This window comes from Vibrio splendidus 12E03 (genome assembly GCF_000272105.2).
GTDB lineage: Bacteria > Pseudomonadota > Gammaproteobacteria > Enterobacterales > Vibrionaceae > Vibrio > Vibrio splendidus_I.
The window spans coordinates 1-52770 of the sequence record NZ_AJZD02000055.1; the positions used below are offsets into that span (position 1 = coordinate 1).

The following is a 52770-nucleotide window of genomic DNA, read 5'->3' on the forward strand; positions in this document are numbered from 1 at the left end:
TTGGTAACAAGTGTCGTCTACTCGACAAAGGCGTGCTACGCCTCTCCTGTGCTAGCACTCATTGGGACACAAGCTAGACAGAATTCAGCTTAACAAGGCTATTGAAATCATAGAAACACTATTAGAACCAGAGCTGAAAAGTAATAACGGTAGTGACGGGGCCTGCGGGATCAATAATGGTAAGGTTATTGATTTAGTAGTGGAAATTGATCTCTTCAGTCAGGAAAGTCTGTCAGATTTCTCCAAAAATAAATAATACCACTAGCATTCAGTATTTAACTGTCCATAAAAGCATACTAACGTTAAATAATTACAGCACGCTCTGTAGCTGTATAACCTTAGGTTCTGGTATCGCCTGAAAAGTATCAATTTGCGGGTTGTAGGAATTTGTAACACTGAACTACACTGGGGTCATCAATTTTTATCAAAGTAGAAATTTATGGAAATCTGCCATCTCTCTGATCTTCATTTGGAATTTGGTCCAATGGAGTTCCCGCAAACTGACGCAGATGTCGTCGTACTTAGTGGAGACATTCACCTCGGCACTAAAGGAATTGATTGGGCGGCACAATTTGATGTGCCTGTTGTGTATGTCCTAGGTAATCATGAGGCCTATGGTGCTTCATCGCTAGAGCTATTGATAGAAGAATGTAGGAGCAGAGCTGAATGTTATTCCAACGTATACTTTCTTGAAAATGATAGTGTTGTAATCAATGGTGTTAGATTTCATGGGTGTACTTTGTGGACTGATTTCGAACTTTATGAGACCCCTAAAGATTCTATGAAATTAGCTCGTTCAGGCTTGAATGACTATCGAAAAATTCAATATCATGGAAAGCCATTTTCACCATTGGATGCGAGAGAACTTCACCAAACATCTAGGCATTTCCTTTACGAATCAATAAGTCAAGCCAAAGAGGATGTCAATGTTGTCGTTACCCACCACCTTCCATCTAGAGAAGGAATACAACTTGAATACTTGGGCAGCCCACTTAGTCCTGCATTTGCCTCCCAATGCGATGAATTTTCAGATCTTGCTGACAAAATTGCAGTCTGGTTTTACGGACACAACCATGATTGTATGGAATTTTCTGATTTCAATATTAAATTCCATACAAACCAGCGTGGATACGTTGGCTATGAAGAAGTTTCGAGCTTCGATCCATCACACAAAATTTTAATTTCCTTATGATGTGTGTTAACCGTACTTGTCCAAGGATGTGCTTCGTGCACTGTTAGAACGTCTTTGCTTCATATTAATTCCGCCAAAGGTTTCACGTTCGTGCGTTAGTCGGATTTTCGCTATCATAATTCGTGTGGCGGTAATAATGTCCACGGCAGAAAAAGTGATTTTTTACGTTGGGACTGCTAAGCAGGTTAGGGGCAGATAAGGTCTAAAACGGATTTGCCCCAAAGTGAGCCAGAGAGGGATTAAACTCAGTTTGAAACCCTGCAACTTGCCTTACTTTTCCTCATGCCTAGAGTTCCAACAATGTAGCTAAATGTTCTAATCCACAACAGACTAACCTTCAATCACACTTACGCACGAATATGTTGTTCAACTATCTCTAAATTATTGAATAATAGATAAATAAAGGGAAGTTTTTGATTGATGACATGCCTTGAATTGGAAGCAATATGTGCTTGCACGGTTTTCAACCAGAAATTAGATTCAACCTGAATTATATGTTTAATTTTCAGTTGGTTAGATAGGATTCTTGATATATGCTGAATACGTAAATTCGTGCTGGCACGATATTAAAATGTTATGGTAATTTTTGTGACATTTTCTGTGTGGTTTTGGTAGAGCGTAAACTGTTTTTAATTTAACCTCTTAACGGTAAGAAATATTATTAATTGGATAAGAATAGAAAGGGATAGCAATGATTCGTAATTTCTACAACTGTGATAAAGAAGTTGATAACAATAGCCATGATGGTGTTGGCTCTATTGATATTTACCGTGCATTTAGACGTAAAGATTTTGATGGTGCTTGGGATTTTGCTATTCGTGTCATTATGCCGCCAGGTAGTTCAATGGGGGAGCATTCTCACGAAGATGATGAAGAAATGTATATAATCCTCAAAGGTGAAGGCTCAATGATTATTGAGGGTGAAACTAAACGAGTTATTGCTGGCGACATGATTGTGAATAAACGTTTTGGTACTCATGGCTTATTAAATGATTCTGCCGAAGACATTGAATTGCTAATCATCCAAGCAAGTTTAAAATAACTGTTATATTGCTCATTTCAGTTAGGTGCAAGACAATCACCATAACAATCACCATAACAATCGCATCAACACGATTTGCTACACTCGGCGTTGTCAGTTTGCCTTTAGTTTCAGTGATTAAGGCAGTAAAATTCAGCTAAGCCTGTATCGTAGCAAACGTGTTATGCAGGCGTTATGTATTGGATGCAAATAGTTGCGATGTTGGAGCTTGTGCAATGGATAAAGGAGATAGCGAAATATGAGCGATCGGTTGGATCAAACGATTAGTAGCTTAATTGAAAATGAAATAAATCATGTAATTCGAACTACTAATGCGATATTAAAACCTCAATCAATTGAAGCTCAAAACTTATACGCTCGGTATCATTCTTGGACAGAGAATGCTCGTATCCACAATCATAATCTAAGTAACCTTACCTTGGGTGAGCTAGAACAATTCTCAGTAGAAGAATTCGATATTCCATCGTTCAAACAGTATGTTTGCATGCAGTTGACAGAGCACGGGTATAATAAAAACAGATTTGAACAATTGATGTTAAATGATCGACGTCATTTTGAGTGGGATGACCAATTCGATCATCGATTGGATAAATATGTTGATGATTTGCGGTCTATATGTAGGCATTCGGGAATTATAGCGGGTCATATACTTGCTGACGACCTTCATCAGACTCAAACTGAACTGAGTGTATTAATGAAACGCTTTAACGTTACTGCCTTTAATCAGACGGACTCAGTAATAGGAAAACTCGATGAAATGGAATCAAACGTAATAAGCGCAGTGGAGAAGCTAAATCAGCCTTCTAAAAGCGATATATTGGACATCAAGCCAAACTTTTTTGGCTTTGGGCTAAATGGAAATGCGTTGTACAAACAAATACAAAATTGGTGGAAACAACGAAGCGGCAAACTATAACCAATACATAACAAAGCGTTTAAGACAGATTCGCAACGCTCGGCATTTTTGGTTTGCTTTAAATTTAGTGTTTACGGCACTATAGGTTAGGTTAGGTTAGGTTTGGTGGTAGTGTCGCTCACTACTTAAGCGGCTATATGGTGTTCATCAGTAAATTCAAAGTGAGGTATGGTGACAAAAGAAGATGAGATGTTTAACCAGCATCAACAAGACGTTAGGACTCGGGCTGACTCATTGGGTAAAGCTGTATTTGTTCTTTCCGGTGGGGCTTTAACTGTATCGATTGGTATATTTCTGAAAAGTGATCGCTTACCTTTAACTGATAGTGCTTTAATAGCGATAAAATACTCATGGTGGTTGTTATTCGCCACAATAGTGTTTGGCGTAGTTATGCTAGCTACTATTATTGTTCGAGATTATCTGTTTGGTGAGCGTTGGCGTAAGGTTTTAGACAAAGTCCCCAATATTGATGCATCTGGTAAACCAGCGAAATTAGAAGTGCTTATAGTGGTTTTGGGTGCGCTTGGAATTATTACGTTCATATTAGGCATGTTTGGATTGGCATTTGTAGCAAGCGAAACAATAATGGGGTTCCACACTTAGTATCAAGTTTGAAGTGCGGCTCTTTTTTGAACTACACCATCAATTCGACACCAAGTAAAGTGACTTTCCATACTTGTGGTTATTTGTGAATTCTTAAATTAGCCAAACTGATGGGACGCCTTGTCGATTTTCTTGTTAGCTATATAGCTAACAATTGCAATGTGACCTAGAATGTTAGCTATATAGCTAATAAGACGGTGATGAACTATGGCTTGTAGGTCTGAAATAGGATTAAAGGTTAAGCATTCACGTATTGATAAGGGGCTGACACAGGTACAAGTATCAAAACTGACCAGAATTAATAAAACAACCATTTCAGAAATCGAAAATGGTCGTTTTACAGGTTCATTCGATATATTTGAAAGGTTGTTAAATGCTGTTGATTTACAGTTTGAGGTTGTAGAAAAAACGCATCAACTACCTGACTGGGATGAAATCGAAGAGCTATTCGCAGAAGATGATAGTAAATAATTTATACAAGTTAGCAGGGGTTTGATGTGCCTCCTTCAAACAGGCTATTTCCAACTTCTCTACGGCAAATCACAGCGAGTTATAAACTAACGGTTCGCTTCTCTTTATTGTTGTCCATTGGTGGACAACGATGGACAACTGATCAGAAAGGTTAGGCTAAATTTGTTCAGGTTCGCCACATTATACAATGACATACTAGTGTAGCTATGCTGTCTATTTGTGAGTCAGCGAGATCTATGCTGACTCACTTTTGCTTCTTTACATGCGCTGATTTAAGACAAGTAGTTAAGTCTTAGTCAACCCTACAATACAGCTTTTAGATGAAATTTGAAGAGTAGCGATTAAACAGATCATTATAACTTTAGCTGTAAAATTTTTTCGATAACGTCCTTTAGTCCCGGGTCAGATAATATTGTCCCCCTTCGGATCGCTTTACTTGCCCAAAGGGCTCCCGTACTGTCGAATTCTAATCCTTTAGCCCCTTGATTGTTTAAGAAATTGCTCAGAATCTCAAGGTCAAATTTATCAAGCTGGTTGTTTTCTGTATGGCTGAGGGATTTCTCATTGTTCAATATAACTTCTACTTGATGATCTGGCTTAATAGCTGGGAGCTCTCGTATTTCACGTAACATAGAGTTCTGTTTTTTTAGAGAACTTGTTTGGCCGTAAAGTACTGAAATTTTGTATCTCAATACGGGGTCTTGAATCTTTAGCAAATCTTCATCAGTGATTAATCCCGTAGTTCCAGTGTCAGGTTGTGGTTCAGTCGCTGATTTTACAACCTTATCGAAATTTAGGCTTTTGCCGTGAGCCACCTCAATCCAAGCGTCGATAAGAATTGGATAAGGGTTTTTACCATGTCTTCTATTATGAACTGTTTGCGCAGAAATTATGACCCCCTTACTAGCAAGTGCGCTTATTACAGTTGGTACAGATGGGGTTGCGTTCACCTCGACCATTTTGGAGCAAACTTCATTTATATCTTTTAGGATCGCTTTAACCGAGCCTCTTGTCGTACGCTCTTCTAGTGATTGATACAGAGCTTTAACGTCGTTGTTGGTTAGGATTTTGTTATTGTTCATTTTATTGGTTCGCCGATGCTTTGATTTCTATATTCTGTAGGGCTTGTACGGGTACTGCCTTTGAGCATTCTTGCTCGATACCAAGCTCTGCAAAAGTCTTACGGCCATCTTTCAGTAATTGGAGTGTTTCTCCATCAAATCTTGTTACTAAGAATTTAGCAAAGGAGTCCGCAGATTGTTGCTTTTCTTCAGAGGTCAAATTCATAAGCATCATGGGTTCGAAACCGTTCCGTAAAAGGATTGTATCGATGAACTGATCGCGTTCTCTCTCGAAGTCCTCATTTCTTTCATGTTTGTAAATACGACTTGCCTGAATTACAAAATCTAGATTTGAAAAGTTGTTTGGAGTCTCTGTATAGTCGATATCAAAATCAGAGTCACTATCCATCAAAAGTGCTGGCACGCAATCAGATGAATCCCCTTGAACACTTGATATAGGTGGTTTAGGGAGGTTTTTAATCTTTTCGATTAAATTGTGAGTGGAGTGTAATGCATTGAATAATTTATCTTCTTCAATTGCCAATCGCTCTTGGATCGTCTCGTTTTTTTTGAGCTTAGTAACAAGCTGCGGGGAAACGTCCTGACCTTTTTTTCTAAGGGTTAGTTGTTCAACTTTTAATGTTTGAACCACTTGCTCATTCTCCTGTATTTCAGCAGCTTTTTTCTCAGACTGAAGAATAAGGCTATTCGCATGAACCCATAGTTCCGTTAGCCATGGCAAACCTGTGATAAAGTGCCTACATACGACACAGTTTTTATCTTCAACAGGAAGGTAAGTGTTTTTCTTTCCGTTCTTTCGAATACACTTTCCGCCATCATGACACCTTGTACCATTATACGGGCAGATACCAAGGTTAGTACTATTCCATAAGCCCACCAAGCACCCTGCCGCATCAGACTTAATACTATTGATGGCTTCGCTTGAGTTAAATGCTGCATATTTTGCCACCTCATCCCAAGCAGCTTCTTTTAACCAGTTTTGAAAGCTCTTTTGGTAGTCCAACTCAATATCTCTGCTAGCTTCGTTAAGAATTTCTGTAATGTGGCTTGGGTGATATTTCACATAATAGATTGTCATCAAGATACTCTTGTGCCCAGCGACAATCTTACTGAGTACCTCAATTGGAACTCCTTGCTGTGCTAAAGATGTCAATCCTGCTACGCGTAACCCATGTGGAGTGTATAAAGCGCTTTGTGGTGCATTAGTAGTCTTATTTCTGGTGAGAATAATCTGGCACTCAATTCCTTCTGAGTGGAGTCGTCTTTCAAGTTCAGCCATCAACTTAACCCAGAACTCATGCAGGTTTCGGTTAGTTGGAGGCATTTGACAATTACCGTTCTTTATATCTTTCGCACTGCGGAACAGATAAAAGCGGTCAGGGATTCTTGCAAGTACACTTTCCGATGGCTCGGCCTCAAAAACTGTCTTTGGAATATCTTGGAATCTTACAGGATAAGTCACTGGATTATACTTTTCCTGCCAATCTCTTAAGTCATCAAGGTACTTAATAACAGTCGCATTCTTCCAAGGTATTTCATATCCCGACTTCTCACTGAAGCCAACTTCTTTGTCTGAGACTTTATTAGAGTTGATATAAAATACAAACTGAGGAGCTAATACTCCACTGATCAATTTACGTCTTAGAACACCTCTATTATGAACTTTGGCTCCAATGTTTTTCCAATAGTTTGTTAATTGATGGTCGTTTTTTACCCATACGTCTGTTTCTGGGTTGTATCTCCATTGATCCCCTTCTCCAGAGTCAAGTCGTATGACCTGAATTTTTCGGATGGGTATTTCAAGCATAACCAAATAAACGTAGGTAATAACCGGAATCCAAATAGGATTACCGTCCTCGTCAACGATATTCTCGTTGTATTGATCTGATAGTGATTTAGGCCATGCAAAGTCATTCTCGGTTAAGATTTCTTTGAGTTTTAAAATCATCCAAATAGGTGGGGTAGGTTTTGCTGATTCACTTAGTTTAATGTCTTTTCCGTTATCTTCAGAACCATACTCTGAGACGGCCTGAGTGAATTTGTGCATTGACAAAATAGGGTAGCCAACAGTTACAAGCTCACCAGTTTCATCTGTTTCCGACATGTATTCACCGATATACCAGTTACTAAAGTCGACGATCGTTGTTAGTGTCAAAATCAACACACTACTGCCTATGGACTTTTTATCTCTGTCATCTTTCAACCAATTATAAAACTCATCGTTCCTGAATTTGGAAAAGTACAGTGTCGGGTCGGAAGGAAAGTCGGATGTATAGGTAAACTCAAGGAAGTTCCTGAATTTAGTAAATCGATCTTTGAGATGCCCGGTTTCAAATGCATTTTTTGCGTTCAGAAATTCATGGAAAGAGTTAACCCAAGCCTTCATGTGCTTTTCTGGGTTATCAAATAGATCCTTTGTTTTATGCCTTGTATCGCGCCGTTGAAGCTCTACTAGTTTGAGACAGTCGGTACTGTTGAGGTGATTATCAAAGCATCGTGCTAGGTATCTAATAGCCTTGTGAGCATGTGGGGTTAAGTCGGGGTGCCAACGGTTATCTTCGGTACGTAAAGGTGCTATGAACTGCTTAAATACTTCTACAGAAGTTTCTTCTAAAGATTCTACACCTGTTGTGATACGAAAAACTTCGACTGCAATACTAAATTGTCTAATAGCGGTGTCTATCGCATTTGACGTGCGAATATTGTTTGTAAGCTCAACACTGTCCGAAAGCATCGTTAGCTGATTAAGGATTTTTGAATCACTTCCATTCAATAACTCACCCAAAAAATAGTAGCTGTCCACACTGATTTTTTGATAAAAAAATAGGCTGTTAACTGACAAGTCACCTTTGGCTACGATTTTTTTTAAAGTTTCATTAGCTCTATAGTAAGCAGTTAGTAGTCGATTTGTCTTTTGTTTGTTTCTAGGGGCAAATAGACCATCAAGTAGAGCTAAGTCCTTTTGAGTAACAGATTCACCGTAATTTATACCTTTAAATTGTAGGTAGTTTGTTGTGGTCATTTGATCCTTCATGATGCGGTAAGTTGAACCTTGTTTTGAACAACACTAGATACAGAGTAATTAGCTAACACATCTCGTACCTTCTGTGATGATATCCCTTTATATGCTTCTTGCGCGTTGATTGTCCTGTGATGCATACACTTCTGAATGACCTTCTCGTTAACCCCTGCATCTGTCAGTAATTGAGCATAGCAGTGGCGTAATGCATGAGGATTTAAACCTGCATCTCTTCCACGTTCAATTCTCATACCTAGATGTTGTTCAAGTCGGTCCAAGGCTTTGTTGTAACTTTCGGTGAAACTCTTAGCTGAGTAAGGTGCCCCAACATAGCTTTTACCTGTTCGCCTATCGACGCCTGCTGATACGAAAAGGAATGGATGATCATGCCCCTCGTTCTTGACGTAGGTTTCCATTAACTTACTTCTATACGACAGATACATCTGGTATAGAGTTACGAACATAGCCTCTGCTGAAGGATGTAAGAAAAAAATGTCAGCATGATAGGTAGTCTTATCAACAGCTAGTGTTTTCCAACGAGCTCTCAGTGATTTAGAGTTCATTTTGTCGTGGCGGGGTCTCATGTGCCGTTCTTTTAGGTACTCTTCTCTTGTCTTTTCCTTTTCACCTAATAGATTGGTTTTTGCTAGCCTAGGGTGAAATAGCTTTGCTTGACATTGAAAGTCTGAGTACGGGAAAACATCGTTAAACCAAAGGTGGAGAGGTTCGCTTTTTCGAAGACCACCAAATAGCAGGAGAATGGTGATCATTTTTGCAGTGATGTCTTCACGTTCAAAAGGGTTCTCTGCGATTGGGTTTTTGACAAAACCAAATTGTAATAAAGGTGAGATTAGCTCTACAGGAAACGCTTTATTTTCGCTCTGAGCGTTAATATGGTTTTTGGGGTCATCCTCAAATTCGTAGCCTAAAGCCTTTTTTGATTGGGATAACTGTCCAGCGGCTTTCATCACATCTTTAGTATGTGACATAGGACTTAGTTTAATAATATCGCGTGCGGTTTTTAATAGAGAAAGGGTCAATTTCTCATTTTTCTTTTTTGAGGCTATGAAAGTAGACTTACCACTCGCTTCTAGCTCTTCATACATAATCCAATCAATAAAAGCGACAAGTCTAGTACGAAGTCTTTTGGTTTTATCTAACCCAGTTGGCGCCCAGTACAGATTCGTCTCATCTTGATGAGTTTCAGTGTCTATTGTTCCGCGCTCTAAACTAGAAAGGAATTTATGAAACTGAGCTCGCTTATTCAGTCCTAACTTATGGGTTTCTATACTGTAATCATAAAATAGCCCAATAGCTCTAGCAGTATCACCCATCCATGTATCACTTTTGGACTGGTTGGCAAGGAAATACTCAACAAGAGACCACATAATTGAGTAGCCACTAGAGCCTTCAATATGTAGGACTGGAAATATTGTCGCAGGGTTAGTAGCGATTCTTTGTTTTATAACAATATGGTGTCTACCTACCGGTGCATGTTCCTTCATTCGATTCCCTAAGCCGCCACTATTTATTATATGGTAACTTTTGTTTGGGGGTTACGCAAATTCCTGGGTGTGAAGGAACATCTTGAAAAGTCTTTAATTTAACTTAAAAGGTAAAGACTAGAGAATAACTGGTAATAAGTGGTAAGTGATGTTCTGGGGGTTAGTTGAGCACGTCCCTTCTAAGGATGTGGTCGAAGGTTCGAATCCTTCAGGGCGTGCCATTATTTAAAGAAACCCGATAGCTCTCTGAGTTGTCGGGTTTTTTGCATTTCTAGTCACACTCTCCCCTTATACACACTGATTAAGCATGAGCTGCCTCGCCTATCAGTGGTAAGGCTTAAGGTAATAACCTCGTTAGGTCTATGATGGGGCAATTCACAGAGAATAAACACAGAACCTTTTTCATTAATCTACGAGAGTTTGGCAATCCTTGACCCGCTAGAGCCTTTTAGTTGCCTTGTAACATATGTCAGCTTAATGGTGTTTTCTAAATAATTTGTAATGGTTATTTAATATTTCTTGAACTCAAGTGCTAAAAGGTGATAAAACAGCGTTCCGTAAAGAGGGCTGGGGTTTCATTTTGAGTAAGATTAGTTTCAAACAAGTGCATGACAATTTAAGTAAACTAGCTATAAGCTACAATGAATTTACTTTTCTTGAAGAGTTTTTGAATGCATTCGGCGGCAGTAAACGTCGTATATCTGGCGCGCTTATTCGTTCAAAGGATGAACTTTACTCTCGTACCACATTTCATATCAAGCGTGTCGAACCAAGTGCACTGTATAGTTCATTAGATGCTGAAATATCCCGGCTATCACGTGCAAATAAGAGTGACAAGCAACATATGTTTGTTGCTTTCACTGATATGGAAACGCTAGTTGCATACAACTTGGATACAGAGGATACGATTTCTGTTGAACTTCGGTACCTGGCTTCAGCCACGGAATTTTTTCTCCCATTAGCAAAGATTAGCCCTCCAGTTATACCTGAAGCGTATATCGCAGAATATGGAGTGATTCAGAGTGTAGCAAGAATATATGACGTGATTCGAGTCGATAATCCGTTAGCTAATGATTCTGAACTTAGCTCATTCATGTGTCGTCTAATTTTCTGTTTGTACGCTGAGGATCTCGGCCTGTTTGAAGATGATTTGTTTTTAACTGAGATTCAAAACTCACGCGAAGATGGCTCGGATTTGGCTTCTATATTGAGAGCATTTTTTATAACGCTAGATCTTCACCCTGATTCGCGGCCTGTCAATCGATACTCGCATTTACCATATGTAAATGGTGGCCTTTTTAAAGGTAACGCCTTTTCACCAGTAATCTCAGGAGAGTTGAGACGCCATATTATTGGTTTAGCAGAGCTAGACTGGGAGCATCTTAATCCACGTATATTCGGCAATATGTTCCCGCTTATTATGAATATCGAGGAGCGCTTTGATTTCAGTAAACGCATTGAGTCAGAAGATAGTATCAAGCGTATTATCAATCCAATGATCATTGAAGAATTACGTAATGAGTTTACTCGCATTAAAGCTTTAGATTTAGATGATGACGCAGTAGAAATTCGTCTGAAGTCATACGGCCGTTTGCTTGCGAGACTTGCTAATGTTCGAGTTGTTGATTTGAATTGTGGGTCGGGGATTCTTCCTCTTGCATATAATGACTTACGTGAAATTGAGTTCGATGTTTTGTCGGAAATCAAATCACATCGTGGTTCAGCATACATTGAAGGTTATAAGTCACTTATTGATTTGAATAACTTCTGCGGTGTTCAAGATGATCCAGTAGTCCATCAAATGGCTAAACTTTCGATTTGGTTAACTGACTTCAACATGAATATCAAATTTAACAAGGAGCTTGGTGTCCCTTATCACCTGTTTCCCTTACAAGCGCTTCCAAATATCGTTAACGATGATGCAATGGCAATGAGCTCGTGGGAACAATTTTCAGATAAAAAATTGGAAACTTACATCATAGTCAACCTAATTAACGAGCATATCGATGATGTTTACGACTGGATCCAACGTGGTGCAGACGAAATCAGTGGGCATCATATGGAGTTTGCATTTTCTGCTAGTGATACTGTATGTCAAGGCAACTCAGTTAATACTATGTGGGTTGATGCTCTAGATGGTGAGGTTGAGATTCGATTTGCATGTCAATCTTTCAATTGGGATGGTATGCGCAACGCTGTGGTTGTTGGCTTGAGCGAAGATCGCTCTAAAGATAAGTTTATAGTGTCTTCTGAAGGTACACATAAAGTGTCCTCTATCAATGCTTATTTGTTTGAGTCTAGTGCTTTTGGAGTTGAAAAAGAAAAGACACCACAGTTCAGTCTTCCTCCACTTGTCGAAGGGTGTAAGCGTGATTGTTCATACAACATGATACTTTCATTGAAAGATAAGAATGACCTAATCAAGAAGCATCCAGAATCTAAAACATACATCAAACAATATCTGACTTCTAAGAATTTGTACGGTGAAGATATTGAATACTGTGTCTTAATGAATGATATCGCAGATACAAAGAGTGGCCTTGGTATGCGCTTGATTTTAGATAGTGATATGGGGCCGTCTGAGGTTAAGCAATTCGTTGATAATCCGAGTTATCAAAATGCACCGTCAATTGTGATTCCTAAGAGCTTTAGCACAGTTTTTAATCATATTCCATTGATTGCTGTTGGCTCTGAAACGGTTTCTAACGCATCTAATTACGTTTTATACAACCCCGAGCGTTGGATGTTCGCACTGTTGTCGTCGAGGATGCACCAAGAGTGGGTAAAAAATGTAGGTGCGCAAAGCGATAAGTTCATCGGTTATTCACATGAACGGTGCTACAACACTTTTCCGGTTCCGGAGTTAACTGACGGGCATAAGTCTACACTGGGTCTGTTCGCCAATAACATCATTCGTGCTCGCTCAATGTCCGTAGAGTCACTCGATATAATGTATCACCCAGAGAGCATGCACTGCGAGTTGAAGCAAGCACATGCAGAGTTGGACGATTATATTGATAACCTTTACCTAAGAGTAACTGACCGTAAACGTCGCATTACTGCAAACCTAGATCGAGTATCAATTCTATTCAAAATGATCAGTATGCATCAAGAAGGAAAGAAACTGAGAGCACAGGAAGTGTTCGATAATGTGACTCAAGAACTTACTGAAATGGCACAACTTTTAAGAGTATAACATGCAAAACTTAGTAGAATTTTCGTATCAATCGACTGGCACAAGTGTCAAATGGGATGAGTGTGGCATGCGCGAAATGCAGCAACGAGCATTTTCTGCCCGTAGTAATCAGTACATTCTTCTGATGTCACCACCAGCATCTGGTAAGTCACGTGCAAATATGTTCTTGGCATTAGATAAAATGCATCATCAAGGTCTTAAAAAGACGATTGTATGTGTTCCTGAGACATCTATCGGTGGTTCTTTTTCTGATACTGATCTAATGGCTCATGGCTTCTTCGCAGACTGGAAAGTTGAAACTCAGTATGACCTTTGTTCTGATGAAGGTACTGATGGTTCTAAAGTTAAGAAGTTCATTGAGTTCATGTCGTCTGAGGCCGAAGTTTTAGTTTGCTCTCACTCGACTTTGCGTAACGCATTCCCACAACTACAGCCGGAAGATTTTAACGAGTGTTTTCTTGCCATTGATGAATTCCATCATGTCTCATCTAAAGACAGTAATGTACTTGGTGCGCAACTTCAGCGATTAATGGATGAATCTGATTGCCATATCTTGGCAATGACAGGTTCTTATTTTCGTGGTGATGCGGAAGATATCCTTTCACCAGAATACGAAGCCCGATTTAAGAAAGTGACATATAACTATTACGAGCAGTTAAATGGTTACAAGTACCTGAAGACGCTTGGCATTGGTTATGACTTTTATCAAGGCACATACTTAGACAGTATTCGTGAGTTACTGCACCCAGAGAAGAAAACGATCATTCACATTCCAAACGTGAATTCGAAAGAGTCAACAGGTGACAAGCACGGTGAAGTTCTTGCCATTATTAACAAAGTTGGCTACATCAAAAGTATTGATTCAGCAACCCAGATGATCACAGTTCAACTTCATGAGCCAGATGCGCGAGGTCGTACAGAAATTCGTGTTGCTGACTTAGTCAATGAAGATCGTAAACGCCTACAATCGTATCTGCGCAAAGTTGAACATGTAGATGATGTGGACTGGATCATTGCATTAGGTACAGCCAAAGAGGGCTTTGATTGGTCTTTTTGTGAGTACGCATTAACTGTAGGTGTTCGTCGTTCTACGACTGAAATTATTCAAATTATTGGTCGATGTACTCGTGATTCGTCTAATAAGTCGCATGCTCAATGGGTTAATTTAATGGTCGATCCACTTCATGCCCCAGAGGAAACTGCGGCAGAAGTAAATGATATGCTTAAGGTGATTACATGCTGCTTGTTGATGGAAGATGTTTTTGAATCTTCATTCAATTTTCAAACTGCCAAAGTAAATACTGAAGAACCAAAGTCGGGTGCCAATCTTGATGATCCAGAGGATGGAGTCGTTTCGATCATAATAGACAAAGGTCCTAAGCCTTCATTGCCACTGAAGGGGCTACCAGAAGTAAAAACTGACCGCGCCAAAAGCATTATTGATGAGCATATGAGTGACATTATTAATGAGTTATATCAGCGTAAAGAAACAAAAAAAATGCAGTTCGATAAGATTGATGCGGATTATTACAATACTAGTTTTATTCCATCAGTAATTGCAGAAAAGTTTCCTGATCTTGACGAAGATGAGATTACTGTAGTTTCTGAATACACACTTGTTAACCTAGCAATCAAGCCACTGAAGTCAGAAACGGGTGAGATTGATCGTAAATATGTAAGCATTGCTGGTCGTAAGTTCAAGGTTGCGGATTTAGATATCAATCTAATAAAGCCATTAAACCTATTCGAAGGCCGCAGCGTATTCGAAGTTATGTCCAAGGACATCAATAAGGACATGTTGTACCAAATCAAAAACCTTGTGGCTGGCGTGAATGTTTCTATGAGTGCAGACGAGTTTAAGCATGTAATCCAAAAAGCAGCAATGTGGATTAATACTAAAGGTACGCGTCCGTCGTTAAACTCTGAGTGTGAAAAAGAGGTTCGTATGGCAGAAGCAATTGCGTTTGCTGAAAGTAAAAGAGGTAGAGCACATGCGCTTAACTAATGTGAGCAACGATGATACCGAAATATTGGCATTGATTCGTGACCTTTATGCCGCTGATACACATGGTGTCCTAACAGAAGTCAAAGATACTTCCACTCCTGCATTAAATACGGCATTTATAGTAATTCGTGATTTCTATGAAACACATGGTCGTCTACCATCGGGTGCTGATGACGCACCAATTCATGAGATCGTGCTGTCCTCAAAGTTGAGTGAAATTTTCAACAACGACACTCGTCGTTTTGCGGTTAAGAATTTAGATATACATGGTTTACTTGAGCAAGTTCAGGAACCTGTCCCGGAAGGTAATGATGACGAAATTCTACTCGAACATGCGGAAGCTATGGATGGGTTTGACACTATTGATGATGTAATTAATAGTCCATTGTTTAGTGATATCTTTGGTAATGATGGGCAAGAAAATGGTTTATTTGATACATCATTTGTCGATGCACATAAGCGTAAGTCGGCTGAAGACATCGGTTCACGTACTGAATGTGCTGGGTTCGATGTTGAGTTCAAGCATTTGTTCGACTCAATGAAAGTAAAACTTTCTATGAATCTTATTCATAAAATTCGTATTGTCGAAGATGGCATTCGCCAAAATGAAGTTAAAAGCGGTGCATGGTTTATTATTAATGACCAGATGATGTATATCGCAAACGTATCTGAAGAAGAACATCGTCGTGAACATGGTCGTATTGAGCGTCGTGTTCGGGTGATTATCGATAATGGGCAGGAGTCTAACATTTTGATGCGTTCTGTTACTAAAATGGCTCATGCTGATCCAAAAGCAGTGAAGTTCGCACGTGGTTAATACGGAAGGGCTCGTCTACGCATTGAAGTCAACTCGACCTGAGTTCTCAAATGCTCTGAAGATAGGCTACACGACCCAAACGCTTGATAGGCGCATTTATAATGCGTCTAAATCATCGACGTATCTTTATGCTGATGTCATACCAGTATATAAGGTGAAGGTTTCTGGTATATCCGTTAATGCTGTAGAACGATGCTTATTTGCTTTTCTGGAGGACTACAGAATGGATATCACTATCAATATGAAGTCAGGAAAGAATAAGCGGCCCAGAGAATGGTTCACTGTACCGATCGAAGTGTTGAAAATAGCAGTAAGGTTGATCAAAGAAAACAGGATTCACTTGTTTAAATATGACTTGAGCTCTGGAACCATCAAGATGCGGTGATCATATGAGATATAATACCTTGATTTAATAGTGAGTATTTCTGCGATAAATGTAGACTGACTTTATGCTAGAGTTACAGTTTGCAGTATATCGAGCAGAAACGATATTGCACGTTCTCCAGTAAATCTTTGCTCTTGAGGACAGTTAGGGGCTTAATGGCATGAGTTTATGCTGTCCTTCTTAATCGTTGCGTGTGGAGAAAGCAAAAGGGTAAGTGTTTTCCTTTTAGTCATCTGGGCATCATAAAAACAACTTCTTTGAACCACTATTTATTTCCTTCTCTTATTCATTTCGTTCGACCTATGTAATAGAAAGTTAAAATTGTTCCTTTTTTGGGGTTTACATCATTTGGTAATAAAGCCACTATGAATTCACGAAGAATAGACAAGTAAAGCTGTTCACCAGTGGGTTTAGGAATCAAACCTTCTGCTCAATAGCTGATTTAGAGGAAGTAATGGCAGGAAACAGTATCGGACAACATTTCCGCGTGACCACGTTCGGAGAAAGTCACGGTATCGCACTAGGATGTATCGTAGATGGGTGCCCACCAGGATTAGAAATTACCGAAGCAGACCTTCAAAGAGATTTGGATCGTCGTCGTCCCGGTACTTCTCGCTATACAACGGCTCGCCGTGAAGCGGATGAAGTAAAGATTTTATCAGGTGTATTTGAAGGCCAAACTACGGGTACTTCTATTGGTCTATTGATTGAAAATACAGACCAACGCTCTAAAGACTATTCCGAAATTAAAGACAAGTTCCGCCCTGGACACGCTGACTATACCTATCATCAAAAGTACGGTGTGCGTGATTACCGAGGTGGTGGTCGTTCTTCAGCTCGTGAAACTGCAATGCGTGTAGCGGCAGGTGCCATTGCGAAGAAATACCTAAAACAAGAATTTGGTGTTGAAATCCAAGCTTACCTTTCTCAAATGGGTGATATCTCAATTGATAAAGTGGATTGGAACGAGATTGAAAACAACGCTTTCTTCTGCCCAGATGCCGACAAAGTACCGGAATTTGACCAACTGATTCGTGACTTGCTAAAAGAAGGCAACTCGATCGGTGCGAAGATTCAAGTGGTTGCGACTAAAGTGCCTGTAGGCCTTGGTGAGCCAATCTTTGATCGTCTAGATGCAGACATCGCGCATGCTCTAATGAGCATCAACGCAGTGAAAGGTGTTGAGATTGGTGATGGCTTCGATGTTGTTAATCAACGCGGTAGTGAACACCGTGATCCATTAACTCCAGAAGGTTTCAGCAGCAACCATGCTGGCGGTATCTTAGGTGGTATCTCTACTGGCCAAGATATTGTGGCAAGCATCGCGCTTAAACCAACATCAAGCATCACTGTTCCTGGTGACACAATCACTAAAGATGGTGAAGCAACGCAGCTAATCACGAAAGGTCGTCACGATCCATGTGTTGGTATCCGTGCGGTGCCTATTGCAGAAGCAATGCTGGCTATCGTGCTGCTTGATCACTTGCTACGTCATCGCGGTCAGAACTTTGGTGTGACAACTGAAACACCACAAATCTAATTCTGCTTCTTTTTATTTAGAATAGAATTGAAACTGATTTGATAAAAACAAAAAAGGGTTGCTTCGTAATGAAGCAACCCTTTTTCACATTAGCAGGACTGTTCGCCCAGTCAGCGAGCATCAATATTAACGATCGCTCTCAATACTGCCTCTCAAGCGATTAATGCACTGAACTTTCAGGATCAAGCTGGAACGAAGGCAAACGCCATTTGAATCTTACAGCCGCCATGCGCAGCAAGTAACCAACTACAAGCGTCACAATCGTCGCCGTTACGTCGTTGATGCCAAGCTCAAGCAAACCTAGGTACAAACCTGAAGCGACAAGTGCGACAGAGGCATACAGCTCTTCATGTAACACCAATGGTGTTTGACGACAGATAAGGTCACGTAACAAACCACCAAACACACCAGTTACCAGTGCAGATACCATGCAAATCATCGGGTGCAGACCCATGGTCATCGCTACTTTGGTGCCAATGATACTGAATACAATTAGGCCTAAGGCATCCAAGCGAATAAATAAACCTTTTAGCTTGATAACCCATTTAGCCAGTCCGGTTGTAATAACACCTGCGATACAGGTGATTGCCAGATACTGAGGGTTTTCAACCCAACCTAAAGGGTAATGGCCAAGTAATATATCTCGCACCGTACCGCCGCCAATTGCCGTTGCACTCGCAACCAACATTACACCAAACCAATCCATTTTTTGTTTGCCAGCACTGAGAGCGCCGGTCATGGCTTCTGCCGTGATGCCAATGATATACAAAACACTTAGTAGCATTGCTGTAGCTCTATAATTTAGGTCTATAAATTTGAGTCTTATAGGCCTTAGGGATATAAAAATGAAGCGCGAGTGTAGTAGTAAAAATGCTTGTTGACGAATGAATATTTGTACCGTGAATGGGCATTTCAGATTAGCTAAACTAATCATTCACCTTAAAGTGGTGTAATCTGGGAATGGCAATCGATTGTCACCGTAAAGTATAATGGCGAACCTGATGTCATTACGCTTGATAGGGCTTTACCGAGCGCTTAAAAAAACGCAAAATGCCCCAGTTCTTTTTACTTAAATTTGATTTTATGACACACCAATATTCAGACATTATCGATATCTTCAATCAGACCTTTTTTGAAAGCTTTAATACCAAACTAGAGCTAGGGGCTGATGAGCCGATCTATTTGCCTGCTGATGATACTATCCCACACCATCGAATCGTGTTCGCACGTGGCTTTTACGCCTCTGCACTCCATGAGATCGCACACTGGTGCGTTGCTGGGCCTGAGCGTCGTTTACTGGAAGATTTTGGCTATTGGTATGAACCTGATGGTCGAACGGAATCGGTTCAAGCTGAGTTTGAAAAAGTAGAAATTCGCCCACAAGCGTATGAATGGATTATTGCGATGAGCGCAGGCTTTCCTTTTAATGTCAGCTGTGACAATCTACACGGCGATTTTGAGCCAGATCGTTTGGCCTTTATGAATAAAGTACATAGCGAAGTTATGGGTATCTTTGAAGTGGGCTTTCCGCCTCGCGTGAAAATGCTCTCTGAAGCATTACGCAGCTTCTACGATGTAGAACCTTTATGTATTAGCCAATTTATTGTGAAATAAGAGAATATTATGATTATCGAATTTGAAGAAAAACTACTTGAAGTAATTGATGCTCGCATTGAAAACGCATCAGACGACGAACTGTTTGCTGGTGGTTACTTACGTGGTCATATTTCTCTGTCAGTGGCTTCATGTGAAGAAGAAGGCATTGAAGACGTAGCAGAAGTTAAAGCACGCATCGAAAAGAGCCTAGATGACGCTCGCTCTGAACTCACACCTGCAGACCGCACTATCGTTAATGACCTATGGGTTGAACTGCAAAACCAAGCTTAATCGCTGGTTATTTATCATTATCCGCTCAGTCCCTTCCTTTCCTCTTTTACTGAGCAGTGAATAGTTTGAGACTCATTCGAAATTTTTGAATGAGTCCGTTCAATCCTTGTGATGGTTCCATTTTCTGACTACGTTATTCTAATCCCACTTAACGGAATTACAGAAAAGGTCACATCATGAAAGTTATCGCATTTGGCGCAAGCACAAGCTCTACCTCTATCAATAAAACTCTAGCAACTTACGCAGCTAACTTGATTGAAGGTGCTGAAGTTAAAGTTCTAAACATTAACGATTACAACGTTCCTATGTTCAGTGAAGACACTGAAAAAGAGATCGGCCAAGCAGAAGGTGCGCAAGCATTCTTGCGTGATCTAGCCGAAGCGGATGCGTTTGTTATCTCGTTCGCAGAACACAATGGTCACTACCCAGCAGCGTACAAAAACCTATTTGATTGGGCGACACGCATTGAGCGCTCAGTGTTTGGTGAGAAGCCTGCGGTTTACCTAGCGACATCACCAGGCCCAGGTGGCGCGCAAACAGTACTTGGCGCGGCGACGGGTTCGGCTCCGTACTTTGGTGGTAACGTTAAAGCATCGTTGTCAGTACCTAGCTTCTACGATAACTTTGATTTTGAGTCGGGTTCAATCAGCAACGAAGAGATTGCCGCTCAAATTAAAGACGCGATTGCTAAGCTGTAAAGGCGGAAAGTAAAGCGAATAGCTGCAAAGTAGCAAGCTGATGTAAAGTTACGAGCCGCTGAAAAGCAATAAACAGCGACGTAGACAAGATTAGAAAAACAAAGCCCGAGCATTGAGAAATGCTCGGGCTTTTTGTGGGTCGTACTAGGTCATGTTGGCCTTTCGTTGCAAAAATCAGCTCGTAAGATCAACAAGGCCCAATACTTATTTGAATATTTAGACCTAGTCTAGAATCGACTATTCCGCACTGGCTTGTTTCGTTGAAACCCAACCTTCTGTTAACGCTTTGCCTTTACGTAACCTTCTAATCCACATTCTGCTTGGGTGAATCGCTTCAAGCACATCGACAGGTAAGGGAAGCGGATCGCCACAAATTTGTGATGCTAACACTTCAGCCAATAATGGCGCAGAGCTCAAGCCACGTGAGCCTAATCCGATAAAACAGTATAGGTTAGGGAAGCTTGTCACCGTTTCAACATCATTAACCGAGTCACGCTGTGGGTTGAAGTAGTGTAGATCTTGGTACTGCTCCTTAATGGCTTCAAAGTCACCAACGTTTCCGACAAACGGTAAGTGGTCGCGGCTTACGCTACGGATACCTTGGCGCGCTAAGTTGTCACTGGTGTTGACATCTTTTGTCCATGCTTGGTCTGGTAGCGAGCCATGTAGGCGCTCGCCGTTGTGCTGCTGAACCTCAATATCAAATTCTTGGTCGATATTGGTCTTGTCGTAGTTCGCACCAATACAGTGGTGTCCATTGTTTGGGTTTTGTGGCGTTAAGTAGCCATCAAAGCACAACACGGTTTTTAGCTGGCTGAGATTTTCCGTGGTCGGAATATGGCTCACTTGGCCTTTAACCGGAGTCAGTGGTACTGGCTGAGTTTGTTCAAACTGAGTGAACTTGTGTCCGTTCGCGACAACTACTTGGTCGTGCTTGGTTTGAATCTCACCTTGAGGTGTCTCAATCGTCAGTAACCATTGTTGTTCAACTTCGATCCACTCAAGTTGCGTTACTTGATGTTGATAGTGCGCGCTTACTTGGTTGTTCTCTTCTAACTTGCCAATCAAGCCTTGAGTCAGTTGAAGAGGGCTTAACCAGCCGCCCAACGGAAAGTAAACACTTTCTTTATCGACCGGTAAGCCAATCTTTTCGTTGGCTTGCTCTGGCGATAAACGCTGAATCAGGTCGGTGTGGAAGTTGCCTTCCAACATGCGGTTGAGCTTTTTAGTGGAGCCTTGATCCCACATCAAGATGTTCACGCCACACCAGCTGTGATCAAATTGGACAGACTGCGCCGCTTGATTAATAAATTGACGAGCAAACAGTAATCCTGGGCCAAACACACGAGACACGTTCGAAGTCACTTCACTCAACAACGGGTAAATCGCACCTTGGTTGTTACCTGAGGCATTGCCCGCAGCTTGTGGATGTTCACAATAAAGGGTGATGTTTTTACCACGACGGCTTAGCGTTTTGGCTAATGCAGCACTGGCGACACCACCACCAATGATCGCAATGTCTTGGGATTCAGTGTGTTGAGCGAGGCCATACCAAGGTTTGATGTTGGTGTGAGCGTGCTTTTCGCCAAGTCGGCCGGCGATCATTTCTCGCTTAGTACCAAAGCCTTTAACCTTCTTCATCTGAAAGCCAGCTTCAATCAACCCGCGACGAACAAAGCCAGCAGCGGTGAAAGTGGCGCAACTACAATCTTGCTTAGCGAGCTTGGACATGCCGTTGAATAGGTTTTGATTCCACATCTCTGGGTTCTTGCTCGGAGCAAAACCGTCTAAGAACCAAGCATCAACCAAACCTTCATGTGGGGTTGGTACGTTAGGCATGCAATCTTTAATATCGCCAAACCACAAATCAAGCGTGATTGCACCGTCGCCCAGCACAATGCGGTGACATTCAGGTAGAGCGATAGGGTAGTGTTCTTGGAGTTGCGTCGCATACTTGGCTAATTCTGGCCACGATTGGTGTGCTTTGATGAGATCCTCTTTATTTAAAGGATATTTTTCAAAACTGATGAAATGTAACTCTTTGGTCATCGCTTGTGGGTTATCTTTAAGAAAAGCATCGAACCATTGCCAAACTGCAAGAAAGTTCAAACCTGTGCCAAAGCCGGTTTCAGCAATCACAAAGCGGCGTTGTTCATGTTCAAGCCAACGCGCTGGAAGGTGGTTTTGCTTTAAAAAGACGTAGCGAGTTTCTTCTAAACCGTTAACATTAGAGAAGTAAACGTCGTCAAATTGGTCTGAAACTGGCGTGCCAGACTCATTCCATTCCAGTTCTGCATTAGTAATTGAAGTCATAAAATCTATCATTTTGTGATTTGAAGCGATATGTTGGTAGGGATTGTACGAATTTCTAGGAAAGCTGACCACTTTTGTTAGGCTTCTTAGTTATCATCTAGCTGAATTTAGAATTATAGGAATGTCACATGAAACGAGTCGTAATCACCGGTATGGGTATTGTTTCAAGTATCGGTAACAACGTCGAAGAAGTTTTAGCATCACTGAAAGAGGGTAAATCTGGTATTACCGCTTCAGAGCAGTTCAAGGAAAATGGCTTGCGCTCTCAAGTTTGGGGTAACCTAAAAATGAACCCTGCTGACCATATCGATCGCAAAAAAATGCGCTTTATGGGTGATGCAGCGGCATTCGCTTATCTTTCAATGGAGCAAGCAATTGCTGATTCTGGTTTAACTGAAGATCAAGTATCTAATGACCGCACGGGTATCGTTGCGGGTTCTGGTGGTGCTTCATCTCTAAACCAAGTAAACGCGGTAGACATCATTCGTGAGAAAGGCGTGAAGCGCGTTGGTCCATATATGGTGCCACGTACAATGGCTTCTACTGTTTCTGCTTGTCTAGCAACTCCTTTCAAAATCCGTGGTGTGAACTACTCTATGAGCTCTGCATGTGCGACATCTGCACACTGTATTGGTCACGCAATGGAGCTTATCCAACTTGGTAAGCAAGACGTTGTATTCGCTGGTGGCGGTGAAGAACTGGATTGGTCTCTGACTATGATGTTCGACGCAATGGGCGCACTTTCTACTAAGTACAACGACACACCAGAACTGGCTTCTCGTACCTACGATGCAGACCGTGATGGTTTCGTTATCTCTGGTGGCGGCGGCATGCTAGTTATCGAAGAGCTTGAGTACGCTGTTGCTCGTGGCGCAAAAATCTACGGTGAAATCGTAGGCTACGGCGCAACTTCAGATGGCTACGACATGGTTGCTCCTTCTGGTGAAGGTGCGGTTCGTTGTATGAAGATGGCAATGCAAAACGTTGATGGCGTTGACTACGTGAACACTCACGGTACTTCAACTCCAGTTGGCGACGTGAAAGAGCTTGGTGCTATCCAAGAAGTTTTCTCTCAAGGTAATGGCGGTGGTAACAGCCCAGCAATTTCTGCAACTAAAGCGATGACAGGTCATGCTCTAGGTGCTGCTGGCGTACACGAAGCAATTTACTCAACGCTAATGCTAGATAACGGCTTTATCGCTCCAAGCATTAACGTTTCGAACCTAGACGAAGCTGCTGCTGGCCTAGACATCGTAACTGAAGCTCGTGATCAAGAGCTAACAACGGTTATGTCTAACAGCTTTGGTTTCGGCGGTACGAACGCAACGCTAGTAATCAAAAAGTACCAAGCTTAACTTAGGCTTGAGTTACAGAGACAAGGTTAATCGTTAAAGGGTTGCGCTAGTGCAGATTCAACACGCACAGGTCACCCAGTAATAATGACCATCAGAACAAAGTTTTTAGACGCAGGTTGGTAAACGTGTTTTTTAAACATAGTTTTTAAATCTGGGTTTAGAAATTGAAAGGTTTCCAGAGCTTGACCAGTACTGACCTTGGTTAGTACTGGTTGAACAGACGCAAGACTCTGTCTCCTGGAGAGCGAGATAGGATCCTTTTGTTCTGGATGTTTGCCCGATTGTTTATTCAATCGGGCATTTTTCGTTTTAGGCTTGGATAATAAAATCAGATTAGGGTAGTTAATCCTCATCTCAACAAGCCTTTAATCATAATGTATTCCAATTGCTACTCGACACCGTGTGTGGAATTTTGCACAATCATTTCAATTCACATTTAGGTCGATAGACCCCAACAAAAGTACTCGCCAAATGAAAATCTTAATCGACGAAAATATGCCTTACGCTGAAGCGCTATTTAGCCAGCTAGGGGAAGTGACAATGAAGTCTGGTCGCACATTAACTGCGGACGATCTGGTTGACGTAGACGCATTGATGATTCGCTCTGTTACTAAGGTAAACGAGTCATTGATCAGCAAAGCCAATAAGCTGAAGTTTGTCGGTACTGCGACGGCTGGTATGGATCATGTTGACCAAGAATTGATGAAAGAGCGTGGCATCTTCTTTACTGCGGCGCCTGGCTGTAACAAGGTGGGTGTTGCTGAGTACGCGTTCAGTGCGATGATGGTGCTTGCGCAGCAACAAGGCTTCTCGGTTTTTGACAAAACGGTCGGTATTATCGGTTGTGGTCAAGTGGGCAGCTACCTAGCGAAATGCCTAGAAGGTATCGGTATTAAAGTTCTGCTGAACGATCCTCTAAAACAGCAAGAAGGTGATACTCGCGAATTTACTGAGCTAGAGACTCTGCTTGAGCAATCAGACGTTATTACATTGCATACACCGATCACTAAGACAGGTGAGTTTCCAACGCATCACTTGATCAATGAGCAAGTGCTGAACAACTTACGTGCTGATCAAATCCTGATTAATGCAGCTCGCGGTCCTGTGGTTGATAACCAAGTGCTAAAAGCTCGCCTGCAAAAAGCCGACGGTTTCACTGCGGTTCTGGATGTGTTTGAATTTGAACCTGAAGTCGACTTCGAGCTTCTTCCGTTACTCGCTTTTGCAACTCCTCACGTAGCGGGCTACGGTTTAGAGGGTAAAGCGCGTGGTACCACGATGATCTTCAATAGTTATTGTGAGTTTTTAGGTACTGAACAGCGTGCGTATGCAAGCGACTTATTGCCGACAGCGCCTGTACCTCAAATGAAATTAGATAGAGCTTGGGATGAAGCAACACTGCACAATTTGACTCAGTTGATCTATGATGTGCGCAAAGACGACGCCTTATTCCGTCGCAATATCGCTACGCCGGGTTCTTTTGACAAGATGCGTAAAGAATATTGGGACCGCAGAGAGTACAGTGCAGTCGAGTTAACGGGCGACGAATCTTGTAATTTAACGCCGTTATCTAAACTCGGTTTTATGGTAAAGCCAACTTTATAAAAGAGAGAAACAATGAGCCAAGAATTTAATATTGCTATTTTAGGTGCGACTGGTGCGGTTGGTGAAACCATTCTTGAAGTACTTAAAGAGCGTAAATTCCCTGTCGGTGAAATGCACTTACTAGCAAGTGAACGTAGTGAAGGCAAAACTTCCCGTTTTAACGGCAAAACAATACAAGTACAAAACGTAGAAGACTTCGATTGGTCTCAAGTACATATTGCGTTTTTCTCTGCAGGTAGCGAGCTTTCAGAGCGTTGGGCTCCAATTGCTGCTGATGAAGGTGTTGTTGTTATCGATAACACATCACGTTTCCGTTACGAATACGATGTTCCTCTGGTTGTGCCTGAAGTGAACCCTGAAGCAATTGCTGAGTTCCGTAACCGTAACATCATCGCGAACCCTAACTGCTCGACTATCCAAATGGTAGTCGCTCTGAAACCAATTCACGATGAAGTGGGTCTTGAGCGTATTAACGTTTCAACTTACCAATCTGTGTCTGGTGCAGGTAAGCCAGGTATCGATGAGCTAGCGGGTCAAACAGCTAAGCTTCTGAATGGTATGCCAGCTGAAAATTCAGCGTTCTCACAGCAGATCGCTTTCAACTGTATTCCTCAAATCGATGAATTTACAGAAAACGGCTACACGCGTGAAGAGATGAAGATGGTTTGGGAAACTCAAAAAATCTTTGCTGACTCTTCAATCACAGTGAACCCGACTTGTGTTCGCGTACCAGTATTCTATGGTCACGCAGAATCTCTGCACATTGAAACTCGCGCGCCAATCGGTGCAGAACAAGTGGTTCAGCTTCTAGAGAACACAGAAGGTGTTGAAGTATTCCAAGCGCTAGACTTCCCAACTCAAGTTCGTGATGCAGGTGGTAAAGACCACGTAATGGTTGGTCGTATTCGTAACGACATCAGCCATCACAGTGGCGTGAACATGTGGGTTGTCGCTGATAACGTTCGTAAAGGCGCAGCAACAAACGCAGTTCAAATCGCTGAAGTTCTGATTCGCGATTACTTCTAAGCTTTATTGCTTTGATAAACAAGCCTCACTCTTTAGTGGGGCTTTTTTAATCGATTAAAAATATTGTTAGTCAAATTGTGTGAAATTGCTGCGAATATTGTTGCTGCAACACATTTTTTGTTTTCATCTCTATAGTTTTACGTCATTTATCCGATATATTTAATAGATCATCACTTTTCCGAATTTAAGCACCTAGCTGAGCCTTTTATGTTTCAAATTTTCAAGCCGTGGTTAATGCCTTTTGCCTTTATCATTGCGACTCAGATTTCCGTTGTTCGTGCAGATTCCATTCGAGTTGTAGGACCTAATGGTCAGATACAATCAGCGCCTACGTTTTCAGAACCTCTTCAAAGAGCGCAATCGAATAGCGCTGAGCCTTCACGTTTCTATGGTCCTACTCGCGGCTCAGAAACATTGTGGTCTATTGCTTCAAAGTTACGCCCTGATAACTCCGTGTCAGTCCAACAAACCCTGTTGGCTATTTATCGCTTAAACCCACAAGCGTTTGAAAACCAGAATATCCATAGCCTGCTGCCTGCCAGTAATTTACGAGTGCCTTCTTTAGAGCAAGCACGTGCAAGCTCGACGCAGCAAGCTATCAACATCATGAACTCACATCTTGCTAAGCTTGATGCTCCTGCAAGTAAGCCTGTCGCTTCAAAACCCAAAGCGCCGAGTTCTGATGCAAAAAATGTTGCTCCTGCTAAGCAAGTAAGCACTACTGAAACCGCTAAAAAGCCATTGTCTCCAACTCAATCATCTCTAGATCCATCTGCTCCAACCCAAGAGATGAACAAGTTAGAGAAGCAGCTAGAGCTTTCAGAAACTGAACTCCTGTCACTTGAAGAGAAAAACCACCAACTTCGTTTGATGTTATCGAATGTTCAATCGGAAGTTGATGAGCTAAAAACTGAGCTCAGCGATGAAGATCGCATTCGTAGCGAAGTGGAAAAACTGCTTGATGAAGAGCGCAGAAAGAACGCCGAAATTGAAAAAATGGCACCAAGTGCACTGGACGAACTGTTATCGAATGGTTGGTTAGTAGCGGCTCTGGCGATTATTCCAGGACTGCTAATTGGTTTGATCGTTGTGATGCTGTTAGGCCGTCGTTCTAAAAATGATGAGCAACAGCAAACTGCTCAAGAGCAACCGATTCAGCCAGAACCAAGCACCGTTGCGCCTATTACATTGGGCGACGAGATGGATGACCTTAACGAGCTGTCTTTAGACGATGACTTGTTTGGTACGGAAGATGACGCCAACAAGTTGTTTGACGATCAAGCGCTAGCTGAGGAAGACGATATCTTTGCCGGCTTAGATGAATCTGATCTCGATTTTAATCTAGATGGTGAAGACGATGACCCGTTCGCCAGCATTGGCGAAAACGGTGATTTAGACACCAACTTCGACGATCTAGATTTAGACAGCAGCAACGGCATTAGTGTTAATGGTGAAGAGAAAGCGCTTGGCCTTGAAGAGATGGAGCGTGCGCTAGACAAAACAGCGGAAAGTGCCGTCGATACTGATGATGTCGACTTCGACCTTTCTGATGATAACGCAATGTCTGCGGATGACATTGAAGCTTTACTATCTCAAGAGTCTGAAACTGAAGATCTCGGTTCCAACGAGCTAGACCAATCTTTATTAGATGATCTGTTTGCTCTTGATGACGAAGATGATGACAGCTTCGATATCGATGCTCTGATTTCGGAAGAGCAAAGTGATTCGCCTTCTAACACTGAAACACCAGCAAGTGATGATTTTGACATCGATGCGCTTATCTCTGAGCAACAAAGTGAGACTAAGCCTGCTGATTTGAGCAATGACGACTTTGATATTGATGCTCTAATCTCTGAACAGCAGTCCCCTGAGCCCGCTTCACCGACAGCGAATGATGATATTGATGACATCTTTGCCCAGGTTGCCGCTCAGAACGATCAAGCGAATGACCCTTTCAACCTCGATAGCGACGATGAGATTGCCACTAACCTAAACAATGGTTTGGCGTCTGACGATGATATCGAAAACATTCTGTCTCAGTTCGATAAGCCAATCGTAGATGAAGAACCTCAAGACAGCGTTGACCTGCTTGATGAGCAACTGGCAGGCGATGACGTAGACCTAAGTAACTCGACAGACCTTCTTGATGAGATGCTAGGGGACGATTCGGATGATGAGTCTGAAAGCGAACCTCTTGGCTTTGATTCTCTGTCTGAGCTTGAAGAGCTTTCTGGTTTATCGACCGATGATGACCTCAACATCGCAGAAGACAGCACGGAAACCTTGGATGAATTAATAGGTGACTCTGACGACGATGATTTCGAACTCGACGCCGAAAGTACCGACTTATTGGATGATTTCCTTGATAGTGAGTTGTCAGATGATGAGCTTTCAGCGGATGCACCAAAATCAGAATCTCTAGACCCGTTTGATGACTTATTGACAAGTGGCATTGAAGACGAGCTTGAATCTGAAGATAAGACATTTGATAAAGAGTTAGACGCAGCCTTTGGTTTTGACAACGCTAACGATGATCCTGCAAATAACTCTGACGTTGAGCTTACTTCGTTAACCTCTGAAACATCCGAAGTTGAGCCTGAGCAAGCATCGGACATTAGTGAAACACCACAACCTGAAGTCGTTACTGATGAATCGTTAGATTCTGAAATGACTCAAGAAAGTTCTGACATTAAGCCAGAAAATGATGAAGCCTTTAATCGTGATGGTTTTATCGATGATTTGTTCGGTGTCGCACCAGCAACGGATGCTTTGCTTGATGACTCGCTAGAAACAACAGATGAAGCATTGATTGATGAGTTAATGACTTTTGATGACAATGATTTGTTGCCAGCAATAGAAGAGCCTGTTGAACCATCAATTGACAATACGGTTGAACCAGAGCAAGCGTCTCTTTTAGACAGCGACGAAGTATCAGCGGAAGAAACCGCATCATCGGTTGAAGATGATGAACTGGATATCGACTCGCTGTTATCTGAGAATTCTGATTTTAACAAACCAGATTTTGAAGAGCGAGTTCAAGAAGGAACCGCACAACAACAACCAGAACCAAAAGAAGCCGACGTACAAGAGCAAGCTTCGCCATCGTCTTTGAACGATATCTCTGAAGATGAAGAAGAAACGGTTGAAGACTGGTTAGCTGAAGCCATCGACGATGTAGAGTCGCCAGCGAACATTGACTCTGATTTTGACTTTGAGCCTAAAATTCAAGGTAGCGACGAATTTGAAGATGTCGTTGAATCCTTGCCAGAGCCAGAGCCAGAGCCAGAGCCAGAGCCAGAGCCAGTTCGAGCTGCAAATATGCCAGAGATCATTCCAAATGAATTCGGCGTACCACAAGACGACGATTGGCTGATTGAAGACGAGGCGTCTGAACCAGAAGCATTAGCGGAAACTGACGTAACACCAGAGCTAGTGACACCAGTCGCTGAACCGCAAGTTGAAGCTACACCACAAGCGGAAGTAGCAGAACAAGCTGAAGTTCTAGGACAAGAAGGCGAAGACGAATTCTCGTTTGATGACTTCGAACTGCCTGAGTTTGGTGAAGAAGACGCACTAGCGGAAGCTGATGCTGAATCAACACCAGAATCAGTATTGCCTGCTGTTGAAGCTGAAGCTAAAGAGCAAGACGACGAAGAGTTCTCGTTTGATGATTTTGAGCTACCAGAGTTTGGTGAAGAAGACGCACTAGCGGAAGCCGATGCTGAATCAACACCAGAACCAGTAACGCCAGCTATTGATGCTCAACCAAGTGTTGAACCTCAAACTGAAGCCCAAGTTAAAGCTCAGGGGCAAGACGACGAAGAGTTTTCGTTTGATGATTTCGAGTTACCAGAGTTTAGTGAAGAAGACGCACTAGCGGAAGCTGATGCTGAATCAACACCAGAGCCAGCAACGCCTGCTATTGATTCTCAACCAAGTGTTGAATCGCAACCAACCGCTGAGCCTCAACTAGATGCTGCACCACAGGCTGAAACTGCGCAACCAGAAAGCGAAGAAGAATTCTCGCTTGATGACTTCGAACTACCAGAGTTTGGTGAAGACGATGCGTTAGCGGAAGTGGTGAGTGAACCAGATGAAGCACAGTTAGAGCAAGACTTAGCGCCTGACACAGAGAAGTTCGAGTTCGATGACCTTGATCTTCCTGAGTACGATGAAGAAAGCGCAAAAGCGGACTCTGTTTTAGATGATATTGAGCAAAGCAATGCTGAGCCGGTAGCGGAAGACCAAGGCGTAGAGTTTGATGAGTTTGATTTACCGGAATACGGTGAAGACGAAGCGATCTCCGATGCGTTTGCAGAGAAGCCAACACCACTGACTTCTTTCAGCCCACAAGGAGAAGAGCAAGATGCGTTGCATGATCTGTTCTCAAATCCGCAGAGCTACAGTCAGGCTGATGATTTCTCGAATGCAGAAGACTCTGAACCGGCTGGTTTTGCACAGCCAGAACAATCACTGAGCGCGGCTTCAGAGCCAAACTCAACGTCTGCAGCGGTTCAAGACGAGCCACTAGAAGGCTTTGATGACTTTGATGAGACAGCATTAGCTGAGTTGCTTTCTGAAGATGTTCAAGACTCTGTCGACAACATGTTCGATAAGCCATTGGACGCAACTTCGATTGATAGCGCAGGGCTAGATATTGACGCCATGCTTGAAGTCGGCGGCGAAGACTGGAAAGGCTTTAACCTAGCGCCAGAACAACAATCGAGCATGCATAATGATGTGCCTGATGACCAACAAGAGATTTGGGCATCGGCTGAGCAGCAAGCTGAACCGAAAATCAAAGAAGAGAATTGGGCTGAACAAGACAATCTAACCGAATCAGGCAACAGTCGTGATAAGCAGTACATGACGATTGATGAGCTAATGGCTCAAGTCGAGCAAGAAGGTGAAGAAGTCATTAATCCAGACGATGAAGAGCTTAAACTGGATGTGGGTCTTAACGAATTCCCTGATGTTATCGGTGATATTGGCAATTATGATGTCGACAGCAATGCAGAAGCTGCGGGTAAGCTTGATTTGGCCAAAATCTACATCGAGATGAGTGACTCGCAAGGGGCAATTAAGCTTCTAGAAGAGGCAATCGTTGATGGCAGCGATGATATTCGTCGAGAGGCAAAAAATCTTATCGATACGTTAAACGGTCGATAAATTTACAAATCAGAAAGGGTAGCGTTGGCTACCCTTTATTTTAAGGCGATGCAGAGCACTATTGCTTGATTTGGTTTTTCAAAAGCATCGTCTCGGTCGATGCTGATTGTTTATTAAAGTTTTAGCCCCATCCTATTTGGGCTAGCACTGATTTCCGTATATACTTCTCGCCCATTTTCAAAGAGAACAAGAACATGAAAATTGCTTTAGGTATTGAATATAACGGTACCCACTACTTTGGTTGGCAACGCCAACGAGACGTGAAAAGTGTCCAAGAAGAATTGGAAAAGGCTCTTTCAGTTGTCGCGAATCACCCTGTAGAAGTTATGTGCGCAGGTCGTACAGATGCCGGTGTTCACGGTACGGGACAAGTCGTTCACTTTGAAACTAATGTCGATCGTAAAATGGTGGCATGGACAATGGGCGCGAATGCCAACATGCCAAAAGATATTGCGGTTCGTTGGGCGACAGAAGTGAATGAGGATTTCCATGCTCGTTTCTCGGCTACTGCCCGCCGTTATCGCTACATTATCTTTAACCATGCACTACGCCCAGGCATTTTGAATTCAGGTGTGAGCCATTATCATGGTCATCTTGATGAGAAAAAAATGCATGAAGCGGGTCAGTACTTACTTGGTGAGAATGACTTCACTTCGTTTAGGGCAACACATTGTCAATCTCGTAGCCCATGGAGAAACATGATTCACTTGAACGTGACTCGTCATGGACACTACATTGTGATCGATATTAAAGCGAATGCCTTTGTTCACCACATGGTGAGGAATATTACGGGTAGCCTTATTGTCGTAGGTAAAGGTGAGCAGAAACCAGAGTGGATCCAGTGGCTTTTAGAAGCTAAAGATCGAAAAGTAGCCGGCGCAACTGCAAAAGCGGAAGGTTTGTATCTGGTGGATGTTGATTATCCTGAACATTTTGAGCTACCACGAGAGCCAATTGGTCCTCTATTTTTACCGGATAATTTGAACTAAATGTGAGACTTAGGTTCAAAAATTATTACGGTTTAGTGCGTAAGATAGTCCCAGAAAATAGGTACAACCAGTTTTTTATCTACAGTCGCTGTTTTATGTGCTTTAATTCCCACGCATAATTCCCAAATTTATTTCTTTCGCAATCAAGCGGAAGAATCGAAACAAAAAGGTCTTCCATGAGTTGGCTTGAAAAGATTTTAGAAAAAAGCAACATCGTAACATCTCGTAAAGCGTCTATCCCTGAGGGTGTTTGGACTAAATGTACTTCTTGTGAGCAGGTTCTGTACCATGCTGAACTAGAGCGTAACCTAGAAGTATGTCCAAAATGTGACCATCACATGCGCATGAAAGCACGTCGTCGTCTGGATACATTCCTAGACAAAGGTGAGCGTGTTGAACTAGGTGCTGATCTTGAGCCACAAGACAAGCTGAAGTTTAAAGACTCTAAGCGTTACAAAGAACGTATCTCTGCTGCTCAAAAGAACAGTGGTGAAACAGACGCATTAGTTGCAATGAAAGGCGAACTATTGGGTTTACCTATCGTAGCGTGTGCTTTTGAATTCTCATTCATGGGCGGCTCAATGGGTTCTGTTGTTGGTGCTCGTTTCGTGAAAGCGGTAGATGCTGCTATCGAGAACAACTGTGGTTTAGTGTGTTTCTCTGCAAGTGGTGGTGCTCGTATGCAAGAGGCATTGATGTCTCTAATGCAAATGGCGAAAACCAGTGCTGCGCTTGAGCGTTTATCTGCGAAAGGCCTACCGTTTGTTTCAGTTATGACTGATCCAACAATGGGTGGTGTTTCTGCAAGTTTGGCAATGCTTGGCGATATCAACATTGGTGAGCCAAAAGCACTGATCGGTTTTGCTGGACGTCGTGTAATCGAACAAACGGTACGTGAAGACCTTCCTGAAGGTTTCCAACGCAGTGAGTTCCTACTAGACCACGGTGCTATCGACATGATCGTTGACCGTCGTGAGATGCGTCAGCGCGTTGCAAGCCTTGTTGCTAAAATGACCAACCAGCCTTCACCATTAGTAGTTTCTGTGAACGATTCACCGAATGAAGCTACTTATGAAGTACCAGAAGCGCCAGAAAAAGGGTAAAGTACCTTCTAACAAACCAACTTAATTATGGTTATGAGTTAGATGAGTCAACAACCTATTCCTCAAGCCACATCCTCTTTGGAGATGTGGCTTGATTATTTATCAAACATCCACACAACCGCTATTGATCTTGGATTAGACCGAGTTCAAGCCGTCGCCTCTAAGGCAAACCTCACCAAACCTGCTCAACATGTTATTACTGTTGCCGGAACCAATGGCAAAGGCTCAACATGTGCACTGATGGAAGCGATTCTATTGGACGCTGGTTACTCAGTTGGTGTCTACAGCTCTCCTCACTTAATTCGCTATAACGAACGTGTTCGTATCAACGGCCAAGATCTATCTGATGAAAAGATGGTTCAGTCTTTCGATTTCATTGAGAAAGAGCGTGGCGAAATCAGCCTGAGTTTTTTCGAATATGGCACTTTAGCGGCGTTACGTGCATTTCAAACTGAAGCGGTTGATGTTGTGCTTTTAGAAGTGGGTTTAGGCGGGCGTTTAGACGCGACCAATATCGTTGAGCATGATGTTTCTGTGATTACTAGTTTGGCTGTCGACCATGTTGACTGGCTAGGTGATGACATCAATGTGATTGGTTTTGAGAAAGCGGGCATTTATCGTAGCGGTAAACCCGCTATCTGTGGTCAACCCAAGCCACCGGCTACGGTTGCAGCGCACGCTGATGACATTAAGGCTGAGTTCTACCAAGTCGGTATTCAATACACTTATGATGTTGACGGTGATACGTGGAACTGGCGCAGTGGTGCATTCCAACTAGAATCGCTACCTATTCCAAGCCTGCCGTTACCTAACGCTGCAACAGCGTTGATGGCATTGGGCACATCAGAGCTTAGTATTAGCGACGTGAACGTGGTTAACGGCATGAAGAATGCGCAGCTTCCAGGGCGTATGCAGCAAATTAGCGAACAACCCGTGATTGTGCTGGATGTGGCGCACAACCCGCATTCCGCTGAATACTTTGCGCAGCAAGTTACGAAGAAGTATGCAGGTAAAAATTTACACGTTGTAGTCGCCATGCTTCATGACAAAGATATTCCAGCGACATTGGAAGTATTAGCGCCAATCACAACTCATTGGTATCCAGCTTCATTGCAAGGGCCACGCGCAGCGACAGCTGCTGAATTGTGTCAAAGCCTACCCGAAGGCGTAGAGCAGCATTCAAACCCTGTCACAGCGTTTGAAGCGGCTTTAGCTTCTGTTAAAGGTGACGATGTTGTGTTGGTTGTCGGTTCTTTCCATACCGTGGGTGAAGTGTTGGAGCATTGGCAGAAAAAAGGAAACTAAATGGCAAGTAAATTCCAAAGCCGGTTAGTCGGCACCATCATTTTAGTGGCCATTGGCGTGATTGTATTGCCCGATGTACTAGATGGTAAGAAGCTCCACTACAAAGAAGAGTTTGCAAGCATTCCAATTAAGCCTGAGCTTGATAGTAATGTTGAAGTGTTTGAAGTACTCGATCCCGTTGAAGATCAGATAGCGCTACCAGATTCTCCGGTTGAGCAAGTGGTTGAAAGTGGTCGTACTGATAATTCAAACACGCAAACTGCGTCTTCTTCTAATGATAAAGAAGCAGACAAAGTGGCAGTCGTGGTTAAGCCAGTACCGGAAAAAAATGAATACCAAGACAGTGCTTGGATTATTCAATTGATGGCTTTGAAGAATGCTGACAACGCAAAAAACGTTGTTAAGGATTTGCAAAAGCGTGGTTATCAGGCTCACACCAAGCAAGAAAAAACTTTTACGCGAGTAATTATTGGCCCGGATGTCTCTAAATCCAAACTTGAGCGACAAATTAAGGAATTAGAAAAAATTACGGGTTCAAAAGGCCAATTGCTCAAATTTAAACCGTTAAATCCATAAGAAAACGTTTGCGTCAGCATTTTTTCTGTTAAAATGCGCGCCAACTTAAGATGAAGAATTCATGAATTGGTTAGATTTTGTCATTTTAGGCGTGATCGGCTTCTCTGCCGTGATCAGTTTAGTTCGCGGTTTCGCTAAAGAAGCGTTGTCACTTGTTATTTGGTTTGGAGCATTTTTTATTGCTAGCCAGTACTACGCTAAATTAGCGATGTACTTCACCAATATCGAAGATGAGATGTTTCGAAACGGAACTGCGATAGCAGCATTGTTTGTTGCAACGTTAGTTGTTGGTGCCTTAGTTAACTATGTCATCGGTCAGCTAGTTCAGAAAACAGGCCTGTCAGGTACAGACAGAATCCTCGGTGTCGTCTTTGGTGGCTTACGTGGTGTTTTGATTGTTTCTGCAGTGTTGTTTTTCATGGATGCGTTTACTGCATTCCCAAGTTCTGAGTGGTGGAAGAATTCGCAATTGGTTCCGGAATTTAGTCGAATCATTGCGCCGTTCTTCGAGCATTTACAAGCAACATCTAGTTTCTTATCTGGCGCGCTCTAGCGCCAGTTAATGTCGAAAAATCGAGGATTAGGACATGTGTGGTATTGTTGGAATCGTGGGTTCAACACCTGTAAACCAGTCTATTTATGACGCTTTAACGGTATTGCAGCATCGTGGCCAAGATGCCGCTGGTATTTGTACCATAGAAAGCAATCGTTTCCGTCTGCGTAAGGCGAACGGTTTAGTAAAAGATGTTTTTGAAGCAAAACACATGCAGCGCCTACAAGGTGAAGTTGGTATTGGCCATGTTCGTTATCCTACTGCGGGTAGTTCAAGTGCGTCTGAAGCTCAGCCTTTCTACGTAAACTCTCCTTTTGGCATTACGTTGGCACACAACGGTAACCTGACGAACGCAAACGAAGTTCGTGAGAAGTTGTTCGAAAAAGACCGTCGTCATGTAAACACAACCTCTGACTCTGAAGTTCTACTGAACGTATTAGCTCATGAGATCGATACCGTTAAAGGTAACGTAACTTCAGATGACGTTTTCCGCGCTGTGGCAAATGTGCACCGTACAATTCGTGGTGCTTACGCCGTAACTGCGATGATCATCGGCCACGGTATGATCGCATTCCGTGACCCACATGGTATTCGTCCACTGTGTCTTGGTAAGCGTGAAGTTCAAGGTAAAACAGAGTACATGGTTGCGTCTGAATCGGTAGCACTCGATGCTGTTGGTTTCGACTTCATGCGCGATGTAGCGCCAGGTGAAGCTATCTACGCAACGTTCGACGGTGAGCTTTTCACTAAGCAATGTGCAGACAACCCACAACTAAACCCATGTATCTTTGAGTTTGTATACTTTGCACGCCCAGATTCATTCATCGACAAAATCTCGGTTTACAGCGCACGCGTTGAGATGGGTGAGATGCTTGGTAAGCGTATTAAAGAAGAGTACGCAGACTTAGACATTGATGTAGTTATTCCAATCCCTGAAACATCAAACGATATTGCGCTACGAATCGCTCAAGCGATCAATAAGCCATACCGTCAAGGTTTCGTGAAAAACCGCTATGTTGGCCGCACATTCATCATGCCTGGTCAGCAACAGCGTAAGAAGTCAGTTCGCCGTAAGCTCAACGCAATCCGCTCTGAGTTTAAAGGTAAGAACGTTCTTCTGGTTGACGATTCTATCGTTCGCGGCACAACATCAGAGCAGATCATTGAGATGGCTCGTGATTCTGGCGCAAACAAGGTCTTCATGGTTTCAGCTGCTCCAGAGGTTCGCTTCCCTAACGTTTACGGCATTGATATGCCGAGCGCGACAGAGCTGATTGCTCATGGTCGTGATAACGAAACGATTTGTAAGCAGATTGGCGCAGACGCCTTGATTTTCCAAACGCTACCAGATCTGATTTCTGCAGTGGGCATGGGCAATCAAGACATCTCTCGTTTTGATACTTCTGTATTTAACGGTGAGTATGTAACGGGCGATATCGACCAAGCGTACCTAGATTTCCTAGACTCTTTGCGTAATGACGACTCAAAGGTTCAGCGTGAGATTCAACAAGATCTTGCTAACTTAGAGTTACACAACGAAGGCGCTTAACTAGCGTTTCGTTAGTCATACAGAGTTTCGCTAGTGATACAGAAAATAAAAAACCAGAGCATCGGCTCTGGTTTTTTGTTTATAGAGAAGGGGATTGACCTTAATGAATGTGGTATGCGATCACAAAATCAATAAACAATCTCACTTTCTCTGGTAGATGATCTTTGTGGTTATAAAGCATGTAAATATCACGAGGGTTAGCGCTCCAGTCTTCTAAGACTTGCACTAAGCTGCCATCTTCAATGTATTCACGAATCATCACGTCAGGCATCAGGGTGATACCTAGGCCTTCTGAGCACGCTTGTCTTACGACATTAAGCGCATTGGCGTTGAAACGGCCTTTCTCGCTATTCACCACCGTCTCTTCATTCGAATTACTCAGCTGCCACTTAATCAGCGGGTAGCCTTTGAGTAGCGAATGGTTCGCTAGCTCTTCAGCATGGCTTGGAGCTGGGTTCTTCGCTAAGTACTCAGGGCTCGCGATAAGAATATCTTTGACTTCACTGATTTTGCGAGCGATTAGGCTTGAATCACGCTGCGGGCCGACACGGAAAATTACGTCCCACTCAGTTGGATCCAGCTGATCTGCTTGGTTGTTCATCATCAGCTCAATATTGATATCAGGGTATTGAGTCATGAATTCACTGAACATTGGCATCATCATGCGCTTGGTCAGATTTGAGGGGGCCGTAATACGAATCTTACCGGAAGCGCCTTTGCACACGTCAGTTAACTCTTCTGCGGTAGAAGAGAGACGTTGCAACAGCGGAGAGCATTCATTGAAGAAACGTTCGCCTGCCTCTGTTAAAGAAAGTTTACGCGCGTGTCTATTGAGAAGCCTAAGGTTCAAAGAATCTTCCAAGGCTTGGATGCGTCGTGTGATGGTCGCAACCGGAATCATAGTCTTGCGCGATGTTGCGGTGTAGCTCCCATTTTCAACGACGAGTCGAAAGAGGTTTAAATCATCTAATTTCATAAATCCAGACACATTTGTTTACAATCTCATCTAATTTATACGTAACAGTGAGATCAATGTTTGCGTTACGTCAACTCGTTGCACTATTTACAAGTATTCCAACCCTGGTCACGAATTACCAGCAAAGAGTGCAAATTTGTGTATTTAGCATTTTATTACTAAGTTTTATATTAGTTCTTAGAACAGATAACAATAATAATTCGACTTAGTTTTGTGAGGTTATAGATTATGTACAAAACTCACAGTCAGCCAGTAATGACCTCGGCTCAGGAAGTAATTAACCAAAAATGCGTGATGTTGGTTGATGATGATCCTATTTTTCGCCGTATAACCAGCGCGTACCTAGACAAGGTCGGTTATAAAGTGGTTGAGGCTGAAAATGGACTGGACGCTCTGCAAAAGCTTAGAGACTCAGCGCCAGATTTAATTGTGTGTGACTTATCAATGCCAATACTTGATGGCATAGAGCTTGTGGAAGAGCTCAGTTTAGAGTACCCGTCACTGCCTATGATCGTGGTGTCCGGCACTGATGATATGTCTGATGTGGCGAAAGCCTTGCGATTTGGTATTAAAGACTTTTTAGCGAAACCGTTAGAGGATCACGGTCATCTAGGAAGTGCGATTGCGAATACATTGACAGATTCGTTCGATAACATTTCAGACCAACGAGATTTTTCGAGCCAGTGGTTCTGTGTGGATGACGGGGGAGAGATCCCTGAAGACCAAGAACTGCATTGGCACCTGAATTACCTTCAAGATAATCCAAGCGCAGCAAAAGATTTACTGCATGCGCTGCTTCCAGAGAAAGATACGCGACAAGGCTCATGGCGTTGCAGTTACCGTTTACTGCAATCAACAGAGATGATGCCACTTGTGTTTGATTATGCGTGGATGATGAACGGGCAATTTGCTTTTTACCTCGTCGATTCATCGTCTTCTGATAATGGCGGCTCAGCAACAACATTGTTGGTGAGAGCGCTGTTCCACGATTACATAAGAAACAGAAAAGATTTTAATGTTGATCTCAAAGATATTGCTGAGATCTTAGAGAAGGGGATTCGTTGCTCTAGATGTTCTACCCCAGTGAATGCCTTGTTTGGTGTTGCCGACCTTGCCGAGGGAACCATCTCCATTTTACCTGCGGGCTTAGATGGGCAATGGTCGAATGGTGAATTGAATCAACATATTGCAGCAGGTGAGCGCTTGGGCGAGAACTGCAAGAAGAACTTTATAACGCGGGACCTTCCGATCGAACAGGGCTGCCAACTGTCGTTAAGCCTACTTGGAGCGGCAAGTTTTAGTTTAGACATACACCAAGGGTCTACCGATTAACCCTATATTTCCTCGGTTTTTGTGAATAATTGATTAAGGTATAGTTGCGCAAATGGTGCGGCTATGCCTTTTTTGTTAAATGTCGATTTAGCAAAGCGGGTTTGGTTCGCCAGATACTTACCTTTACTAACAAAAACAAGAAGCAATCATGGCAGATAACAAAGACTTTCAAGACCCGTTTAATGTATTCTATTTTTTAGGCTTTCTAGCCGCATTTTTAATGATCCCATTGCTACCAGCAACACTTACGTTGATCCGTGTATTCAATGGTTACGCAACATTCTAGTTAAGCTGTCGTCGCTGATTAACGATAGCTAACTCAAGGAGGCCACAATTAGCGTTCGAGTTTTAAGTCTCAATATTGCTGGTGGCCTTTGCATATTTCTCGCAGTTCTAGGGATAGTTTTACCTGTTCTGCCAACCACACCTTTTCTCCTTCTTGCTAGCGCATGCTTCATGCGAAGTAATCCGAAAGTTCATAAATGGATGCACGAGCACAAAACGCTGGGTCCTTTACTGAACAATTGGTACCAACACGGTGCCGTAACCAAACAAGTTAAAACGCGCGGCGTATTCTTTATCTTGTTGAGTTTTACGTTATCCATCTACTTTGCCCCTATCATGTGGGTCAAGGCCTTCCTAATTTGTGTACTTGTTATTCTTCTCACATGGTTTATGCGACTTCCAACTCATGAGTTGGTTGCTGACAGCAAAGAAAATCACTACCATTAAGCCAGTGTGCCTGCTTGTATAGCGGGCGTTTATTATTTCAGCAATCAGAGTTATGACTCTCGTTGCAATGAATACCAATCGTACCTTTCCTTAATTCCAAGCGTTGATGTTTGATTCGTTGACGAGAGTTTGGAAAGCGGCCTAATGAAGTGCATAAGATTATGAACACAGAAAAAATCTCTCTGATCAAAGCAAGCATCAAAAGCATTCCTGATTACCCTAAAGCGGGTATTTTATTCCGTGACGTAACAAGCTTGATGGAAGACCCAGCGGCTTACAAAGCGACAATCGACTTGCTAGCGGAAACATACAAGGACATGGGCTTTACTAAGATCGTTGGTACTGAAGCTCGTGGTTTCTTATTTGGTGCGCCTTTGGCACTAGAGCTAGGTGTTGGCTTCATTCCTGTTCGTAAACCGGGCAAACTGCCTCGTGAAACTGTGGCACAATCTTATGAGCTTGAGTACGGCACAGATACGCTAGAAATCCATACTGACGCTATCGTTGAAGGTGATAAAGTGTTGATGGTTGATGATTTGCTAGCAACGGGCGGTACGATTGAAGCAACAACAAAGTTGATTCGTCAGCTAGGTGGTGTGGTAGAACACGCTGCATTTGTTATTAACCTTCCAGAAATCGGTGGTGACAAGCGCTTACAAGGCTTAGGTCTAGAAGTGTTTAGCATCTGCGAATTCGACGGCCACTAATCCTTTTCGGAATTATTCATGAGCTATCTTGCGTTAGCGCGAAAATGGCGACCAACCAAATTCAAAGAAGTGGTTGGTCAAGCCCATGTTTTAACAGCATTAGAGAATGCCCTTAGCCAAAATAGGTTGCACCACGCGTACCTATTTAGCGGAACACGCGGTGTCGGTAAAACGACCATCGGCCGCTTGTTTGCTAAGGGACTTAACTGTGAAACAGGCATTACTTCAACCCCTTGTGGTGAATGTGCAACTTGTAAAGAGATCGATGAAGGTCGCTTTGTTGACCTGCTAGAGATCGATGCGGCATCACGTACCAAGGTAGAAGATACCCGTGAGCTTCTGGACAATGTTCAGTACAAGCCAGCGCGTGGTCGCTTTAAGGTTTACCTTATCGATGAAGTACACATGCTTTCTAGGCACAGTTTTAACGCGCTTCTAAAGACGTTAGAAGAGCCGCCTGAGTATGTGAAATTCTTGCTCGCAACGACTGATCCGCAAAAGCTTCCAGTGACGATTTTGTCGCGTTGTCTGCAGTTTCATCTTAAGCCGATCAGCGTTGATAATATTCACGAACAGCTTGACCACATTCTTGAACAAGAGAGTGTGACGTCTGAACCTCGTGCGCTAGGGATGATTGCTCATGCTGCTGACGGCAGTATGCGTGATGCTCTGAGTTTAACGGATCAAGCTATCGCATTAGGCAACGGTAATGTCGTGACAGACACCGTGGCTCACATGCTCGGAACACTGGATACCGACCAAGCTATCCACTTGCTTGAAGCGATTAGCAGTAAGCAGCCGCAACAAGCAATGGCGTGTATTCAAAGCCTTGCTGAGAACGGTGTTGAGTGGGACGGTTTGCTGAATCAGCTTGCGACTCAACTGCATCGTCTTGCGATGTTCCAAGCTTTGCCATCTACACTAGATAAGGCACAGCCTGACGCTGAGAAGCTTGAACTACTGAGCAAAGCGCTTAGCCCACAAGACATTCAACTCTACTACCAGATCGTGTTGAAAGGTCGTGAAGACTTACCATTGTCGCCAACCGCTCGCGTTGGTATTGAGATGGTGGTTTTACGCATGTTGGCATTTAGACCAGCTGAACAAGCGGTTGCTACGGCAATCTCGACTCAGTCGGCAAGCCCTGCGCCAGTAGCTCAAGCTCAGAGCGTTGCTCAGCCTGTTAGCCAATCTGCGCCAATGGCAGCTCCGAGACAGCCTCAGATGCAACAACAGGCGCCTCAACAGCAAGCTATGCAGCAGCCACCCGTGCAACAGACTCCGCAGCAGAATCCAGCACAGTATTCAGATTCGCAAGGTTACGCTGAACATTCAGGCAACCAAGGTTATCCTGAGCAGGATTACCCGCATAGCCAGTATGACGCGCCTCCTGCTTATGATGGGCGTCCAAGCTACGGTGCAGAGCAGCCTCAGCAGCAACAAACGAATTATCAAAACCAGAGCCCGGTTCAACAGCCAAGCGCTGCACCTTCTGCTCCGCAAGAGCAGCCAGCGCGTGCAACTTCGCCTGTGAGTGGTTTACGCCACCAATTACGTTCTCAACGTAGAGGCAGTTCGGCAACAGAAAACAAAGGCTCGGCGCCAAAAAAGGCTAAAGCGACATCTGCTAAAACTTCAGTTCTTTATCGAGTTGCTCAGCAACACGGTGGTTCTGAGCGGGTGTCGCCAGCTTCGTTATCCACTTCTTCTACAGAAAATGTTGCCAATGATAATGAACCTTATCGCTGGAAACCGTCTAAACCTGTAGTGAAAGAGGTGAGTAAAGAGCTTACACCCACTCAGATCAAGCGCGCGTTAGAGCACATTAAGACACCAGAAATGGTTGATAAATTGCTTCAAGAATCTATTGCTCAAGATGAATGGTCCGCCACGATTCAAAAGCTGGAAACAGCAAAGCTTGTTGAACAGTTAGCATTGAACTCAGTGTTTGCTAAAAATGGCACATCAATCACCTTAACGTTAAGATCGAGCCAAGCTCACCTGAATACGGATCGAGCACAGAGTGAGTTATTGCAGTCTCTCAATACTGTGCTTGGGGAAGAGTGTCATTTGAGTGTTGAAATCGGTGATGGTGGAGAAACGCCGCTAGAATTACGAGAAAGATTGTATCAAGGTAAGTTGAAAGACGCATTTACCGCTTTAGAAAACGATGCCAACGTACAGTTCATTGAAAGACGTTTTGCCGCTGAACTCGACAGAGACAGCGTTCGTCCTATCTAGAACGTTTTCTTGTTTAGTGACCGGCGTATCATCCCAGATAAGCAAATCTGAGAACTGAACATCGAGGGGTTGAATCACACTGTTTTAACCCCCATTTAAGCTCGTATAGCTTAATTAATTTTAATAAACCAATTAGACCAGAGAGTATTAACATGTTTGGTAAAGGCGGTATGGGCAACATGATGAAGCAAGCCCAGCAAATGCAAGAGCGCATGCAAAAGCTTCAAGAAGAAATCGCAAATATGGAAGTTACAGGTGAGTCAGGTGCTGGCCTTGTAAAAGTAACGATCACTGGTAGCCACAGCGTTCGCCGTGTTGATATCGATGAAAGCCTAATGGAAGACGATAAAGAGATGCTTGAAGATCTTATCGCTGCTGCTTTCAACGATGCGGCTCGTCGCGTTGAAGAAACTCAAAAAGAGAAAATGGCTAGCGTAACTGGCGGAATGCAACTTCCACCAGGTATGAAGATGCCTTTCTAAGTAACTTATTCTTAAAGGTTAATTCAGGTGGTGGTTTGTATTGAACAGGCTATTACTTGAAAATTAGAACGGTTAAATATGCGTACCAGTCATATGCTGGAGCATTTGATGGAGGCTTTACGTTGTCTACCTGGGGTTGGACCCAAGTCGGCGCAGCGTATGGCCTTTCATTTGTTACAGCGCGATAGAAAAGGCGGCCTACAGTTGGCTGAAGCTCTTAGCCAAGCAATGACCGAAATTGGTCACTGTAATGAGTGCCGTACTTTTACTGAAGAAGATACTTGCCACATTTGTACCAATCCTAAACGTCAGGAAAATGGTCAAATCTGTGTAGTAGAGAGCCCTGCAGACATTGCAGCTATTGAAGCAACTGGCCAATATTCAGGTCGTTACTTTGTATTGATGGGTCACCTTTCACCACTTGATGGTATTGGTCCAAGTGACATCGGTCTTGATGTTTTGGACTACCGCCTGCGTCGTGGTGATATCTCTGAAGTAATCCTAGCGACTAACCCAACAGTTGAAGGGGAAGCAACAGCGCATTACATTGCTGAGCTATGTAATGCCCATGAAGTGAACGCTAGCCGTATCGCTCATGGTGTTCCCGTTGGTGGTGAGCTAGAGCTGGTGGATGGCACCACGCTTTCGCACTCCTTACTCGGTCGTCATAAGATCTAAAAAAGCCGCTTGGTGAATCATCACTAAGCGGCTTTTTCTTTTATTGCTTTAGGCGCTTTTTCAGCGCTTAATCCGAACCTCTCACCGCTTTGTATATCATCGCGCCAATCACGGCACCAATAATCGGTGCAATCCAGAATAGCCACAATTGCGAAACGGCCCAATCACCGACAAACACAGCCACGCCAGTACTTCGAGCAGGGTTCACTGAGGTGTTGGTTACAGGAATACTGATAAGGTGAATCAAGGTCAAACAGAGACCAATTGCGATCGGTGCGAATCCAGCCGGTGCTTTCGAATCAGTCGCGCCCATGATCACGAACAGGAACACCATGGTCATGACCACTTCACAGACCAGTGCGGCAGTTAGTGAGTAGCCGCCCGGTGAGTGTTCACCGTAACCATTTGAAGCAAAGCCAGATGCCGCAGCGTCAAAGCCTGCTTGGCCTGAAGCAATCACGAATAACACACCACCCGCGATAATACCGCCAATCACTTGGGCAATAATATAAGGCGCAACATCTTTGCCATCAAAGCGACCACCACTCCATAGGCCGATGGTGACAGCAGGGTTGAGGTGGCAACCGGATATATGACCAATAGCGAAAGCCATAGTGAGCACGGTTAAACCAAAGGCAAGGGAAACTCCGAGTAGACCAATTCCCACATCAGGGAAAGCCGCGGCTAAGACGGCACTACCACAACCGCCCAACACCAACCAAAACGTACCAAACATTTCTGCGATATACCTATTCATAACGATCCTTATTAATCTGTACCAGTATCAACAAGATAGTTTAGATTTCGCAGAAGTGTGAAATCTTGTGTATATAGTTGAAAGAAAGAACAGAGAATCTTATGTAATCACTTCGAACTCGCACTAAAGATCGTTAAGGTCAGTCGTATTCTATCGCTATTTTAGCAAGCAAGAGTGACCTGATAATTAGCCGTATTTGTGTCAGTATTCGTTTTATTTAAACTACGATGAGTTGATAAAAATTAAGTAAGTTCTACTTCTACCAACACCCCAAAGTGATCTGATACAACCGGATAAAAATCGTGATTAAAAATCACCTTATGCTGCTTTACCACTACAGGCTGATTACTAAGCACTAAATCAATGCGTAGCGCTTGGCTATTTTGCTCCCAACCATCAATGTTTTTAATGACAGTGGTTCCATCATCTTTGATTTCAGCAACTTCATAACAATCCATCAAACCGCGTTGTAATACGTAATCATAGCCTTCATTACGTATATGGCTTGGGTTGTTGAAATCGCCTAATAGAAAGCTCAACTCTGTTGGTAAAGTTGCCTTGATTCGGTCGAACTGATCCTCAAATGAGTTCTCTGAGTCATTCCACCAGCCACAATGACAATTATAAAGATTAAAATCACCCTGTTGAGAGGTCACTTTAATACGCACTGCTCGCCGATGTTTCCAAAAGCTCACATCATAGTTATCACTTAAATCAATGACCTCATGTTCGACAATCGGTAGTCGCGTTAAAAATGAGAGTCCCTCTTGATATACTTCATAACTTTGATGAACGAAATCCCACGTAAGTTGGTAATGATGACCGTATTCCATGAGTTTTTTCTGTAATAAATAACCATAGTTATTCGCCAACACAGTGTGATTGGTTAATATATTGGCATCAACGGCCGGGCTATCTTGATGTTGATTCACTTCCTGTAATGCAACCACATCGCACCCTTGCTCGATAATGGCTTGCGCGACCACATCTAACTTTTCTAGCTGTTTTTCTTCTTGCCAGCTGTGGGTATTTAGTGTCATTAACTTCATTATTATTCACTTATTTATTCTAGTGAGATAAAACGCAGCGCAAGGCTGCGTTTCTCGAGGTTATTTGATCTAAAAAGAATTACGCAGGTTGCGCTGAAAACTTCTGAACTAGTCTAGATTTAATGACATCCACCCCAGGGCCATAAATAACTTGTACTCCCTGTTCTTTAACCACAGCTCCAAGTGCTCCCGTAGGCTTCCATAGTGAATATTCAGCAACCAACTGCGGATCATTAACTGTAATGCGCAAGCGAGTCATGCAAGCATCAATCTCAGCAATATTGCCACGCCCGCCTAAATTCTGAATAATAATGTCAAGCTTCTCATCTTCCGACATAGCTTCTGAGCTTTCATCCAGGTAGTTACCCATACGACCCGGTGTTGGTAACTTCAATTTCACGATTAGGAAGCGGAACAATCCATAGTTAACCACAAAGAAAACAATAGAAACTAATGCAAAGCGAACCAGATCACCACCGATGCCCGCTGAAACCATCATAGGTATACGAGTGAGTAACTCAATCAAACCAAAGGCATGTACACGTAGGTCCATCACATCGACCAACGCAAATGCAACCCCTGTTAATACCGCATGCGCAACATATAAAACAGGAGCAATAAACATAAACATGAATTCAATAGGCTCTGTCACACCGGTTAATAACACGGCAAGACACGCAGATAAAAACATTGGCTTATATTGTGCGCGCTTATCACTATCAACACAGTGATACATCGCAAGTCCAATACCAATCAATGAAGAGGCTGCGATAATAACTTGGCCTGCTTTAAAGCGTGCTGGGTGCACCGTATCTAACAGGTGTTGGTAAGTTGTCGGATCGCTTAATTTAAGATTATTTAAATCGCTAACCCAAGCAAGCCATAATGGATCTTGACCATAAACACTTGAGCCCGCATTCATCCCAGTCAAAAGCTCATAAGTACCACCCAACTCGGTGTAATTCATTGGAATAGTTAAAGTGTGGTGTAAACCAAATGGCAGTAATAAACGCTCTAACGTACCATACAAGAAAGGAGCAGTGATCGGCGCAGTGTCTTTAGAGGTAGCAATCCATTGACCAAAATCATTAAGCGCCCCTTGAATTAAAGGCCATATTACAGATAAACCAAACGCAATAATCAGCGAATAGAAAATAACAACAAAAGGCACAAAACGCTTACCGTTGAAAAATGCTAATGCCTGAGGTAAGCGAGCGAAGTCATGATAGCGGTTAAATAAGTTGGCACCTAAATAGCCAGACATAATACCGATAAACACACCCATATTTAGGGCAGGAGCACCCAAAATATTCGTGAAGAATTGAGAGACAGGTAGCTCAGAACCAAATAGGCTCATCACAACCGCTTCTGGGTCACTGAGCATAGCGTTATCCACGCCCAATATAACCCCAGTGATACGGTTGATTAAGATGAAGGCAATTAGCGCGGCAAATGCGCCACCTGCACGCTCTTTTGCCCACGAGCCACCAATCGCGACCGCAAATAATAGGTGAAGGTTAACAATGATCCCCCAACCTATGTTTTCCATTATAGCGCCTAGTGTTTCAATGGCACCAAACCCACCCGCATACATTGCGACCACTTTACCTAGTGATATCATGATACCAGCGGCAGGCATCACCGCGATAACAACGATAAGGGACTTCCCAAATCGTTGCCAAAAATCAAACGATAGTAACTTACTCATAAATAGTTCCTTGATTTAAATACAGGCTAACGTTATCAGCGCCTAGCCATAAATATAATTTAGTGCTTTTTTGCAAATATATACGCGGCATAAGCGGGGGCTATTTGCGTTGTTATAAAATCTGAGCGAACGTGTTCGTTGTTAATATTCTGATTATCAAGCATTAACTCGCCTAATTGGGTGCAGTCGATATCAACAACGCTCTCTTGTGGACTTAAATTGGTAATAATGGTCCATGTCATATCTTGAGCAACACGTTGATAAGCATAGATATTAGGATCGTTAGCTAGCAGTAATTGATAACGGCCAACCACTAAGCTTTCATGTGACTTACGCAAAGCAATCAACTGCTTATAGAAACCTAAGATCGAATTTGGATCTTGCTGTTGTTGCTCAACATTGATATCTGCATACTGTTGATTCACCGAGAACCAAGGTTGCACCTCAGAAAAACCGGCAAAATCCTGGTCATTCCATTGCATTGGCAAGCGACTGTGGTCGCGGGATACTTGATTTAACAAGGCTAAGATATCGGCATCGCTCTGACCTTGTTGCGATAGCTTTTGAATTAAATTTCTCGCAGACACATCGTTAAATTCGTCAAGAGAAGTAAACTGATGATTTACCATACCAATCTCTTGGCCCTGATAAATAAATGGAGTCCCTTTCATCAAGAAATAACAACTCGCTAACGCGGTAGCACTGGCATACCTAGAGTTAGGATCGGCAAAAGTATCAATACTACGAGCTTGATCGTGGTTTTCTAAATAAAGCGCATTCCAGCCTTTACCTTCTAAGGCATCTTGCCAACGCGATAAAATGCGTTTGAACGCCACGAGATCGAAATTCTCGTTGCTTTGTTCTTCCGACCATAGCTTCATGTGTTCAAACTGAAAAATCATGTTAAAAACACCACCTTGATCGTGCTCGGTCGCTTCAGCAACCCAAGGCAATGCGTTGTCGGCCGTCACCCCATTGGCCTCACCAACGGTCACAATATCAAAAGGCGAAAACGCCTGTTCTTTTAACTCATACAGGTGCTTTTCAATACCTTCAACATTCATGTGATAATCGAATGAAGAGACATACTTTTCACCCTTTGGATTGGGTAAAGAGGGTAAACCAGTTTGTTTCTGAATATGGCTAATTGCATCGACACGGAAACCATCAATACCACGCTCCAACCACCAATGAATCATTTTAAATAGTGCTTGTTTTACTTCAGGATTTTCCCAATTAAGATCAGGCTGCTTTTTAGAAAATAGATGTAAATAATATTGTGCGGTTTTGTCATCATATTCCCATGCACTACCATGAAAAATACTTTCCCAGTTATTAGGTTCGCAAGTTGGTTTTTCATCTGTTGACTCACAACCATCACGCCAAATATACCAATCACGCTTAGGGCTATCTTTGTTGTCTCGAGATTCGATAAACCATGGATGCTCATCGCTAGTGTGGTTGATGACTAAATCCATAATAATGCGAATGCCACGTTCATGAGCAGCCGTGATTAATTTATCCACATCCTCAAGGGTTCCAAAGTCAGGATGAATCGCTTGATAGTCACTGATATCGTAACCGTTGTCATCATTCGGTGATGCGTAGAATGGGCAGATCCATATTAAATCAATGCCCAAATCAGCAAGATAATCCAGCTTAGCAATGATTCCATTGATATCGCCAATGCCGTCCTGGTTTGTATCATAAAAACTACGGGGATAAATTTGGTAGGCAGTTGCTTTCTTCCACCACGCGAGTGGTTTTGAGTGTAGATTATTAGCGAGTTTCATCGGTTATACTATATGTGTTATCGTTAACACATAGTGTTAAATGGAACCTATTTGGACTCAATACAATTTCAGAGAAACTGTGAACTTTCTCTCATTCTTATGTCGAATGTGCCTTCAACGGAACTGAAATCGCGCTTGAGCAATTTTTTGACAGCTTGGTAGCCCACTTGATAGTAGTTAAAAGCGACAGTAGTCAGGCTTGGGACTAACAAATCGCTGTAGTCATAGTCACCCATGCCTACAATCCATAAGTTATGACCAATCTTGAGTTGCTGTTCTTTGGCGCGACGATATAAACGAATGGCAATATTATCGGTGGCACAAAAGTAGACATGATTAGGCTGTAATTGAATTGCCTGGTAGCCAGCTTTGTCCTCCGAGTTGGCTAGAGCTTGTAGTGAAAAATTCAACTCAGGGACGGTGTCAGTAATGGTGGCTTGCATCAACTTAGTACGGCTGGAAAGCATACGCTCATCATAAATATAATGTACGGCTGCCAGCGGTGCCTGCTGTTGTTTTAACTGAGTGATGGTTTGGGAAACGAGTGCTTTAATTGCAGCATGGTCGGGGTAATATAAACAGCAATGGTGGGGGGTGTTTTTACCAATAAATAACACATTGTCTAAGGTTTGATAAAACGTCTCTTCGACACTGTGCTTTGAAGCAATAATAATAGTGCCCAATGCATTTAAGCCATTAAACTCTCTCACAGCTTGGCATTCTGACTCATGGTTAAATCCTGAGGCATGAAAAAGCATTCGTACTTGTGATTCATTGGCAGCCGCCAGTGCCCCTTTAATTACTAAACTCGTTGTATACGACTCAATGCGAGGAGCAACGAAACCAATAATATTAGATTGGCTACGAATGGAACGAGCAAATATATTAGGGGTATAATGATTTTCTTTGACGATAGCATCAATTTTAAGGCGATTTTCAGCCGAGACATAACCGTCATTAAAGTAACGTGACACGGTCATTGTTGAAATTCCAAGCTGTCTTGAAATCTCCGCCATGGTCATTTTTTTACTCATCACATTTTCCTTCCATAATGTATTATTGCCATATTATCCAATATATTGGCTGACAACAAAGTAAATAAAAACGCTACCTGATGATATACACATAGTACTTCAAGTTTATAAGGTATTGTCCACTTCTCGACCTGAACTGAATGCCCGTAGTCACGGCCTTGCTCGCTAAGGTTTTTAGTGCAACGACTGCTAATTTAAAAATGGGCAGGAGACATCACCGACGTAGTTACAAACAAATGTTGGCTATAATTAGTTGCCATTATTGATCTTTATTCAAGGCAAGTTATTGGTTGGTTTATGGGTACGAGAATGACGGCTTCACTGGTCTGTCATGTCTTATCGATGGCTTTATTTCGCCGAGAGTTTCCTGAAACGGTTATTACTCATAGCGAGGTAGTCAGTACTGTTCGAAAGACTATTGAGGCCTCATAAGCACCTATAACCTAAAGCAAAGTATGAGTAGGAAAAGAAATTGCTGGGATATAGAAAAGGGCTAATACGCTTAGGTTATGGCTTCTAACTCGATAAGGTTATCAAGGGCTTCTTGGTCGGTTTTACCACAAATGACAGGGCAAGCTTTGAACTGGTGACATACTTTCGGGCGTGAAGGTTGACCAAATAATTTGCATAGGTCTTGCTCATTTAATTGGATGCAGCGTACGCCAGCAGGCTTACCATTAGGCATTCCAGGAATAGCAGATGTAATACTTGGAGCGATACAACATGCTCCACAACCTAGACGACATTCCATCAAATTAAACTCACTAAATAACAGGGTGCGCGATAGTAGCAAAAAATGATGAGAGTGACAGCTGTTGATTGAATCAAAGAATGAACAATTATTATCCTTGAACTTTTTATGGGCTAGCGGTATAACACGCACCCCAGTAAAAGAGTAATAAGTAATCCTATGACGAATCCATTTTGGCAAGAAAAGACACTAGAACAGATGACCGAGAATGAGTGGGAATCACTTTGCGACGGTTGTGGTAAGTGCTGCCTGCATAAACTAATGGATGAAGATAGCGATGAAGTTTACTACACCAATGTGGCGTGTAGCTGGTTAAACGACAAAACATGTTCGTGTAAAGACTACCCGAACCGCTTCACTTCAGGTGAAGAGTGTTTGAAGCTGACTCGTGACAAGATCGATGAGTTTCACTGGCTACCAGACACTTGTGCTTACCGCCTTTTATCAGAATCTAAGCCGATTCCTGAATGGCACCCGTTGATCACCGGATCAAAAACAGAGATGCATGCAGCAGGTGAAAGCGTTCGTAACAAAGTGGTATACGAAATTGATGTTGTCGATTGGGAAGACCACATCTTAAACCACCCAAACCGTTAAGTATTATAAAAACAGCCGTTCTTTAGCGGCTG

General features: G+C 42.8%; 43 protein-coding genes and 1 pseudogene. 32 read left to right on the forward strand and 12 right to left on the reverse strand.

The window, feature by feature from the left end; all coding sequences use genetic code 11:
* Positions 1–439: 439 nt before the first annotated feature.
* From A142_RS05085 to A142_RS05105, 5 genes are all read left to right on the forward strand, one after another.
* Positions 440–1192, forward strand: coding sequence for a metallophosphoesterase (locus A142_RS05085; RefSeq protein WP_019823145.1), 753 nt, complete (start codon positions 440–442; stop codon positions 1190–1192).
* 691 nt (positions 1193–1883) lie between these two features.
* Positions 1884–2234: a cupin domain-containing protein gene (locus tag A142_RS05090; RefSeq protein WP_019823146.1), complete on the forward strand. Its 351-nt coding sequence runs from the start codon at positions 1884–1886 to the stop codon at positions 2232–2234.
* Positions 2235–2472: 238 nt separating this feature from the next.
* A complete protein-coding gene (locus A142_RS05095) occupies positions 2473–3150 on the forward strand; it encodes a hypothetical protein (RefSeq protein ID WP_019823148.1) in 678 nt (225 codons plus the stop codon).
* A gap of 168 nt (positions 3151–3318) precedes the next feature.
* Complete coding sequence (locus tag A142_RS05100) at positions 3319–3753, forward strand: hypothetical protein (RefSeq protein WP_019823150.1); 435 nt, start codon at positions 3319–3321, stop codon at positions 3751–3753.
* Between the two features lie 207 nt (positions 3754–3960).
* Positions 3961–4224 carry a helix-turn-helix domain-containing protein gene (locus tag A142_RS05105; RefSeq protein ID WP_019823152.1) on the forward strand — a complete coding sequence of 88 codons (264 nt, stop codon included), beginning with the start codon at positions 3961–3963 and terminating at the stop codon, positions 4222–4224.
* A gap of 353 nt (positions 4225–4577) precedes the next feature.
* On the opposite strand, the gene gmtX is transcribed toward A142_RS05105, so the two are convergent.
* Genes gmtX through A142_RS05120 form a run of 3 tightly spaced genes read right to left on the reverse strand, consistent with a single transcriptional unit; the run spans position 4578 to position 9830 of the window.
* Positions 4578–5306 carry a gamma-mobile-trio protein GmtX gene (gene gmtX, locus A142_RS05110; RefSeq protein ID WP_019823153.1) on the reverse strand — a complete coding sequence of 243 codons (729 nt, stop codon included), beginning with the start codon at positions 5304–5306 and terminating at the stop codon, positions 4578–4580.
* A 1-nt stretch (position 5307) separates the two neighbouring features.
* Complete coding sequence (locus A142_RS05115; protein ID WP_139137157.1) at positions 5308–8328, reverse strand: VPA1269 family protein; 3021 nt, start codon at positions 8326–8328, stop codon at positions 5308–5310.
* An 8-nt stretch (positions 8329–8336) separates the two neighbouring features.
* A complete protein-coding gene (locus A142_RS05120; protein ID WP_019823155.1) occupies positions 8337–9830 on the reverse strand; it encodes a site-specific integrase in 1494 nt (497 codons plus the stop codon).
* 529 nt (positions 9831–10359) lie between these two features.
* Here A142_RS05120 and A142_RS05130 point away from each other — a divergent pair.
* From A142_RS05130 to aroC, 5 genes are all read left to right on the forward strand, one after another.
* A complete protein-coding gene (locus A142_RS05130; RefSeq protein ID WP_019823156.1) occupies positions 10360–13026 on the forward strand; it encodes a DNA methyltransferase in 2667 nt (888 codons plus the stop codon).
* A gap of 1 nt (position 13027) precedes the next feature.
* On the forward strand, positions 13028–15031 hold the full coding sequence (locus A142_RS05135) for a DEAD/DEAH box helicase (protein WP_019823157.1): 2004 nt from the start codon (positions 13028–13030) through the stop codon (positions 15029–15031).
* A complete protein-coding gene (locus A142_RS05140) occupies positions 15018–15848 on the forward strand; it encodes a hypothetical protein (protein ID WP_019823158.1) in 831 nt (276 codons plus the stop codon). The genes A142_RS05135 and A142_RS05140 overlap by 14 nt, the downstream gene beginning before the upstream one ends.
* Positions 15841–16233: a GIY-YIG nuclease family protein gene (locus tag A142_RS25675; protein ID WP_019823159.1), complete on the forward strand. Its 393-nt coding sequence runs from the start codon at positions 15841–15843 to the stop codon at positions 16231–16233. Before A142_RS05140 ends, A142_RS25675 begins: the two co-directional genes overlap by 8 nt.
* 454 nt (positions 16234–16687) lie before the next feature.
* Positions 16688–17773, forward strand: a complete 1086-nt coding sequence (gene aroC, locus A142_RS05150) for a chorismate synthase (protein ID WP_017062360.1) — start codon at positions 16688–16690, stop codon at positions 17771–17773.
* A gap of 160 nt (positions 17774–17933) precedes the next feature.
* Here the strand turns inward: aroC and A142_RS05155 are convergent, their stop codons facing one another.
* Positions 17934–18557 carry a trimeric intracellular cation channel family protein gene (locus A142_RS05155; RefSeq protein ID WP_004734183.1) on the reverse strand — a complete coding sequence of 208 codons (624 nt, stop codon included), beginning with the start codon at positions 18555–18557 and terminating at the stop codon, positions 17934–17936.
* A gap of 299 nt (positions 18558–18856) precedes the next feature.
* Here A142_RS05155 and A142_RS05160 point away from each other — a divergent pair, with 299 nt between their 5' ends.
* From A142_RS05160 to A142_RS05170, 3 genes are all read left to right on the forward strand, one after another.
* On the forward strand, positions 18857–19387 hold the full coding sequence (locus tag A142_RS05160) for an elongation factor P hydroxylase (protein WP_019823161.1): 531 nt from the start codon (positions 18857–18859) through the stop codon (positions 19385–19387).
* Between the two features lie 9 nt (positions 19388–19396).
* On the forward strand, positions 19397–19660 hold the full coding sequence (locus A142_RS05165) for a YfcL family protein (protein ID WP_017632537.1): 264 nt from the start codon (positions 19397–19399) through the stop codon (positions 19658–19660).
* Between the two features lie 176 nt (positions 19661–19836).
* Positions 19837–20358, forward strand: a complete 522-nt coding sequence (locus A142_RS05170) for an NADPH-dependent FMN reductase (protein WP_017111158.1) — start codon at positions 19837–19839, stop codon at positions 20356–20358.
* A gap of 237 nt (positions 20359–20595) precedes the next feature.
* Here the strand turns inward: A142_RS05170 and mnmC are convergent, their stop codons facing one another.
* Positions 20596–22743, reverse strand: a complete 2148-nt coding sequence (mnmC, locus tag A142_RS05175; protein WP_019823162.1) for a bifunctional tRNA (5-methylaminomethyl-2-thiouridine)(34)-methyltransferase MnmD/FAD-dependent 5-carboxymethylaminomethyl-2-thiouridine(34) oxidoreductase MnmC — start codon at positions 22741–22743, stop codon at positions 20596–20598.
* A 56-nt stretch (positions 22744–22799) separates the two neighbouring features.
* Here mnmC and fabB point away from each other — a divergent pair, with 56 nt between their 5' ends.
* From fabB to purF, 10 genes are all read left to right on the forward strand, one after another.
* The gene (gene fabB / locus A142_RS05180; protein ID WP_019823163.1) at positions 22800–24026 is read left to right on the forward strand and encodes a beta-ketoacyl-ACP synthase I; all 1227 of its coding nucleotides are present in this window, start codon (positions 22800–22802) and stop codon (positions 24024–24026) included.
* Positions 24027–24497: 471 nt separating this feature from the next.
* Positions 24498–25631, forward strand: a complete 1134-nt coding sequence (locus tag A142_RS05190; protein ID WP_019823165.1) for a 4-phosphoerythronate dehydrogenase — start codon at positions 24498–24500, stop codon at positions 25629–25631.
* Positions 25632–25643: 12 nt separating this feature from the next.
* Positions 25644–26657: an aspartate-semialdehyde dehydrogenase gene (locus A142_RS05195; RefSeq protein ID WP_017062350.1), complete on the forward strand. Its 1014-nt coding sequence runs from the start codon at positions 25644–25646 to the stop codon at positions 26655–26657.
* A gap of 207 nt (positions 26658–26864) precedes the next feature.
* Positions 26865–31826, forward strand: a complete 4962-nt coding sequence (locus A142_RS05200; RefSeq protein ID WP_019823168.1) for a FimV/HubP family polar landmark protein — start codon at positions 26865–26867, stop codon at positions 31824–31826.
* 194 nt (positions 31827–32020) lie between these two features.
* On the forward strand, positions 32021–32815 hold the full coding sequence (gene truA / locus A142_RS05205) for a tRNA pseudouridine(38-40) synthase TruA (protein WP_019823170.1): 795 nt from the start codon (positions 32021–32023) through the stop codon (positions 32813–32815).
* A 176-nt stretch (positions 32816–32991) separates the two neighbouring features.
* A complete protein-coding gene (accD, locus tag A142_RS05210) occupies positions 32992–33918 on the forward strand; it encodes an acetyl-CoA carboxylase, carboxyltransferase subunit beta (RefSeq protein ID WP_017062348.1) in 927 nt (308 codons plus the stop codon).
* Positions 33919–33960: 42 nt separating this feature from the next.
* Positions 33961–35223, forward strand: a complete 1263-nt coding sequence (gene folC / locus A142_RS05215) for a bifunctional tetrahydrofolate synthase/dihydrofolate synthase (protein WP_019823172.1) — start codon at positions 33961–33963, stop codon at positions 35221–35223.
* Positions 35224–35799, forward strand: coding sequence for an SPOR domain-containing protein (locus A142_RS05220; RefSeq protein WP_017063432.1), 576 nt, complete (start codon positions 35224–35226; stop codon positions 35797–35799).
* A 61-nt stretch (positions 35800–35860) separates the two neighbouring features.
* Entirely contained in the window at positions 35861–36352 is a 492-nt protein-coding gene (locus tag A142_RS05225; RefSeq protein WP_009848678.1) for a CvpA family protein, read from the forward strand.
* A gap of 34 nt (positions 36353–36386) precedes the next feature.
* Positions 36387–37901: an amidophosphoribosyltransferase gene (gene purF, locus A142_RS05230; RefSeq protein WP_017066676.1), complete on the forward strand. Its 1515-nt coding sequence runs from the start codon at positions 36387–36389 to the stop codon at positions 37899–37901.
* 100 nt (positions 37902–38001) lie between these two features.
* Here the strand turns inward: purF and A142_RS05235 are convergent, their stop codons facing one another.
* The gene (locus tag A142_RS05235; protein ID WP_017067604.1) at positions 38002–38877 is read right to left on the reverse strand and encodes a LysR family transcriptional regulator; all 876 of its coding nucleotides are present in this window, start codon (positions 38875–38877) and stop codon (positions 38002–38004) included.
* Between the two features lie 228 nt (positions 38878–39105).
* Here A142_RS05235 and A142_RS05240 point away from each other — a divergent pair, with 228 nt between their 5' ends.
* From A142_RS05240 to recR, 7 genes are all read left to right on the forward strand, one after another.
* Positions 39106–40209, forward strand: coding sequence for a response regulator (locus A142_RS05240; protein ID WP_019823180.1), 1104 nt, complete (start codon positions 39106–39108; stop codon positions 40207–40209).
* Positions 40210–40357: 148 nt separating this feature from the next.
* Positions 40358–40495: a hypothetical protein gene (locus A142_RS25055; protein WP_017067606.1), complete on the forward strand. Its 138-nt coding sequence runs from the start codon at positions 40358–40360 to the stop codon at positions 40493–40495.
* Between the two features lie 74 nt (positions 40496–40569).
* Positions 40570–40941: a YbaN family protein gene (locus tag A142_RS05245; RefSeq protein ID WP_029405514.1), complete on the forward strand. Its 372-nt coding sequence runs from the start codon at positions 40570–40572 to the stop codon at positions 40939–40941.
* Between the two features lie 161 nt (positions 40942–41102).
* Complete coding sequence (apt, locus tag A142_RS05250) at positions 41103–41648, forward strand: adenine phosphoribosyltransferase (protein WP_019823185.1); 546 nt, start codon at positions 41103–41105, stop codon at positions 41646–41648.
* An 18-nt stretch (positions 41649–41666) separates the two neighbouring features.
* A complete protein-coding gene (gene dnaX / locus A142_RS05255) occupies positions 41667–43889 on the forward strand; it encodes a DNA polymerase III subunit gamma/tau (RefSeq protein WP_019823187.1) in 2223 nt (740 codons plus the stop codon).
* Between the two features lie 152 nt (positions 43890–44041).
* Positions 44042–44371 (forward strand): YbaB/EbfC family nucleoid-associated protein, encoded by a 330-nt coding sequence (locus tag A142_RS05260; RefSeq protein ID WP_017062338.1) that lies wholly within the window; start codon positions 44042–44044, stop codon positions 44369–44371.
* 78 nt (positions 44372–44449) lie between these two features.
* Positions 44450–45049, forward strand: a complete 600-nt coding sequence (gene recR, locus A142_RS05265) for a recombination mediator RecR (RefSeq protein WP_019823189.1) — start codon at positions 44450–44452, stop codon at positions 45047–45049.
* A 67-nt stretch (positions 45050–45116) separates the two neighbouring features.
* On the opposite strand, the gene aqpZ is transcribed toward recR, so the two are convergent.
* From aqpZ to A142_RS05290, 5 genes are all read right to left on the reverse strand, one after another.
* On the reverse strand, positions 45117–45806 hold the full coding sequence (gene aqpZ, locus A142_RS05270) for an aquaporin Z (RefSeq protein ID WP_019823191.1): 690 nt from the start codon (positions 45804–45806) through the stop codon (positions 45117–45119).
* 242 nt (positions 45807–46048) lie between these two features.
* Positions 46049–46855: an endonuclease/exonuclease/phosphatase family protein gene (locus tag A142_RS05275; protein WP_019823193.1), complete on the reverse strand. Its 807-nt coding sequence runs from the start codon at positions 46853–46855 to the stop codon at positions 46049–46051.
* 79 nt (positions 46856–46934) lie between these two features.
* The gene (locus tag A142_RS05280; protein ID WP_019823195.1) at positions 46935–48563 is read right to left on the reverse strand and encodes a PTS transporter subunit IIBC; all 1629 of its coding nucleotides are present in this window, start codon (positions 48561–48563) and stop codon (positions 46935–46937) included.
* Between the two features lie 59 nt (positions 48564–48622).
* Complete coding sequence (locus A142_RS05285; RefSeq protein WP_019823197.1) at positions 48623–50356, reverse strand: glycoside hydrolase family 13 protein; 1734 nt, start codon at positions 50354–50356, stop codon at positions 48623–48625.
* 68 nt (positions 50357–50424) lie between these two features.
* A complete protein-coding gene (locus tag A142_RS05290) occupies positions 50425–51390 on the reverse strand; it encodes a LacI family DNA-binding transcriptional regulator (RefSeq protein ID WP_017070321.1) in 966 nt (321 codons plus the stop codon).
* Between the two features lie 140 nt (positions 51391–51530).
* Here A142_RS05290 and A142_RS24195 point away from each other — a divergent pair.
* Positions 51531–51872: pseudogene (locus A142_RS24195) on the forward strand (DDE-type integrase/transposase/recombinase); the annotation flags it as partial.
* 20 nt (positions 51873–51892) lie between these two features.
* Here A142_RS24195 and A142_RS05295 read toward each other — a convergent pair.
* A complete protein-coding gene (locus A142_RS05295; protein ID WP_017059389.1) occupies positions 51893–52141 on the reverse strand; it encodes a YkgJ family cysteine cluster protein in 249 nt (82 codons plus the stop codon).
* A gap of 159 nt (positions 52142–52300) precedes the next feature.
* On the opposite strand from A142_RS05295, the gene A142_RS05300 reads away from it, so the two are divergent.
* Entirely contained in the window at positions 52301–52738 is a 438-nt protein-coding gene (locus A142_RS05300) for a YcgN family cysteine cluster protein (RefSeq protein WP_017059388.1), read from the forward strand.
* Positions 52739–52770 lie beyond the last annotated feature (32 nt).

Coding starts and splice junctions, on each gene's coding strand:
- A142_RS05085 (WP_019823145.1), top strand. CDS start 440: ATGGAAATCTGCCATCTCTCTGATCTTCATTTGGAATTTGGTCCAATG.
- A142_RS05090 (WP_019823146.1), top strand. CDS start 1,884: ATGATTCGTAATTTCTACAACTGTGATAAAGAAGTTGATAACAATAGC.
- A142_RS05095 (WP_019823148.1), top strand. CDS start 2,473: ATGAGCGATCGGTTGGATCAAACGATTAGTAGCTTAATTGAAAATGAA.
- A142_RS05100 (WP_019823150.1), top strand. CDS start 3,319: ATGGTGACAAAAGAAGATGAGATGTTTAACCAGCATCAACAAGACGTT.
- A142_RS05105 (WP_019823152.1), top strand. CDS start 3,961: ATGGCTTGTAGGTCTGAAATAGGATTAAAGGTTAAGCATTCACGTATT.
- gmtX (WP_019823153.1), bottom strand. CDS start 5,306: ATGAACAATAACAAAATCCTAACCAACAACGACGTTAAAGCTCTGTAT.
- A142_RS05115 (WP_139137157.1), bottom strand. CDS start 8,328: ATGACCACAACAAACTACCTACAATTTAAAGGTATAAATTACGGTGAA.
- A142_RS05120 (WP_019823155.1), bottom strand. CDS start 9,830: ATGAAGGAACATGCACCGGTAGGTAGACACCATATTGTTATAAAACAA.
- A142_RS05135 (WP_019823157.1), top strand. CDS start 13,028: ATGCAAAACTTAGTAGAATTTTCGTATCAATCGACTGGCACAAGTGTC.
- A142_RS05140 (WP_019823158.1), top strand. CDS start 15,018: ATGCGCTTAACTAATGTGAGCAACGATGATACCGAAATATTGGCATTG.
- aroC (WP_017062360.1), top strand. CDS start 16,688: ATGGCAGGAAACAGTATCGGACAACATTTCCGCGTGACCACGTTCGGA.
- A142_RS05155 (WP_004734183.1), bottom strand. CDS start 18,557: ATGCTACTAAGTGTTTTGTATATCATTGGCATCACGGCAGAAGCCATG.
- A142_RS05160 (WP_019823161.1), top strand. CDS start 18,857: ATGACACACCAATATTCAGACATTATCGATATCTTCAATCAGACCTTT.
- A142_RS05165 (WP_017632537.1), top strand. CDS start 19,397: ATGATTATCGAATTTGAAGAAAAACTACTTGAAGTAATTGATGCTCGC.
- A142_RS05170 (WP_017111158.1), top strand. CDS start 19,837: ATGAAAGTTATCGCATTTGGCGCAAGCACAAGCTCTACCTCTATCAAT.
- fabB (WP_019823163.1), top strand. CDS start 22,800: ATGAAACGAGTCGTAATCACCGGTATGGGTATTGTTTCAAGTATCGGT.
- A142_RS05190 (WP_019823165.1), top strand. CDS start 24,498: ATGAAAATCTTAATCGACGAAAATATGCCTTACGCTGAAGCGCTATTT.
- A142_RS05195 (WP_017062350.1), top strand. CDS start 25,644: ATGAGCCAAGAATTTAATATTGCTATTTTAGGTGCGACTGGTGCGGTT.
- A142_RS05200 (WP_019823168.1), top strand. CDS start 26,865: ATGTTTCAAATTTTCAAGCCGTGGTTAATGCCTTTTGCCTTTATCATT.
- truA (WP_019823170.1), top strand. CDS start 32,021: ATGAAAATTGCTTTAGGTATTGAATATAACGGTACCCACTACTTTGGT.
- accD (WP_017062348.1), top strand. CDS start 32,992: ATGAGTTGGCTTGAAAAGATTTTAGAAAAAAGCAACATCGTAACATCT.
- folC (WP_019823172.1), top strand. CDS start 33,961: ATGAGTCAACAACCTATTCCTCAAGCCACATCCTCTTTGGAGATGTGG.
- A142_RS05220 (WP_017063432.1), top strand. CDS start 35,224: ATGGCAAGTAAATTCCAAAGCCGGTTAGTCGGCACCATCATTTTAGTG.
- A142_RS05225 (WP_009848678.1), top strand. CDS start 35,861: ATGAATTGGTTAGATTTTGTCATTTTAGGCGTGATCGGCTTCTCTGCC.
- purF (WP_017066676.1), top strand. CDS start 36,387: ATGTGTGGTATTGTTGGAATCGTGGGTTCAACACCTGTAAACCAGTCT.
- A142_RS05235 (WP_017067604.1), bottom strand. CDS start 38,877: ATGAAATTAGATGATTTAAACCTCTTTCGACTCGTCGTTGAAAATGGG.
- A142_RS05240 (WP_019823180.1), top strand. CDS start 39,106: ATGTACAAAACTCACAGTCAGCCAGTAATGACCTCGGCTCAGGAAGTA.
- A142_RS25055 (WP_017067606.1), top strand. CDS start 40,358: ATGGCAGATAACAAAGACTTTCAAGACCCGTTTAATGTATTCTATTTT.
- apt (WP_019823185.1), top strand. CDS start 41,103: ATGAACACAGAAAAAATCTCTCTGATCAAAGCAAGCATCAAAAGCATT.
- dnaX (WP_019823187.1), top strand. CDS start 41,667: ATGAGCTATCTTGCGTTAGCGCGAAAATGGCGACCAACCAAATTCAAA.
- A142_RS05260 (WP_017062338.1), top strand. CDS start 44,042: ATGTTTGGTAAAGGCGGTATGGGCAACATGATGAAGCAAGCCCAGCAA.
- recR (WP_019823189.1), top strand. CDS start 44,450: ATGCGTACCAGTCATATGCTGGAGCATTTGATGGAGGCTTTACGTTGT.
- aqpZ (WP_019823191.1), bottom strand. CDS start 45,806: ATGAATAGGTATATCGCAGAAATGTTTGGTACGTTTTGGTTGGTGTTG.
- A142_RS05275 (WP_019823193.1), bottom strand. CDS start 46,855: ATGAAGTTAATGACACTAAATACCCACAGCTGGCAAGAAGAAAAACAG.
- A142_RS05280 (WP_019823195.1), bottom strand. CDS start 48,563: ATGAGTAAGTTACTATCGTTTGATTTTTGGCAACGATTTGGGAAGTCC.
- A142_RS05285 (WP_019823197.1), bottom strand. CDS start 50,356: ATGAAACTCGCTAATAATCTACACTCAAAACCACTCGCGTGGTGGAAG.
- A142_RS05290 (WP_017070321.1), bottom strand. CDS start 51,390: ATGAGTAAAAAAATGACCATGGCGGAGATTTCAAGACAGCTTGGAATT.
- A142_RS05295 (WP_017059389.1), bottom strand. CDS start 52,141: ATGGAATGTCGTCTAGGTTGTGGAGCATGTTGTATCGCTCCAAGTATT.
- A142_RS05300 (WP_017059388.1), top strand. CDS start 52,301: ATGACGAATCCATTTTGGCAAGAAAAGACACTAGAACAGATGACCGAG.